The sequence below is a fragment of the Fodinicurvata halophila genome, from assembly GCF_042651425.1.
Lineage (GTDB): Bacteria > Pseudomonadota > Alphaproteobacteria > Kiloniellales > DSM-21159 > Fodinicurvata > Fodinicurvata halophila.
The window spans coordinates 731026-786520 of sequence record NZ_JBHSCW010000001.1 but is presented as its reverse complement, the minus strand read 5'-3'; the positions used below and the strand labels follow the sequence as shown (position 1 = coordinate 786520).

Below are 55495 nucleotides of genomic sequence, written 5' to 3'. Positions count from 1 at the left end.
GCGACGGCCCTGTTCGCCAACTCGCCCTTCACTGAAGGCAAGCCCAACGGCTTCAAGAGCTATCGCAGCCACATCTGGACCGACACCGACCCGGACCGCTGCGGCATCCTGCCCTTCGTTTTCGAGGACGGCATGGGCTACGAGCGCTACGTGGACTACATGCTCGACGTGCCCATGTACTTCGTCTACCGCGATGGCAAGTACGTCGACTGCAGCGGCCTGTCCTTCCGGGACTTCATGGAGGGGCGCCTGGAGGTCCTGCCCGGGGAGCTTCCCCTGATGAGCGACTGGGAAGACCACATGACCACGGCCTTTCCCGAGGTGCGCCTCAAGCGCTATCTGGAGATGCGTGGGGCCGACGGCGGGCCATGGCGGCGGCTGTGCGCTCTGCCGGCCTTGTGGGTCGGCCTGCTCTACGACGAGACGGCGCTCTCGGCCGCCGAGGACCTGGTGCGCGACTGGACGCTGGAGGACCACGAGTACCTGCGCGCCGAGGTTCCGCGCCAGGCCCTGGAGACGCCCTTCCGCCAGGGCACGGTGGGCGATCTGGCAACCCGGGCGCTGGAGATCGCCTCGGAAGGCCTGCGCGTGCGGGCCCGCCAGAACGACGAAGGCATGGACGAGCGCATCTTCCTGGACGTGCTGCGCGAGATCGTCATTACCGGCCAGACGCCCGCCGACGAACTGCTGGCCCTCTACCACGGCCGCTGGCAGGGCGACGTGAGTCACGTCTTCGAGGAGTTCAAGTACTGAAGGGCGGAGAGAAAAGGTAATCCTAAAGGCCCCAGCACCCTACCGGAGAGTATTGCAGACCGTGCTGCCGATAAGATGCACAGCCAAAGCTCACACAAGTTCTGCCCCGGCGCTTGCATGCAGCGGTCAAATGGGTGGCGTTGTGCTTACGGAAGGTTTAGCTTTGTCGTTCGCCCGCCATCCACGGTGTAGACCTGTCCTGTAATGAAGCCGGCTTCTTCGGCGGCGAGAAAGGCGACGAGGGTGGCAACCTCCTCCGGCATTCCGGTCCGCCCCACCGGGTGGATGCGGCCGAGCTCGCGGCGGAACGCCTTCCGGATCATGCATGCCCTTGATGAAGTCGCGATTCAGGTCGGTATCGATCCAGCCAGGAGCGACCGCATTGCACCGGACGCCTTCGGCTCCGTGATCCACTGCAACAGCGCGCGTCAGTCCGTGCAGCCCGGCCTTGGAGGCGGCGTAGGCCGCGTGTTCCGGGTTGGAGCGCAACCCCTCGATCGAACCGGTATTCACGATGCTCCCTCGCGTATCGCGCAGATGCGGCAGGGCCGCCTGGATCGTCAGAAAGGGCGCCGTCAGGTTCAGGGCGAGGCTGCGTTGCCAGTCCTCAAGGCTCATCTCCTCGACTCTGGCTTCCTGAATCATCCCGACGTTGTTGACGAGCACATCGAGTTGTCCGGCGCGCGCGATCACCGTTTCGACAACCTGGCCGGGACAGGCAGGCTCGGTGAAGTCCGCGACAATCCCCTCGAACTCTGCATCCTGTCTTCGTTGCGCCGTCAGCACACGCGCACGCTCGGCGCTCAGACGGCGGGCGATGGCCTGGCCGATGCCTGTGCGACCGCCGGTAACCAGCGCGACCTTTCCCGCGAACCTCTTCATGCCGCGCTCCCTGGTTATGATCCAGTCCTGCCGCACGGGTAAGTGCGGCCGAACCTGGTCCCCATCCATAGTCATTACCTGAAACGCGCCGCTCGATCGGAAAGACATGCCGCCCGCGCAGCCTGGGCGGGAACGTTGTTCACGACCAGGTTCCGATCAAGAAGACACTGCAGTCCCTCGAGAGGTGCTTGGGTCCAGCCTGTTGCCGCGTCCCACAACACATCTGACAAGAGGCGCGCCAGAGGCAACCCATTTATTCGCGCGCCATTTGACAAATGTATGAGGGGGCGGCAACGAGTTTTTCACATTCTTGGCTAAATGACTGGCTTTCTTCCAGCGCGGAATGCCCCTAACCTTTGCCTGATAGAGCTTTCTCAAGAGCCACTTCAGATACAAAGCGAAGTTTGCATCCCTCCTCTATCAACTCCCGTGCACGCTCAATCTTGGTGCCGAAATGCGTCGTTCTCCAATGCCGTGACGCCGTGGAGGATATAACTACATAGTCCACCTTGCGGGTAGCCCGTGACGCCATGGTCCCGCCTGCGCGTTTTATCTCTTTCTCAATATAGGCCCGAGGCCCCATGCGCATTGGTCCGGTTAGGACAAAGACCGAATCCTTCAACTCAATCGTTTCGGGATCCAGGATGGGGTCGTCAAGCTTTGCCACATTGCCGATATTGGTGAACCCAGTATCCGCATACCCATCACCTACCAGCTGGCCTAGCCACTCCTCGATATCCTCTGATTCTTCCTCAGTGATCATATCATCGGCCAAGGCCTCTTCGACCGCCTTGCACAGAGGATAAAATGCAACCTCTTCACGTAGGCGTTCAGACCTCATGAAGCGATTTCGCAGTGCGCGAACCTCCGATTCTAGCACTCGCCCATCACAAATGATTCCAGCGCAAAAACCCAGAAAGATATTCAGCTCATCCGTTTCTTTCGATGTCGATGCGTTGCCGAGTTCGTTGCTTTTGTCAGCGATGATCTCACGGAGTTGCGTCATCATATCCTTTTCCGATGAGAAACAACGACTACGGATATCTTCCGCAAGGTCAGAGGCATCCGGGTCATCAAAGAAATCAGCAAATTTCTCCGACTCAGCCAGGATGGCCGGCTGTTCACCAGCCTCTATGCGCCTGGATGAGAGAGCCCCCTCTAGGAATCCTATCCAATAAAGAACACGCTTTCTGTCATTGGCAGACTTGTTGAAAGCATTGTAGCGTTCTTCTCGTTCGCGCTCTTCAATCCGGCGTATATCGCTTCCGCCCACCATGGGATATAGCCCCCTGCTGTTCTAACTGGATAAATACTTGGCATAAGTTACTATATACCGGTGTACTCACGAGTTCTATGTAATCATAGCGTGTTGGCCGCATGTAAGGCAACACATGCAGGCTTTCGCACTTGCGTCCCAGTATTTCCTGAAGTGGCACTCACGGTTCCTCAAAGAATGCTTAGTACTTGAATTCCTTGAAGACATGGTGGACGTCGTTCTGCCAGCGACTATGGTAGAGTGCCAGCAGTTCGTCGGTGGGTATTTGGTTAGCGACGACGATCTTATGCAAAATGTTTAAGTTGCTTCCGGAGGAAGGCGCGTCAGCCGTGTTCCTGGCCGCGTTTCAGCAGGCGCAGGCGCAGGGCGTTGAGCTTGATGAAGCCCTCGGCGTCGCGCTGGTCGTAGACGGCGTCCTCCTCGAAGGTGACGTGGGCCAGGCTGTAGAGGCTGTCGGGGGACTTGCGGCCGACCACGGTGGCGCTGCCCTTGTAGAGCTTGAGGCGCACGGTGCCGTTCACATGCTCCTGGCTGCGGTCGATGAGCGCCTGCAGCATCTCGCGCTCGGGCGAGTACCAGAAGCCGTTGTAGATCAGCTCGGCATAGCGCGGCATGACCTCGTCCTTCAGGTGGGCCGCACCACGGTCCAGGGTGAGCTGCTCGATGCCGCGGTGGGCGGCCAGCAGGACGGTGCCGCCGGGCGTTTCGTAGACGCCGCGGCTCTTCATGCCGACGAAGCGGTTCTCCACCAGGTCGAGGCGGCCGATGCCGTTGGCACCGCCCAGACGGTTGAGCTCGGTCAGCAGGGCGGCCGGACTGAGGCGCTGACCGTCGATGGCCACGGGATCGCCCGTCTCGAACTCGATCTCGATGTAGGTGGGCTGGTCGGGTGCCTCCTCGGGAGACACGCTGCGCGAATAGACGTACTCCTGGGGCTCCTCCCAGGGATCCTCCAGAACCTTGCCTTCGGCCGAGATGTGCAAGAGATTGGCGTCCACCGAGAAGGGCGCCTCGCCGCGCTTGTCCTTGGCGATGGGGATCTGGTGCTTCTCGGCGAAGTCGATCAGCTTGGTGCGGGAATTGAGGTCCCATTCGCGCCAGGGTGCGATGACGCGGATGTCCGGATTGAGCGCATAGTAGGCCAGCTCGAAGCGGACCTGGTCGTTGCCCTTGCCGGTGGCGCCGTGGGCCACGGCGTCGGCGCCGGTCTCGCGCGCGATCTCGATCTGGCGGCGCGAGATCAGGGGCCGTGCGATGGAGGTGCCGAGCAGGTAGAGGCCTTCATAGAGGGCGTTGGCCCGGAACATCGGGAAGACGTAGTCGCGCACGAAGTCTTCGCGAAGGTCCTCTATGTAGATGTTCTCGGGCTTGATGCCGAGCATCTCGGCCTTCCTGCGGGCGGGCTCGAGTTCCTCGCCCTGGCCCAGGTCGGCGGTGAAGGTCACGACCTCGCAGCCGTAGGCCTCCTGCAGCCATTTCAGAATAACGGAGGTGTCGAGGCCGCCCGAATAGGCGAGCACCACTTTCTTCACATCACCCATGGGGGCCAGCTCCTGACTGGGAAGTGAGCCCGCTCGCCGCGCAGTGTGGCGGGCGAACGCAGGCTCAGTTCAGCTTCTTGCCGACGGTCTCGATGGACTCTTCGGTCAGCGCTTTCTTGCTGTCCTTGTCGAGGTTTTCCGAGATCATCTTGCCCGCGGCCGCAATGGCCACGTCCACTGCCTGGTTGCGGACCTCGGCAATGGCATCCGCCTCGGCCTGGCGGATCTTGTCCATGGTCATCTGCTCGCGGCGCTGCAGGGTCTCCTCCAGCTCCTTCTCGGAATTCTGGCGGATACGCTGGGCCTCGGTCTTGGCATGCTCGACGATCTCCTCGGCCTCCTTCAACGCGTCGCGCTGACGGCGCTTGTAGTCGGCGAGCATCTTCTGCGCTTCCTCGCGCAGGGCCTGGGCCTCCTCGATCTCCTTGCGGATGCGCTCGCTGCGCGCATCAAGCTTGGCGAGCATCGGGCGCAGACCCTTCCAGGCGGCAATTGCGAGGAAGAGGATCAGCGAGATCGTGATCCAGGTGTACTCGCTGGAAAACATCACAGATGCTCCTTCATCTCGGCCTGGACGGCCTTTTCAGACGTTTTGCTGTCGGGCGTGTAGCCCACCAGCTTGCCGGTGACGGCGGTGGCCGTTTCAGCGGCGACGGAGGCCACGTCCTTGAGCGCCTCGGTCTTCGCGGCGTCGATCCGCTCCTCGGCTTCCCGGGTCTGCTCGGCCAGCTTCTGGGCAAACGCCTCCTGGCGTTCGTCCATGTGCGCCTTGGCATCGTCGCTGGCCTTCTGAAGGATACCCGAGGCTTCTTCCCGAGCCACGGAAAGAGCCTTCTCGTATTCGGCCAGGACCTCCTCGGCCTCGCTGCGAATGGTCTCCGCACGCATGAGGTCGTCGTCGATCTTGTCGCGGCGTTCCTCGACCACGTCGCCGATGCGCGGCAGGGCCACGCGGGACATGACGACATAGAGGAGGCCGAAGGTCACGAACAGCCAGAAGATTTGGCTGGCGTAGGTGCCGACCTGACTGATTTGCGGCAGACCGCCGTTCTCGGCCGCGAGCGCCGCTCCCGAAAGGCAGGAGGCGATGGCGGAGAGTGCGGCGATACGCAACGCTGCGGGCAGTTTGACCATACCGAAGGATCCTGTCGTCTGGTTCGAACCTGAAGCCCCAGCGGGCCGCCGGACGGCAGCCCGGGGCAGTGGGACGTATTAGCCGAACAGAACCAGCAGGGAGACAACCAGCGAGAAGATCGCGATCGCTTCCGTCACGGCGAAGCCGATCCAGATGTTGGCGCCGATCTCGTCCTTGGCAGCCGGGTTGCGGGCGATGGCCGCATAGTAGTTGGACCAGACGTTGCCGACACCCAGGCCGGCACCGATCATGCCCAGGGTCGCCAGGCCGGCGCCGATCATCTTAGCTGCTTCGAGTTCCATTTTTTACACTCCTTGGATTAACCGCGTGTGGATCAGGGGTGACTTGCTTCCGTTCCTGCCGACTGTCCGCTGCCGTTCAATGCATGTGGATGGCGTCATGCAGATAGACGCAGGTCAGAATGGTGAAGATGTAGGCCTGCAGGACCGCCACCAGGAATTCCAGCGCGGTGATGCCCAGCAGGGCCGCCAGCGGGACCACGCCCGCAACGCCCATCAGCAGGACGAAGCCGGCAAAGACCTTCAGCAGGATGTGCCCGGCCATCATGTTGGCGAACAGACGCATCGACAGGCTGATCGGCCGTGAGAGATAGGAGATGAGCTCGATCGGGACCAGGATGACGGCCGTCCACGCCGGTGCGCCGTGCGGGAAGAACATGCGGCAATAGCCCAGCCCGTGGCGCATGAAGCCGATGACGGTCACGGCAATGAAGATGACGATCGCCATCGCGAAGGTCACGGCGATATGGCTCGTGAAGGTAAAGGACGAGGGGATCATCCCCAGGGTGTTGCCGAAGAGCACGAAGAGGAACAGCGTGAAGATGAAGGGGAAGTACTGCCGTCCCTCGCTGCCCACGTTGTCTCGCACCATGTTGGCGATGATCTCGTAGAGCAGTTCGGCGCAGTTCTGCAGCCGGCCCGGGACCAGTTCATGGTGCCGCATTGCGAAGATCATGAAGGCGCTGACGACCCCCACGGTGATCAGCATCCACAGCGCCGAATTGGTGAAAGACAGGTCGAGTCCGCCGATGTTGATCGGGATCAGCGGGGTGATCTCGAATTGATGAAGCGGATCTACGGGAAAACCGCCGTCCTGCGTATCCTGCGTCGCCACCTTGCCCCTCGCGGTCTATACTCGGCCGTCACTCCGACCGGGATTTGTCCCTATCTTCCTTGCTCCTGCGCTCCATCTCCTTGGCAACGCGCACCACGTTATAGAACGCGGCGGCCGTTCCAAGCAGCAGAAACAGGAGCATCAGCCAGGGCTTGGTGCCCAGCTGTGCGTCCAAAAACAGTCCAATCGCAACGCCGACGCCGATCGAGGCGACGATCTCCGTTGCCATCCGCATGCCGACACCGAGGCCGCTGCTGCCGCCCCCGCGTGCCGGAGAACCCTTGCCTTCGCTCTTGCGTCGCCGGTCCCGGACCGCTTTCAAGCGCTTGTCCAGTGATTCGAACGGTGAGGGTTTGTCGCGACCCGACATCAAGCTGTCTCCTTAATCGGACTGTGACCCGATGAAACTGGAGCCCCGTGCCGGCCGTGTTTCCCCCTCCTGTCGCCCCGACGTGCCGGAAGGCGGGCGAACCATACGGAGGGACCCCCCTCCCGTCAAGGCTCAATCCCCGGGCCTTTGCCGAGGGTGGCCGAGGCGGCCGGAACGGCCCGTGAAGCTGCCGTTCTATGCGGTTTCGCGCAGGGCTTCGGCCTCTTCCATGTCCACGGAGACAAGCTGGCTGACGCCGCGCTCGCCCATGGTGACGCCGAACAGGCGATCGACGCGCGCCATTGTGAGGCGGTGGTGGGTTACCAGGAGAAACCGGGTCTGCAGGCTGTGCGCCAGCTCGTCCACCAGATCGCAGAACCGGTCGACGTTGGAATCGTCCAGCGGGGCGTCCACCTCGTCGAGGATGCAGATCGGTGCGGGATTGGTCAGGAAGACGGCGAAGAGCACGGCCAGCGCGGTGAGCGCCTGTTCACCGCCCGAGAGCAGGGACATGACCTGCAGGCGCTTGCCGGGCGGGCTGGCCATGATCTCCAGGCCGGCATCCAGGGGATCCTCCGCCTCGGTCAGCCGAAGGTGCGCCTCGCCGCCGCCGAACAGTCGGGTGAACAGCCGGGTGAAATGGTGGTTCACCTGTTCGAAGGCCGTCAGCAGGCGTTCGCGGCCCTCGCGGTTGAGGCTGGAGATGCCCTGGCGGAGGCGGGCGATGGCTGCGGTCAGGTCCTCGCGTTCCCGTCCGATTTCCTCGAGGCGTTCCGACAGTTCCTCCGCCTCGGCCTCGGCGCGCAGGTTGACCGGCCCCATGCGTTCGCGCTCGCCGCGCAGGCGCTCGACCTTGGCGGCGACCTCCTCCTGCCGCGGCAGCTCCTGGTCAGGCATCAGGCCGGCCTGCTCCAGCAGGGCATCGGGCACGCACTCCAGGCGCTCGCGCACGCGCCGGGCATGGGAGTCGAGGGCCTGTTCCGCCTGTTCGACGCTGGCTTCGGCGCGCACGCGGGTTTCGCGAGCCTCGGACACGGCCTGTTCGGCCCGCTTGAGCGCCGTGTCGGCCTCGCGCTGGCGTGTCTCGCCGGAGGCCAGGGCATCTGCTGCGGCGCGCTGGGCCTCCTCGGCCTCGCCGATCTTCTCCGCCAGGGCTTCGCGGTGCTGCGCAATCTCCTCGGGCCGCGCGGACAGCTCCTCGATTTCCTGCCGAGCGGCCTCCTTGCGGGCCTCCAGCTCCTGCTTGTGCTGGTCGGATTCCGCCGCGCGCCGCTCCCAGGACGCGCGCTCGCGCTCGATGGCATCCAGGCGCTCCTTCCGCTCGCGCGCCTCGCGGGTGAGGCGCCCCAGTTCGGCGTCGGCTTCGTTGTGGCGATTGCGCAACTCCGTCAAGTTGCGCCGCGCCTCTTCCATGTCCGCGCGGGCAGCGGAGGTATCCGGCAGACCCGCCTGTTCGCTGCGAACCTCCTCCAGGCTGGCCAGCAGCTCCGCCTTTTCTTCCTCGAGGCCGGCGATGGTGCCTTGCAGAGCCTCCAGCTTGGAGGCCAGGGCCGTGGATTCGCGCTCCAGGCGCGCCTGGGTCTCGCGGGCGGACTCCAGGGTTTTCTGGTTGCTTTTCTGGGCCTCTCGGGTCTCGCGTTCCTGCTGTTCGGCGGTTTGCAGTTCCGCCTTCAGGTTCGCATCCTCCTGCTCGATGGCGGTTCTGGCGTGGTCGGCCTCCTCGAGCTCGCCTTCCAGTTCGCTCAAGCGGTTGCGCTGGGCCAGACGCTGGGCGCTGGCCGTGGGGGCCTCGGCCCGCGCCGTGTAGCCATCCCAGCGCCACAGATCGCCGTCGTGCGTGACCAGGCGCTGGCCCGGCGCCAGCCTGGGCTGCAGGCGGCGGGCTTGCTCCACACTGTCCACCAGGCCGGTCTGGGAGAGACGGCGGGTGAGCGCCGCCGTGCCGCCAACGTAGTGCGACAGGGGCGTGCAGCCTTCAGGCAGGTCGGGGGCGGAGTCGTAGTCGGGCAGCGCCGACCAGAAGAGAGGCGGCGTCTCGCTTCCCTCCGGATCCGATTCGCCGATCAACGGAGCTTCCAGGTCGTCGCCCAGAGCGGCGCCCAGGGCCGCCTCGTAGCCGCGTTCCACCGTCAGGGAATCGGCCAGCGGCGGCCCCCCTTCGCCGGCACCGCTTTCCAGCAGTTTCGTGAGCGTGCTGCGCTCGGTCTCCAGGCGGGTGCAGACCGCGGCCTGCTCGCGGTGGCGTTCGCCCACCTCCTCGCGTTTCTGGCGCAGGTCGCTGATTGTTGCGGTGGCCTGTTCCAGCGCCTGCTGCAGTCGCTCGGACTCGTCCTCGGCCGCCTTCAGGTCCGCGGCGGCATGGTCCATCGCCTCCTGGGCAGGGCGCTGGGCACGCAGGTCCCGTTCCTCGTCACTTTGCTGCGCGATGCGCTCTTCCAGGCGGCGGTGGCGTTCGGCCATGTCCGCCAGCCGGCGTTCCAGGGTGGAGCGCCGCGCCTCGTCGTTGGCGATGGCTTCGGCTTGCGCGGCGATCTCTTCCTCGCGGGCGGTCAACTCGGCGGCCAGGGCGTCGCGGCGGGCGATGGCCTCCTGGCGTGCCTCGTCATCGCCCTGGCCGGCTTTCTGCAGGCGATTCTGCTCTTCGTCCAGGCGCGTGCGCGCCTCTGCGGCATCTTCCGAGAGGGACTGGGCGCGCTTGAGATCGCTGTCGATCTGGGCAAGGCGCGCCTCGGCCTGGCTGCGAGCCTCGGTGACACGCGTTTCCTCGTCCTGCAGGGTGTCACGCTCGGACACCAGGCGCTGCAGGGCGGCCGAGGCGGCGGCTTCCTGCTGGCGCAATTCGGGCAGGGCGTTGGCGGCCGCGGCCTGTTCGCGGGCCGCCGCGGCGGCCTGCTCCGTCAGGTCCTCCACCGTGGTCTTCGCGGCCTTGAGGGCCTCGCGGGCGCGCTCGTCCTGGGCGCGCGCTTCGAGCCATTCAAGATGCAGCAGCAGGGCCTCCTGGCGGCGCAGCTGCTCGGCAATGTTGCGGTAGCGCGTGGCCTGCCGGGCCTGCTTGCGCAGGGATTGCAGCTGGCTTTCCATGGTGCCGGCCACGTCATCGAGACGTTCCAGGTTGGCTTCCGCGGCCTTAAGACGCAGCTCCGCCTCGTGCCGGCGGGAATGCAGACCCGAGATGCCGGCGGCTTCCTCCAGCAGCATGCGGCGATCCGTCGGCTTGGCGTTGATCAGGGCGCCCACCCGTCCCTGGCTGACGATGGCAGTGGACTGGGCGCCGCTGGCCGCGTCGGCGAACAGCAGCTGGACATCGCGGGCCCGGACCTCGCGTCCGTTGACCCGATAGGTGGAGCCCTTGTCGCGCTCGATCCGCCGGACGATCTCCAACTCGTCCTGATCGTTGAGGCTGGCCGGGGCCGTGCGGTCGCGGTTGTCGAGGGACAGCCCTACCTCGGCCAGGTTGCGCGGCGGACGATTGGCACTGCCGCCGAAGATGACGTCATCCATCTCGCCGCCGCGCAGACGCTTGGCAGAGGTCTCGCCCATGACCCAGCGGAGTGCCTCCACCAGGTTGGACTTCCCGCAGCCATTGGGGCCGACGATTGCCGTCGTTCCCGGCTCAATCAGCAGCTCCGTCGAATCGACGAAGGACTTGAAGCCGCTCAATCGTAGCCTGACGAACTGGACCAAGGCGTATCTTACCCTCTCAGCTAGCGCCGGCCGCGGTCCGCAGGGACGGTCAGCCGGTCAGGAGTCCTCCTGGACGTCCTCCAGAATGGCCGCGAAGTCCTCGTAGGAGCGATTGCCCTCGACCTTGCGGCCGTTGATGAAAAAGGTCGGCGTGGACTGAACCTCGTAAGTCTCGCGCGCCTGTTCCAGCGTGGCGAGGATTCCGTCCATTATTCCTTCGTCCTCGATGCAGCTGTTGAAGCGCTCCTCGCTGAGGCCCGCCAGGCGCGCATGCTTCTGCAGGGCGTCGATGGGATCGTCGGCGCGCGCCCAGTCCTGCTGGCTTTTGAAGAGCGTTGCCAGCAGGCCGAAGAAGGCGCGGTCCTTCTCCAGGCAGTCCGTGACCATGGCGGCACGCAGGGCCAGCCTGTCCAGGGGGAAGTGGCGAAAAACCAGCCGTGCCTTGCCCGCGTCCAGCCATTCGCTCTTGAGCTGGGGCAGGGTGTCGGTGTGGAAGCTGGCGCAGTGCGGGCAGGTCAGCGATGCATACTCGATGATGGTGATGGGCGCGTCCGCGTCGCCAATGACCCGGTCGCTGTCATCGACCGTTTCCGCACCGGCGGCCAGCGCCGGAGTCAGGCGCGGCAACAGCGGCACAAGGGCCAGGGAAGCTGCGGATAACAGTATATGCCTGCGTTTCATGATTTACCTACCATATCTAGTGGATGTTACGAGGTGCCTGTCCGATTCTCAAGACTGTAGATATCCACAGCCAAAGAGGTCACACCGCCAAGGATGTCCCTGCTCGTGGAGGTGCACAGCCCTGTTCCACTCCTGTGTCCCGCAACAATCTGGCAAAAGCAAGATCGCGCGTCTCAGGAGTCCTTGCGTTTCTGCCGCTTGGCTTCTACGGCCTCGGCCAGATGCTGCAGGGCGCTGCGCAGCTCGCTGTTGTCGATCTCCGTCAGCTGCCGCTCGAGTCGGGCCCTTTCGTCCGGCGGCAGGCTGGGGGGCAGCCTGGGCGCGGTGCGGGGGCGTTGGTGCGTTTCGCGAACAGGCGCCTGCTCGAGCCTGAGCCGGCTGACCAGGCTGTAGCCGAAATGGGTGTTCACGCGCTCGATGACCTGCGGTTCCTGGTGCTGGAGGTCGAGGGCATAGGCGGAATCCACGCGCAACAGCAGGGTGGCGCCGCGCCGTTCGGATCGTTTGGGAAAGCTGAGGCGAACGGGCTTGGCCTTGGCGGCGAGATCGGCGCCGACGATGGTCGCCCAGTCCAGGATGAGGCTGGCCTCGGCCCGGCTGCGCTTGGCCAGTGCCGGGGCCGTGACATCCCGCAGCAGTCGCGAGAGGCTGCGCGTGTAAGCGCCGCGTTCGGCAGGGTCCTTGGGAGAGGCGGCATTCACGCTGTCGGTCGTCCTCTGCAATGGTGGCCGGAATGCCCAGTCTTGCCTGTGCGTTCTTCTCAACTATAAGAGCCAGAATGACGTCTTCAAGCGCCCGTGATCCTTTTCCAGCAGCTGCAGCGGGCACGATCGCCCGCAGTCTGCTGGCCTGGTACGACCGCCAGGCCCGCGTGCTGCCCTGGCGCGCCCCGCCTGGAGAGCGGCCGCAGGCCTATCATGTCTGGCTGTCGGAGATCATGCTGCAGCAGACCACCGTGGCGGCGGTGAAACCCTATTTCGAGGCGTTCCTGGACCGCTGGCCGACAGTTGCGGACCTGGCCGCGGCCGATCAGGAGGCGGTGCTGACCGCCTGGGCCGGTCTGGGGTACTACGCACGGGCGCGCAACCTGCATCGCTGTGCGCAGGTGATCAGTGAACAGCACGCCGGTGTTTTTCCTCAAACGGTTGCCGCTTTGCGGGAGCTACCGGGAATCGGACCCTACACGGCGGCGGCCATCGCGGCCATCGCCTTTGACCAGCCGGAAGCACCGGTGGACGGCAACATAGAACGGGTGATCAGCCGCCTGTTCGCCATCGAGACCGAGCTGCCGCAGGCCAAGCCTGACATACAGGCATACATGCAGGGCTTGGTCCCGCGGGAGCGCCCCGGCGATTTCGCCCAGGCCATGATGGACCTGGGGGCCGGCATCTGCCAGCCGGCGCGGCCGCGCTGCATGCTCTGCCCGCTGCAGGAGAGTTGCGCCGGACGGGCGAAGGGCATCGCCGAGAGCCTGCCGCGAAAGGCAGCGAAGAAGGAAAAACCCCTGCGTCGCGGCGTGGCCTTCTGGCTGGTCCGGCCGATGGACGGCGCCGTGCTGCTGCGCCGGCGTCCGGAAAAGGGCTTGCTGGGCGGCATGACGGAGGTGCCGTCCACGGCGTGGGACTCGGAGCTGCCCGGGGAACGGGAGATCCTGGCCCAGGCCCCTCTGGCGTGCGACTGGCAGCCCCTGTCGGGGCAGGTCTCCCACACCTTCACGCACTTCCGGCTGCATTTGCAGGTCTGGGCGGCGCAGGGCAACGGCGAGGTCCCCGGGGGACGCTGGGTGCCGCCGGAGGAGCTCGACAGCCAGGCGCTGCCCACGCTGATGCGCAAGGTCATCGCCCATGCCCTGAAGCAGGGCTGGGCCTGAGAAGGGTGCGGTTCAGGACGCGCGCGGCGTTCAGTTGAGTTCGGCGCGCAGCTTCTGGCGCAGCACGTCGATGGGCACGGAGCGTCCCTCGACGTTCAGGTGCCAGAAGGTCCAGCCGTTGCAGGCGGTGGCCCCCTGGACGGCGGCGCCCACCTTGTGAATCGATCCGTGATGGTCGCCCTGGGGGCTGCTGCAGACCAAGGTGCCGTCGGCGCGCACCTTGGCGGTCAGCCGGCGGTTGGGATCATAGAGGACGGTGCCCGGCTCCAGCAGGCCGCGTTCCACCAGCCAGCCAAAGGGAATGCGCGGCTCCGCGCGCTTCTGCTTGATCTCCAGGAGTTCCGGATCGGCGAGCGGCTCCACGCGATCGATACGCTTGCGGGCCAGCTTGGCATAGCCTTCCTCGCGCTCGATGCCGATCCAGCGCCGGCGCAGGCGCTTGGCCACGGCCCCGGTGGTGCCGCTGCCGAAGAAGGGGTCGAGGACCAGCTGTCCGGGCTTGGTCGAGGCCATGACAACGCGGTGCAGCAGGGCTTCGGGCTTCTGGGTGGAATGGGCCTTCTGGCCCTCCTTGTCGCGCAAGCGTTCCTGGCCCGAGCAGATGGGGATCAGCCAGTCGCTGCGCATCTGCAGGTCGTCGTTCAGGGACTTCATGGATTCGTAGTTGAAGACATAGCGCGTGCGTTCGGACTTGGCGGCCCAAATCAAGGTTTCATGGGCATTGGTGAAGCGCCGTCCGCGGAAGTTCGGCATGGGATTGGACTTGCGCCAGATGACGTCGTTGAGGATCCAGAAACCCAGTTCCTGCAGCAGGCTGCCGACGCGGTAGATGTTGTGATAGCTGCCGATGACCCAGAGAGTGCCGTCGTCGCTCAGCGCATGGCGCGCGGCCGAAAGCCACTCACGGGTGAAGCTGTCGTAGGCCTTGAGGTCGTCGAACTTGTCCCAGGCGTCGTCGACCCCGTCCACACGCGAGTTGTCGGGGCGGGTGAGATCGCCGCCCAGCTGCATGTTATAGGGTGGGTCGGCGAAGATCATGTCGACGCTGCCGGCCGGCAGGTCGCGCATCAATTCTATCGAATCCCCGACCAGCAGCCGGCCGTCGCCGCTGTCCCGTTCAATGCTGTGTCGCGTATCGTTCGTTCCTGAAGCCGCAGACATGCCCCGTTACTCCCCCCGTGGCCAGATGTGGAGAGTATCCTGAGTCAGAGAGGATTCGCGGTCAAGTCTTTCGTGAGAATCAACCAGTTACAGTCTTGTTTTCAAGTCCGGACACAAGTTCTTGTATGGGCCGGAAGGAGCGACGGTGATATCTGCTCGGTCCGAGCCGTTCCAGGGCCCGCCTGTGCTCGGCGGTGCCATAGCCACGATTGCGGGCCCAGTGATAGCCGGGACAGCTTTCGTCCAGCTCTTCCATCAGGCGGTCGCGCGTGACCTTGGCCAGAACGGAGGCGGCAGCCACGGAGAGGCTGAGGCCGTCGGCCCGGGGCAGGGCCCGGTGCGGACAGGGCAAAGCGGGGGCGTGCAGACCATCCACCAGAGCAGCGTGAGGGGCGACTCCCAGCTCGGCCACAGCTCGTTCCATGGCAAGCATACTGGCCTGCAGGATATTGAGCTTGTCGATTTCCTCGACGCTTGCCTGGCCGATACCGCAGCCGCAGCTATTGCGGATGGCCTCGCAGAGGGCGGTGCGGCGTGACGCGGTCAGCTTCTTGGAGTCGTTGAGGTGCTCGAACGCAGGGCTCTCCGCAGCGTCGGGGGAGAGGCAAACGGCTGCCGCCACGACCGGTCCGGCCCAAGGACCTCGTCCGGCCTCGTCGAGACCGACGATTATCCGGTCGTCGCGGGCACCGAGTTCTGTCTCGAGACTGTAGTCAGGCATGTGGACAGACGCGTGCGCGCTGTCCCGTCACGGCGTCAGGCCGCCATGCCGTGACCATCGCTCCAAGCCTGGGTCTGCTTGCAGGAGGGGCAGATGCGTTCCCCAGGCCAAGCAGAACTGAAGGTTTGCGCGCACATGAGGCACTTGCGCTTCTTGGATACGTGCTGGCGGTCGCTCTCGGGTTTCTTCACACTTTCACTACGATTCCGGGCCATCAGATCTTCCTGTGTTATCGGCGTCTGTCCTTGTGACGAATTTATCGCATTCATATAAAGGAAGCTGATGCGTCATGGAACCTACATCTTGCAGCGCAGCAATGCATATACAGCATGGCACGCTGCTAAAGACGGCGGTTACATGACGTAACCTCCTAGAAAAGCTCGAATTGCCGCGGATCTCGGGGCTTGCGGAAACGAGTGCAATCCAAGGAGTGTTCCATCTGATTCAGCTTCAGCCGCTTCGTGGCCGCTTCGAAGCGCTGGTGCAGGAGATCGGCGAAAACTCCACGACCTTTCATCCGCGTACCCCAACGGCTCTCGTAAAGATGGCCAGAACGTGTCTCTCTGACAAGTTTAAGAATGCGATTTTTTCGTTCCGGCAGATGTGTGTCCAGCCAGGTCTCGAACAGCGGGCCCAATTCGTGGGGCAGGCGCAGCAGGACGTAGCCCGCCCTGTCGGCGCCGCGCTCGCTCGCGGCCTCCAGGATCGACTCCAGTTCGCTGTCGTTCAAGCCGGGAATCATGGGCGCGGAGAGCACGGTGACCGGGATGCCGGATTCGTTCAGGCTGTGGAGCGTGGCCAGTCGCTTCAGCGGGCTTGCGGCCCGCGGCTCCATGGTCCGGGCCAACCGGCCGTCCAGGGTGGTGATCGACAGGCAGACGCGCACGAGGTTCTCGGCAGCCATGGCCTGCAGCAGGTCGAGATCGCGCAGCACCAGTGTCGACTTGGTGATCAGGGTGACCGGATGTCGGGCTTCCCGAAGGACTTCCAGGACCGAGCGCGTGATACGCAGTTCGCGCTCCACCGGTTGATAGGGGTCGGTGTTGGAGCCAAGCGCGATGACCTCCGGCTGATAGGAGGGTTTTGCGAGCTCCCGCCGCAGCAGGTCCGCGGCGGCATGCTTGGCGAAGATGCGGCTTTCGAAGTCCAGTCCCGGTGACAGGCCCAGATAGGAATGACTGGGCCGCGCGAAGCAGTAAATACAGCCGTGCTCGCAGCCGCGATAGGGATTGAGCGAGCGCGACAGCGGGACGTCGGGGGAGTCGTTGTGCGAGAGGATGGAGCGCGCCGCGTCGGCATAGACAACGGTTTGCAGCCGGGGCTCCTCTTCCTCCAGGTCCCATCCGTCGTGCTCGCGGCGGCGGCTTTCCTGGTCGAAGCGTCCCTCGGGGTTGCCGACAGCGCCGCGGCCCTTGCGCGGGCCGTCTGCCGGGTGCCGAGTCTCCCTGGAGGGGTCTGGAGGTTTCCTGTCCATCCCCTCAGCTTAGCCTGAGGGTCAGAACAAAACAAGAACATTTTGTTCCCGGCCACCAATCGACCGCAGGGCGCTAGCCCGCGCTGCCGAGGCTGGAAGCGGCCTTGTTCTCCGTTTCGTGCAGGACGACGTCCGTGCGTTGAAAGGCCTTGTCGACCCGTTCCGGCCAAGTGACCGGCTTGTCCTGATGGCGCTCGAACTCCAGAAGGGATTCGCGCAATTCCTTCAGGGCTTCATAAAGCTCGCGCTCCTGGAGAGTGAAATTTTCCATGGTGGGAAGGTCCTTGTCGCCGGTGAGCCAGGAATTTCAGCGCTATGCGTAGCAGGTGGGAAGGGATGTCGCATGATCAAGGACGGCTTCCGGGTCGGGACACATGGCACTGTCCAGACCAAAAAAAAGCCGGGAACCAAATGGTTCCCGGCAAGTTGAACAGGGAGGCTTCACGTCTGGGAGACGTAGGACCCTCTGCGCGAGGGACGCGCTCGAAGGCCCTGTGTCCGGATGGGATCCGGACTAGAGTCCGGCGCTGGCGCCGGGCTCTCAGGGATGTTGCGTCGCAACATCGTCTGATTGGAAAAATGGGATTTTCCGGGCCGATTGTCTATGCACAAACGGACAAACGGGCCATGCGACTGTCGCATAGCTACACACCTGTTGCCGGAAAACAACAGATATGCGCCCTGGAAGTGGATTACATGCGCGAATCCGCAACCTGACGGAGCAGAAAGTCGCGGAAAACCTCGATACGCTGGGTGCCGCGCAATTCCTCGGGATAGACGAAATAGGCGTCGATCCGCGGCCCTTCCATGTCCGGCAGGATCTTCACCAGGTCGCTGTCTTCCTGGATCATGTACTCCGGCAGGCTGCCGATGCCCCCTCCGGTCGAGATGGCCTGCATGATGGCGTAGATGTTGTTGACCGTGAGGGCGGGCCGCCGCATGCCCGTCGCCGTCCCGGTGCGCAGCAGCCAGTTGACGTCGGGAACGGGCGGCCGGGTGTCCTGCCCGTAGACCACGAGTCGATGCTTGTCCAGTTCCTCGACGCTCTGGGGCAGGCCGTGCTTCTTCAGGTAGGCCGGCGAGGCGTAGGCCTGGATATGGACGTTCAGGAGGTGCCGCTGGATCAGGTCGCCCTGGCGCGGCGGCGACATGCGGATGGCGACGTCGGCTTCCCGCATGGAGAGATCCAGCTCACGGTCATCCAGGATCATGTGAAGCTCGATGTCCGGATACAGGTCCATGAAGTGGCGCAGGCGCGGTGCCAGCCAGGTGGAACCGAAGGCGACAGTGGTGGTTACCTTCAACAACCCGCGGGGGCGGTCGCGGCTTTCGGTCAGCTGTGCCTCGGTAATGGCCAGCTTGGCAAAGACCTCGTGCGCTGTCCGGTAGAGCAGTTCGCCCTGCTCGGTGAGAATCAGGCCGCGGGCGTGGCGGTGGAAGAGCGGGACCTTGAGGCTTTCCTCCAGGGCGCTGATCTGGCGGCTGACTGCCGATTGGCTGAGATTCAGGACCTCACCCGCATGGGTGAAGCTCCCCGCTTCGGCAACGGCATGAAAGATGCGCAGCTTGTCCCAATCCATGAAACAAACGGCCCGATCCCTGTACGGGCGGACCTCCCCCCTTGGTTGTAAATTCGAGCCACACGATTTTCGTCGGCCAGGATTCCTCCGAGACCGGAACGGAACACTAAAGGAAAATCCGTTCGTTCGCGATCTGTTTTGAAAGGAAAAAGGCTAAAATGCAGCTTGCGGGCGCAGCGCATCAAGCCGGAACTATTCCGCCGCTGCGCTGGTGACTTCCTGCGTCGCCAGGAAGCGTTCGGCTTCCAGGGCGGCCATGCAGCCCATACCCGCCGCCGTGACCGCCTGGCGATAGACCTTGTCCTTGACGTCACCGGCGGCATAGACCCCGGGAACGCCGGTATCGGTCGAGTCGGGCGCGGTGATGATGTAGCCCTCGTCATCCATGGGCAGTTGTCCCTGGAACAGCTTGGTGGCCGGATCGTGGCCAATGGCGATGAACAGGCCGTCGGTCTCGATCTCCTGGGTGCTGCCGTCCTGCGTGTTGCGCAGGCGCAGGCCGGTCACACCCGGCGGGTTATCCTCACCCAGCACTTCTTCGACGACAGAGTTCCAGATGAAGTTGATCTTGGGATGGCGGAACAGGCGCTCCTGCATGATCTTTTCCGCGCGCAGCTCGTCGCGTCGATGGATCAGGGTCACGCTCTCGGCAAAGTTGGTGAGAAACAGCGCTTCCTCGACCGCCGTGTTGCCACCGCCGACCACGGCGACCTTCTTGCCGCGGTAGAAGAAGCCGTCACAGGTGGCGCAGGCGGAGACGCCGGCACCCATGAAGCGCGATTCGCTTTCCAGGCCCAGCCAGCGGGCCTGGGCGCCGGTGCTGATGATCAGCGTGTCGCCGGTGTATGTCGTGCCGGAGTCGCCGTGGCAGCGGATCGGACGGCTGTCGAGCTCCACCTTGACGATGGTGTCGGTGATCAGTTCCGTGCCGACGTTGTGCGCCTGCTGCTGCATCTGCTCCATGAGCCAGGGGCCCTGGATGGCCTCCGCGAAACCGGGATAATTCTCGACGTCGGTGGTAATGGACATCTGCCCGCCCGGCTGCAAACCCTGGATCAGAACCGGCTTCAGGTTGGCGCGCGCGGCGTAGACGGCCGCCGTGTAACCGGCCGGGCCGGAGCCCAGGATGAGAACCTTGCTGTGCTGTGTCTCGCTCATGACGTTCGTGCTCGTGTCTGCTGGTTTCGCCGGGAAACAGGTGTCGGCGGCCCTGCGCGGGACGTCGGGATGCCACTGTTGAGAGGCAATCTAGTCCCTGCGCAGGCCGCTAACAACCCATGGCGCCAAAGGCCGTGTGTTTTATTTTTCCCGACTCCGCACAGCGAAAGTCATGCCGGCGGAGTCATTGAATACCAGGGAGCACCTGATATGGCTGCACCCTTCACGCCGACTTGGCGAAGGCCTTGACCAGCTTGACCACCTGGTTCTTCAAGTCGCCTTCGGGAATGGCGTTGATGGCGCGGGCCAACTCGAGACTCTGGCGGCTGAGAGGCGGTTCCTTGGGCATGGGAGCCTTGTTTCCCGGCCCCGAGAGGCCCTCGAAGAAATAGGTGACCGGCACGCCCAGTGCCTTGCTCATGTCCCAGAGTCGGCTGCCGCCTACGCGGTTGGCCCCGCTTTCATACTTCTGGACCTGCTGGAAGGTGATTCCCAGAGCTTCCGCCAGGGCACTCTGACTCATGCCGAGAGACACGCGCTTCTCGCGGATCCTGCGGCCGATATGAACGTCTGTTGGGTGGTACATGATGTTATTTACCCTAAAGTAGTGTCTTCCATTTTATGATTGTACGCACACTGCCATACACGCAGGGTCTACCATACAACCTTTCGATGACAAACGGTAATATTTTCTGCAGGAAATTCGTCGAATGGGCGTATCGACTTTCAGGCGCCGTTGTGTCTCCCGTGTCATAAAGTCTCTCGTGCCGGGGAGCTCTCGTATTGCTTGGCTTGCATAGCAGGGGAATGAAGTAATATTCTTGCGCAGCTCATCGTGCCGCGACTGAAACGGGTCCAAGTGCCTTCAGGGAAGGCTTCCGTCTGTCGGGCACCCGAAACACCTTAAGGGAGAACCCTCCATGCCCCGCGTCAAGCTGGACCGCATCGACATGCGGATTCTCAAGGACCTCCAGGCGGAGGGGCGCATGACCAACGTCGACCTGGCCAAGCGGGTGGGCATATCCGCTCCCCCGTGCCTGCGACGCGTGCGCGCACTGGAGGAAACCGGCTATATCAAGGGCTATCATGCGGAAGTCAATGCCGAAGCCCTTGGTTTCGAGGTCATGTTCTTCGCCCTGGTCGGACTCGATAGCCAGAGCGAGATCGTACTGCAGCAGTTCGAGGAGACCATGGCCTCGTGGCCGGAAATCCGCGAATGCCACATGGCCCGTGGTCCGCACGACTTCGTCCTCAAGGTGGTCGCCCGGAACACGGCCCACGAGAACGAAGTGACCCAGCGCCTGACCTCGGCGCCACATGTCTCCACTGTCCTGACCGTCCAGGTCATTCGCACCTCCACCGACCGGCCGGGCGTGCCCATCGACGAGATGGCGGCGCCGCCGGCGGAGGAAAGCGAATAAGGGCCCGCAGAGGCGGGCCCAGTTCGGATGTAGCGGTCAGATATACCGGATCTTCAGGATTTCGTAGGCCTTGGTGCCCTTGGGTGTGGTGACCTCGACGGACTCCCCTTCCTGCTTGCCGATGAGGGCGCGCGCCATGGGGCTGGTCACCGCGATCCGGCCTTCCTTCACTTCGGCTTCGGTTTCGCCGACGATCTGGAAAGTGGACTCCTGGTCCGTGTCCTCGTCGGCGACCTCGACGGTGGCGCCGAACATGACGGTATCACCGGACAGCTTGGACGGGTCGATGACCTGGGCGCGCGAGATCTTGTCCTCCAGTTCGGCGAGCCGCCCCTCGATGAAGGACTGGCGTTCGCGGGCGGCATGATACTCCGCATTCTCGGACAGATCGCCGTGTTCACGGGCCTCCGCGATCGCCTTGATGACCTCGGGGCGCGCGACACTGCGCAGGTGCTTCAACTCTTCCTCCAGGCGAGCATAGCCGCTGGCCGTCATGGGAACCTTTTCACTCATCTCGACGAAAAAATCCTCCGCAATTGCAGTGGAAATCCCACTGACCCCGCCGGGCCCAACCCCGCGAGGGTTTGTTCAAATCGCTGTTTCGGCCGGTTTCGGAGACCCCGAGCCCCTAGAACGAACCCTTAAAGTACGATTGCAATGGCGCAACTTCAAGATGACCGGTTCGTGCTGCCTCGATCGCCTGCACGGCGGCTTCGGCTCCGGCCATCGTGGTGTAGTAGGGGATCAGGTTGGTGAGCGCCGTGCGCCGCAACGAGAAGGAGTCGGCAATCGCCTTGCGCGTGGCCGTGGTGTTGAACACCAGCTGGACGTCGCCGTCGATCATGCGGTCGACGATGTGCGGGCGGCCCTCGCGCACCTTCTGGACCCGTTCCACCTGCAGGCCGCGTTCCTCCAGGTAGCTGGCCGTCCCGCTGGTGGCGACGATCCCGAAGCCCAGCGCGATCAGTTTGCTGGCCAGTTCGGTGCTCAGCGGCTTGTCCTCGTCACGCACGGAGACGAAGACCCGCCCGCTCTGCGGCAGCTTCACACCCGCCCCCAGCTGGGATTTCAGGAAGGCGCGCGCGAAATCACGGTCGATGCCCATGACCTCGCCGGTGGATTTCATCTCGGGGCCCAGGACCACGTCGATGCCGGGGAAGCGTGCGAAGGGGAAGACAGCTTCCTTCACCGCCACATGGCTGCGCTTGGAGCGTTCCAGGTTGAACTGCGCCAGGTCGGCGCCGGCCATCACCCTGGCCGCCACCTTGGCCACGGGCACGCCGGTGGCCTTGGCGACAAAGGGGACCGTCCGGCTGGCGCGCGGATTGACCTCCAGGATGTAGATGTCGCGGTCCTGGACAGCGAACTGCACGTTCATCAGGCCAACCACGTCGAGTCCCCGTGCCAGCTCGGCGGTCTGGCGCTCGATCTCGGCGATGAGGTCGTCATCCAGCGTGTAGGGTGGCAGCGAGCAGGCCGAGTCGCCGGAGTGAATGCCGGCCTCCTCGATATGCTCCATGATGCCGGCGACGAAGACGTCCCCGCCGTCGCAGATGGCGTCCACGTCGATCTCGGTCGCCTCGCGCAGGTAGCTGTCGATCAGCACGGGATTGCTGCCGGAGACCTTCACGGCGTTGCGGATGTAGTTGCGCAGCTCGCCTTCGTCATGGACGATCTCCATCGCCCGGCCGCCCAGCACGTAGGAAGGGCGCAGCAACACCGGATAGCCGATGTGTTCGGCCCAGCGCACGGCCTCCTCGAGGGTGCGCGCGGTGCCGTTGGCCGGCTGTTTCAGGTCCAGCTTGTCGAGTAGCTGCTGGAAGCGGTGGCGATCCTCGGCCAGGTCGATGGCGTCGGGCGAGGTGCCGAGGATGGGCACGCCGGCCGTTTCCAGGGCCTGGGCCAGCTTGAGCGGCGTCTGGCCGCCGAACTGCACGATCACGCCGCGCAGGCGACCCTTGCTCTGCTCCTTGCGGGCGATGGCGATGACGTCCTCCTCGGTCAACGGCTCGAAATAGAGCCGGTCCGAGGTGTCGTAGTCGGTGGAGACCGTTTCCGGGTTGCAGTTGACCATGATGGTCTCGAAGCCGCCCTCATTCAGGGCATAGGCGGCATGGACGCAGCAGTAGTCGAACTCGATGCCCTGGCCGATACGGTTGGGGCCACCGCCCAGGATCATGACCTTGTCCCGTTCGCTGACGTCGGCCTCGCATTCCGCGGTATGGCCGTCGCCGCCTTCGTAGGTCGAGTACATGTAGGAGGTCTGCGCGGGAAACTCGCCGGCGCAGGTATCGATCCGCTTGTAGACCGGCCGAACGTCCACGGCCTCGCGCGCCGCCGTGGTCGCGGCTCGTCCCTGGCCCGTGATTTCGCCCAGGCGGGCGTCGGAGAATCCCTTGCGCTTGAGGGCGAGCAGTCCGACCGCGCTGTCCGGCAGTCCGTTCCGGCGCAACCGCTCCTCATCGCGCACGAGGTCGGCGATCTGGTCCAGGAACCAGGGATCGATGTGGGTGGCGCGATGCACCTCCTCCTCGCGCAGTCCGAACCGGAAGGCCTGGGCCACCGCCAGCACTCGCTCCGGGATCGATTTGGTCAGATGGGTCAGGATGGCCTCGCGGTCCACTTCGCCGTCCTCAGTGGTAGCGCCGGGAATCTCGACCTCGTTCAGGCCGGTCAGGCCGGTTTCCATGGAGCGCAGGGCCTTCTGGAAGGACTCCTGGAAACAGCGGCCGATGGCCATGGCCTCGCCCACGGATTTCATCGAAGTGTTGAGCAGGGCCTCGGTGCCGGCGAACTTCTCGAAGGTGAAGCGCGGGATCTTGGTGACCACGTAGTCGATGGTCGGCTCGAAGGAGGCCGGCGTGACCTTGGTTATGTCGTTCTGCAGCTCGTCCAGGTGATAGCCGACGGCCAGCTTGGCGGCGATCTTGGCGATCGGGAAGCCGGTCGCCTTGGAGGCCAGCGCGCTGGAGCGCGAGACGCGGGGATTCATCTCGATGACGACCATCTCGCCGGTCTCGGGATTGACCGCGAACTGGACGTTGGAGCCCCCGGTGTCCACCCCGATCTCGCGCAGGCAGGCGATCGAGGCGTTGCGCATCAGCTGGTATTCCTTGTCGGTCAGCGTCAGCGACGGCGCCACGGTGATGGAGTCGCCGGTATGGATGCCCATGGGGTCGATGTTCTCGATGGAGCAGATGATGATGCAGTTGTCCGCGGCATCGCGGACCACTTCCATCTCGTACTCCTTCCAGCCGAGCACCGACTGCTCGATCAGCACCTCGTTGGTCGGACTGGCGCGCAGTCCGTTCTTGACGATCTCCTCGTATTCCTCACGGTTGTACGCGATACCGCCGCCTGTACCTCCCAGGGTGAAGGAGGGGCGGATGATGGCCGGCAGCCCCACCAGGTCGAGCGCCTCCAGGGCTTCGTCGTAGCTGTTGATCATGCGCGAGGCCGGACTCTTGAGCCCGATGTCGTCCATGGCCTCGCGGAAGCGCTGGCGGTCCTCGGCCTTGTCGATGACGTCGGCATCGGCGCCGATCATCTCCACACCGTATTTCTCGAGTACACCGTACTCGTACAGCTTGAGAGAGGCATTGAGGGCCGTCTGGCCACCCATGGTGGGCAGCAGGGCATCAGGGCGTTCGCGTTCGATCACGCGTTCGAGAAATTCCGGCGTGATGGGCTCGACATAGGTGGCGTCGGCCAGGCCGGGGTCGGTCATGATGGTGGCGGGGTTGGAGTTCACCAGGATGACCCGGTAACCTTCCTCCTTGAGCGCCTTGCAGGCTTGGGCACCGGAGTAGTCGAACTCACAGGCCTGTCCAATGATGATGGGGCCGGCCCCGACGATGAGAATGGATTGGATGTCTGTTCTTTTCGGCATGCGAGCACTCGAAAGCTGCGCCGCGCTCAGGCGGCGCGAGGCCAGATGAATCGGAAGTCTGTCTGCTGAGGCAGGCTATGTGCCAGAAGACGCCCCGGAAGGAAAGGGCGAAGCCGGTCGGTGCAGGAGAAAAAGCCGCCTCGGGACGCTCAGCCCCAGAGGGCGTGCGAGGGCGGCAGGATGCGGCTGCCCTCGAAGATCAGGCCGGGAGAGCAGTCCTGGCTGAGCAGCAGGGGGCCGTCGAGGTCGACGATCTCCGCACCCTGGGCCAACAGCAGGGCGGGCGCCATGGCCAGCGACGAGGCCAGCATGCAGCCCACCATGATCTCGTAGCCCTCGGCGCGGGCCTTTTGGCGCAGCTCCAGCGCCTCGGTCAACCCACCGGTCTTGTCCAGCTTGATGTTCACCATGTCGTACTTGCCGCCCAGTTCGGGCAGGGACGCCGTGTCGTGGCAGGACTCGTCGGCGCAGATCCGCACGGGTCGCGGCAAGTTGCGCAGGCTGGCGTCCTCGCCGGCGGGAAAGGGCTGCTCGATCATGAAGACCTGCAGCGCCGCCAGCTCGTCCACCAGGGCGTGGTAGTCCTCGACCGTCCAGCCTTCGTTGGCATCGACGATCAGGCGGCTGTCCGGCGCGTTGGCCCGGACCGCGCGAACACGCTCGAGATCGCCTTCGCCGGCGAGTTTCAGCTTGAGCAGCGGGCGCGCGGCATTGTTCGAGGCGGCATGGCCCATGGCGTCGGCCGTGTCCAGCGACAGAGTATAGGCGGTGGTCACGGCCTCGGGCTCCTCCAGCCCGCAGAGCGTCCACACCGTGGTGCCGCTCTTCTTGGCCTCCAGGTCCCAGAAGGCGCAGTCCAGCGCGTTGCGCGCCGCGCCGGCCGGAAGGGCCTGGCGAATCTCCTGATTGTCCGTGATCTCTCCCGCTTCGAAGGCCGGGACCAGGGACTCAAGCTGGGCGGTCACCGACTCCAGGCTTTCGTCGTAACGGGCATAGGGAACGCATTCGCCACGGCCGCGCACGCCCTCCTCGAAAAGCTCGGCAATGACCACCTCGGCCGCGCTCTTGCTGCCGCGCGAGATGCGGAAGCTTCCCCGAATGGGCCAGGAGGCAGTATGCGTTCTCAGGGTAATGGAGCGGGACATGGCCGGCTTTCGGACGAGGAGGGAAAACTGGAGCGGGTGAGGGGAATCGAACCCCCGTCGTCAGCTTGGGAAGCTGCTGCTCTACCATTGAGCTACACCCGCAGCGCACCACTTGTGAACAGCTACAACAAGATTGCCCGAAAGGCAATGTCAGCACGCAACCGACCTCTTTCAAGACAAGGCCTTTATTCCGGTGCTCCGGATGCCCACTTGCGCAAGGGGGGACGAGACATCATTCCTGGTGCCAGGAGATGCGAAGCAGTGGAAGCAGGACGATGTACAGCCAAACGACAAGTGCCATAACGGTTTCCGTTACGCCCTACTTCATCGAGGAACAGTCGGCGCCGGACCAGAATCAGTATGTCTGGGCCTATCACGTGACCATCAGCAACGAAGGCACGCAAACGGTGCAGTTGCTGAACCGCTATTGGCAGATCACTGATGCCAACGGGCATGTGGAGGAAGTGCGCGGGCCCGGCGTGGTCGGCGAACAGCCCGTCCTGGAGCCGGGTGCCAGCTATGAATACACCAGCGGTGCGCCCCTGGCCACGCCCAGCGGCATCATGGTGGGCAGCTACGAGATGGCGACGCAGGAGGGCGAGCGTTTCGAGGTCGCAATCCCGGCCTTTTCCCTGGACAGTCCCTACGAACAGATGAAGGTCAATTGACTCGCCGCACCTGACGGCCTGTAATCCTGTTAGCGTTCCTGTGCGTATACCCGGCGTGTCTGAACCAGACTCGTGCCCTGTATGCCTTTATGAAACGGGGACCGTCGCAATGCTGTGCCAAGGAGTGTGTGTGTGAACAGCAGCCAGATATCCCGAGTGAAGCCCGCCGCCAGCGAGGTGCCCGTCACGCCGGCTCGCCCGAGCCGCACGGACGCCGAGAAGGCCGTGGAGACCCTGATTCGCTGGGCCGGGGACGACCCCGGGCGCGAGGGGCTCAAGGACACCCCGGAGCGAGTGGTGCGGTCCTATGAGGAGTTCTTCGCGGGCTATGCCCTCGATCCCGTGGAGATCCTGAGCCGGACCTTCGAAGAGACCGATGGTTACGACGAGATCGTGCTGCTCAAGGACATCGATTTCGAGTCCCACTGCGAGCATCACATGGTGCCGATCATCGGCCGGGCCCACGTGGCCTACCTGCCCAAGCGCCGCGTCGTCGGGATCAGCAAGCTGGCCCGCGTGGTGGAGGCCTATGCCAAGCGCCTGCAGATCCAGGAGAAGATGACTGCACAGATCGCCAATACCATCCAGGAGGTGCTGGAGCCGCGCGGCGTTGCCGTTGTGGTGGAAGCCGAGCACCAGTGCATGACCACCCGCGGGGTGCACAAGTCCGGTGTGGGCATGGTAACCAGCCGCATGCTGGGCGCCTTCCGCAACAATCCGGACACCCGGCGCGAATTCCTCTCCCTGGTGGGCCGGCCGGGCAGCCACTGAGTGCCAAGATACTCAATTTCGGCATCCGGCACTTCCCCGCTGTGCACGGTGGTCGGACGAGCGCCTCATGGATGGAATTGTGCGTCGATCCCGGATTCGCTCAGTCGGCTCGGCACACAATCCGCGCAAAGCCGTCGCAGCTCTCGTCGCTGCAGACTCGTCCAGCCCCGATGACATAGGTGGGGGAGCGGTCTCCTATATTGAGTGCCGAACTCTGGGCCGTTGCCTCATCATACCCGGCGAGCACACAGAAGGCATCGGCCGCCGGCTTGCCACAATCGTTTCCCCACCTTCGGCACCAATCAACCCGGTAGCCGCCATACTCGGGCTTCCGGAATATCTTGGAGGCCGGGGCCTGTACCTGCTCCGGTATATCGCCTCCTTTCGCGATGCGGCCGCGATGAAGCGTGCGGTCGGTGCCGCCTGCAACCAACCAGTAGCGATCGCTCTGGCCGTCGTTGGCCGCAGCGAGATCCTGCATTCCGACCGGTGCCTCGCCGAGCCGCACCCACGCAGCATCCTGTCCACGCTCGGTATTGCGCCAGAAGGATCCGTCATCGTTCACGGCGAAGAGTGCTTGGCGGACAGCGGCAATGTCCCGTGCCGCGTAGGGCCGGCCTACACGATCCCAGCCTCCGTCTGAGCCACTGCTCATGTTCTCCCAGAGCGTCCGGTCGTCATTCAAGGCCCACAGCCTCGGAAAGTCGAGTGTCGGGTCCTCCGTGGCCGCAATCCTGTCGGCGGCGTGCGGTCGGCCTGCCTGCCGGAGATCGCCGCTGCCTGTGATATACCAGAGCTCCCGATTGTCCTTCTGGAAGTACACGATGTCCGCGCCACAGCTGATCGATTTTGCTCCCGGAAGACGCCGAAGGCGCTGCCACGCTGCTTCCCCAAGGTTACGGGCTCTCCACAGGGCATCATTGCCTGTCAGGGCGTAAAGATCACCGGTATGGCATGCCGCGATATTCTCCGTATCGGGTGGAAGGCGTCGATCGATCGGCTGCCAGTCCACACCCTCGCGGAGAACACGTTCGTACCAGGCCCCGAGATCGGGCCGCTCGTTCCCGCCGCCATCGGTGCCGCCAGGCCCCCATGAGACGAAATAGCGGCCACCGACACTTTCGGTTCCCTGCGCCGTACCTACGAGAACACGGGTCGCGTGGAACGTGCCGGGCAGCCGGCTCCAGAACAGCGGCCCTCCGGAATCGCCGGGAATGACCTGTGTCCCGCCGGCTCCCCGCACCAGCATCTGGTTGGGCCGTCTCGTCCCGAAAGAGGTATGCGGATAGTCCTCGTAGGTTCCGGTAGCTTTCTGACGGAAGCGTGGCGCCGATGTCGTGTCGGTACCGCCCCAGCCAACCATCGTAAACGTCTTGCCTCTCCAGAACCGGCCAGGATTCCGGTCCCCCGGCACCTCCGTCATCACCGGCATTGGTATGGCGACGGAGAGTGGAACGGGCTTATCGAGGCCGAGCATGATGACATCCGCAAATCCCGGATGATTGTAGAAATGCGCGCGCGCAGTGTACTGAAAGTTGTTGCGGTCGTTGCCGAAGCGTATCCGCAGCCCGTTGGCGTAATCGAACAGCGGATACCATTGCCCGGGCATTTCCCAGTCTGTGCCACCGTCATTGGTGGCGGGAAGGCCGCTCATGGGCGCACTATGATTCACGCAATGTCCTGCCGTGACGACGATCCGAGGCGCAATCAGGGTGCCCGTACATCCGCCCCCCACCATAACCACGGCATTCGAGATGGGATCGTCCAGGTCTCGTGTCGCGTTCGACAGTTCGAACTGCGTGCTGTCGATAGTATCCTGCGCCTGGGGTGAAGCACAAAGGGACATCGCACAGATCGAAACTGCCAGAAGCCCGGTTTGAAGAACTGCCTTTGAACGTGGCATGTCGCTCTCCTTCAAAGCTGTAGCCCACGGGAGCTATCGACGGTGCCGGATCGGAACGCGTTCGCATGGGTCACGCACCGCCGATTATCGACCGACCAGCTCCACCCGTCGGTTCTCGACACGGGCCGTCTCCGGTTTCGTTGCTCGCCATCGACTCCGCGTCGAGCCTGGATGTTCCGGTCATGCCCATGAAGCCAACAGCAAAGCATAGACGGCGTAAGGACCTCATTTCCTGCTCCCAAGCGCCTTGATCCTCAGCTGCCGGTCCTGGCGACACCCGCGGTTACCGGCTCGCGAATGCGGCCGGTTGCCCGCCAGTGGCTGAATCCGACTCTTTGTCCTTCATCTTTGAGAGCGGCGCGTCCGACAGGTGTCTGATGGGGAAGACTCTTGCCAGGAGCGTTGCATCTGCGCCACAGATTCCCTGCTGGGGAAGGCTGGGCAATCCTGTCTCGCTTGGTTAGATTGCCGTTGATAAGATTGACGCCGAAGTGCGCTGAACGAGCCGTGTAGGTCGGATGTGGCCGGTGAGGCCACAGAAAGAAGAAGGCAAGTTCACTCATGCGCTACGAGATGGCGCTGACACTGATAGGCCAGATCTATGACGCTGTACTCGAGCCGACAGCGTTACCGGATGCTCTGGTTGACCTGAGCAAGGCGGTGGGCTGTGTACAAGAATGCTACTTCTCGGAAGCGCCTCGCCATGACTCGTTTTCCATGGTGGCACCGCGTCGCGACCCAGCATTCGTGAAAAGCTTTCAGGACTACTGGGCTGACAGGGAACGCGGCTGGGAGCTGTTGCGGGCTGGGCTTCTCGCGGCTCCCTGCGCCGAGACGCGAGACATTCGACAGATGGTCGCGCCGGATGACTTCGGCTGCAGCGAGTTCTTCAACACATGGTGCCGTCCGCAAGGAATCGGCCAGGCAAGCCTGGTCGTCAAGTTCTCCATCCAAGATGGGAGTTGGGGCATCTGTGGCGTTCACAAGCCGAGCTACAAGGATGATTTCGATCCCGACGAAATTGCTCTTTTCCGGATGGTTGCCCCTCACCTGGTGCGAATGGTTTCCATTCAGGACGAGCTCGGTTCACTGGCCCTTGAAGCCGAACTGGCCCTTACGCGTCACAACCAGAACAAAGGAATAATCCTGGTGGATGCGGCAAGGCGGGTGCTCTTCGCCAATCACTATGCCGAGACCTTGTTCGGCGAAGGTGGCGCTTTCCGCCTGGAGAGCGGTTCGCTTACGGCGAGCGACCCGAATGCTGCCGCGACGCTCGAGCATCTCGTCACTTCCTGCGCCGAGCCTCTGCCTGGCAAGCTCGATCCCGGTGGTGCGGTGACAATTGCCCACAGGGCTGGAGGGATGCCCGTAACAGCCGAGGTCCTGCCCTTTGGGACGAAGACGGCCCGCTATGGCTGTAGCTTCCTGGGTATGATTCGGCCGGTCGCGGTGCTTGTCATTACGGACCCGGAGCAGGATCGTGAGCACTTCAAGGAGAATTTGCGGCAGAGATTCGACCTGACCCCCGCTGAAGCTACTCTCGCGCTGGAAATCCTCAAGGGCGACGGCCGCAAGGCGGCGGCGGACCGGCTAGGGATCTCGCCCTCGACAGTACGCACGCATCTGATGCGTGTCTTTGCCAAGACCGGCGTGCAGCGACAAGCCGAGTTGGTCCGTCTGCTGGCGGCGGACGATGGGCATGTCGACCAGATTGGGGCTTTCCGGGGTTGAGCAAGGGCCTACAGCTTTCTCCCGTTGCTTCGAGCCATTCTCGACGTTCAGGCGATGCATGCCTGTTCTCCAACTCTCTGCCGGGCGAACATCGCTTTCGCTTCATGGCTTCACGCTGCTGCGGCGTCGCGCTAAGCTGCTCCGATTGGACGAGCCGGCAGGGGGACAGGCCAATGCACTACCATCTGGCACAGATCAATATCGCGAAGACCCGGGGCGCCATGGCGGATCCCGCCGACAGCGACTTCACGGCCAACCTGGAGCGCTACGCCCAGGAATGCCGGCTTGCATTGCGTCCATGCATTCCAGGCTGACAAGTTCCGGCTCCGCGCTTACCATGCGCGCGCATCATCCCTCGGACCGTTTTCAGGATAACGCATGCTCGACCTGCGGCCGGTATTCTTCGTCAACGGCCTGATTCTCTCCGTTCTGGCACTGGCCATGATCCTTCCGGCGCTGGTCGACCTGGGCGACGGCAGCCCCGACTGGCAGGTCTTCGCGGCCTCGTCAGCGCTGACGCTCTTCGTCGGCATCAGCCTGATCCTGACCACGCGCAGCAACTGGCGGGAAATGGGCCTGCGCCAGGCCTTCCTGATGACCACGATGATCTGGGTGGTGATCGCGATCTTCGGTGCCCTGCCGTTCACCTTTACCTCGGCCAACCTCAGCTATACCGACGCCTTCTTCGAGTGCATGTCCGGCATCACGACCACCGGCGCCACGGTGCTGAGCGGCCTGGACGATACCTCGCGGGGGATTCTGATCTGGCGTGCCCTGCTGCAGTGGCTGGGCGGGATCGGTATCATCGTGACCGCCATCTCCATCCTGCCGATGCTGCGCGTCGGCGGCATGCAGCTCTTCCGCATCGAGGCCTTCGATACCGACAAGGTGCTGCCACGCGCGGCCCAGATCGCGGGCGAGATCCTGCTGATCTACATCGGATTCACGCTGCTGGCGGCCCTGGTGTACTGGTTCCTGGGCATGAGCGGGTTCGATGCCATCGCCCATGCCTTTACCTCGATCGCCACCGGCGGCTATTCCACCCATGACGGATCCATCGGGCATTACGATTCGGCGGCTCTCGACTATGCCGTCAGCCTGATGATGATTCTGGGCAGCATTCCCTTCGTGCTCTACGTGCGGGCCATGCACGGCAACCTGCGGGCCCTGCTGCATGACACGCAGATACGGACCATGCTTGGCATCATGGCCGTGTCCATCCTGGCGCTGGCGGCCTACCTGTTCCTGGAATCGGGGTTGGCGCCCTTCGAAGCCCTGCGCTTTACCACCTTTAACGCCATCTCGATCATGACCGGCACGGGGTACGCCACCGCTGCCTTCGACCTTTGGGGCGGCTTCGCCCTGGCGGTCTTCTTCCTGCTGATGTTCATCGGCGGCTGTGCCGGATCGACCTCCTGCGGGATCAAGGTGTTCCGCTTCCAGATCCTCTATGCCACGGCACGCACCCAGTTGAAGCGCCTGATGCAGCCCAACGGCATCTTCATCGCGCGCTACAACGGCCAACCCGTCACCGAGCAGGTCTCGCTGTCGGTGATGAGCTTCTTCTTCCTCTATATCGTCTGCTTCGGCGTGCTGGCCGCCGTGCTGGGTTGGACAGGCCTGGACTTCATCACTTCGCTGTCCGGGGCGGCCACGGCGATCTCCAATGTCGGGCCGGGGCTGGGCGAAACCATCGGGCCCTCCACCACCTTCGCCACGCTGCCCGATGCCGCGAAGTGGATGCTGTCGGCCGGGATGATCCTGGGTCGGCTGGAGCTGTTCACCGTGCTGATCCTCTTCACGCCGCACTTCTGGCGCGGCTGAGAGGGCCTCAGCCGAGCAGTGCGCTGTCGGCCAGGGTGGTGATGACCAGGCCGAGCAGCAGGTCCAGGAAGACGAGAGCCGCCGTGGTGCCGACGCCGATCTCCAGCGCGGTCTTGGCCACGTAACCGTGATAGACCAGGACCAGCAGCAGGACCGCGAAGGTCAGGCCGCCGGCGGCAGCCGGGGGCAGCAGGAAGCCGATCAGCGTGGCCAGGGTGAAGGCCAGCGTCTGGATCACCTTGATCCAGTTGAAGGCGACGATGTAGCGGAAGTAGTGCGCATCGCGGTCCATCGCCCGGCAGAAGCCGTCGAGAATCACGGGATAGAGCGTCCAGGAGATGACGTAGGCCGGCAGCTGGATCGCCAGGATGGCCGGCCAGCCGGCAGTGACCTCCAGTTCGCGCAGGTGCAGGGCCAGCAGAAACAGCCAGGCAGGCAGGACGATGACGGCGGCGAAGAAGGATTTCCGGAAGTCCTCCGCCGTCGCCCCCAGAAAGGAGAGGCCCTGTGGATCGAGACGCGCCAGGCGCCAACTGGCGTAGAGCGCCTGGAGTATCTCGCCCGGGGCCGGCACCTTCACCCGAAGTAGCCCTCCAGGACGCGGCGATAGATGCGGGCCAGGCTTTCCAGGTCGCTGGCCGGGGTCCGTTCGTCGATCTTGTGCATGGTCTGGCCGACCAGGCCGAACTCGGCCACCTGGCAGTGGTCCTTGATGAAGCGGGCATCCGAGGTGCCGCCGGTGGTGGAGAGTTCGGGGCGGCGGCCGATCTCGCGTTCCACCGAGTCGGCGATCAGCTCGCTGAAGGATCCCGGCGGACAGATGAAGGACTCGCCGGACAGCTTGATCTGCAGGTCGTAGTCCCCGCCCATGGCGTCCAGGGTGGCGCGCAGCCAGGACTCCAGGGAGGCGCCGCTGTGCCGGTCGTTGAAGCGGATGTTGAAGGTGGCCCGCGCCGCACCGGGAATGACGTTGGTGGCCGGATTGCCCACGTCGACGGTGGTGATCTGCAGGGTCGAGGCCTGGAAGTGCTCGCTGCCGTGATCCAGGGGATGGGCGGTGAGAGCGGTGAGCATGGCCACCAGGCGGTGGACCGGGTTGTCGGCCAGGTGGGGATAGGCCGTGTGGCCCTGGACACCGCGCACCGTGAGCCAGCCGCTCATGCTGCCGCGCCGGCCGATCTTGATCATGTCGCCCAACTCGCCGGGATTAGTGGGCTCGCCCACGAGGCAGGCGTCCAGCGTCTCGCCCTTTTCATGCAGCCACTGCAGCACCTTGCGGGTGCCGTTGATGGAGGGCCCCTCCTCGTCGCCGGTGATCAGCAGGCTGACGGAGCCGACCGGCGTGCCGCGCTCGGCCAGATAGGCCGAGACGGCGGCGACGAAGGCGGCCACTGCCCCCTTCATGTCGGAGGCGCCGCGGCCAAAGACCATGCCGTCGCGCAATTCGCCGGCGAAGGGGTCGCAGCTCCAGGCTTCGGGATCGCCCGTAGGGACCACGTCGGTGTGGCCGGCGAAGCAGAAGTTGGGCGCCGCCGTGCCAAGACGGGCGTAGAGATTGTCCACGTCCGGCGTGCCGTCCTCCGAGAAGACCAGGCGGTGACAGGCGAAGCCCAGCGCTTCCAGCTCGCCCTGCAGCAGGTCGAGCGCGCCGCCTTCCTCGGGCGTGACGCTGGGGCAGCGAATCAGGCGCCGGGTGAGCTCGACGGGATCCAGTACGCCGGACGTCATGACGGCCCCCGGCCTCAGGTGCGCAGCAGCTCGTTGATCGAGGTCTTGGCCCGCGTCCCCTCGTCCACGCGCTTGACGATCACCGCGCAGTAGAGGCTGGGCCCGGGCGAGCCGTCCGGCAGCGGCTTGCCGGCCATGGATCCGGGCACCACCACCGAGTAGGAGGGCACCTCCCCGCGGAATTTTTCCCCGGTCTCGCGATTGATGATGGTGGTGGAGGCGCCGAGGTAGACGCCCATGGAGAGCACCGAGCCCTCGCGCACGATGACGCCCTCGGCGACTTCGGAGCGGGCACCGACGAAGACGCCGTCCTCGATGACCACGGGGTTAGCCTGCAACGGCTCAAGCACGCCGCCGATGCCGGCGCCCCCGGAGATGTGACAATTCTTTCCGATCTGGGCGCAGGAGCCGATGGTGGCCCAGGTATCCACCATGGTGCCGCTGTCCACGTAGGCGCCGACATTCACGAAAGACGGCATGAGCACGACGTCGGAGGCGATATGGGCGGAGCGGCGCACAATGCAGTTGGGGACCGCACGGAAGCCGGCTTCGCGGAAGTGCTCTTCGGTCCAGCCGGCAAACTTGGAGGGAACCTTGTCGAACCACACGGCCTCGCCGTGATTCACGTCGCGTGGGCCGCCCGGCATCACCGTCATGTCGTTCAGGCGGAAGGACAGCAGGACCGCCTTCTTCAGCCATTGGTTGACCTGCCACGCACCGTCCTCCTGGCGTTCGGCGACGCGGAAGCGGCCGTTGTCGAGGCCTTCCAGGGCCAGTTCGACACCGTCGCGGACCACGCCTTCGGTCTTGGGGCTGATCTTGTCGCGCTCTTCCCAGGCGTTCTCAATGACGCTCTTCAGGTCTTCTGTCTGCATTGTCTTGACGTCTCTGCTCACGGGTTGGGCCAGCCGGCCGGTTGAACGGGCGCGGCAGAAGATGCGGCAGCCCCCCGTCCAAGTCAATCTCCGCCAGAGCTAGCGACGGCGGAGAGGGAGGGAAGTCAGCCGTTTCGGGCGTGGAGGGCCTGCAGCCAGGCCGTAAGGTCGTCGGTGCGATGGTGGATGTAGTCGTCCTCGGCGGGGGGCGCGCTCCAGTTGGCTTCGTGGCGCACCCAGACGGTGGTCATGCCACGGGCATGGGCGGGCTTCAGGTTGCGCGCCGAGTCCTCGAAGAAGACGGTGCGCTCTGCGGCGAGGCCGTGTCTCTCCAGCAGGCGGTCGTAGGGCCCTTCGTCCGGCTTGGGCACGAACTCGGCCGCCCGGATGTCGAAGATGGCCTCGAAATGATGTGCAAGCGCCAGGCGGTCCAGGACGCGTTCTGCATGGCCGGTATCGGCGTTGGTGAAGATCACCTTGCGCCCGGGCAGAGCAGACAGGGCGGCATCGAGCCGGGAGTCGGCCTCCAGACCCGACAAATCGATGTCATGGACGAAGTCCAGGTAATCGGCGGGATCGACGGCATGCTCCGTCATCAGGCCGCGCAGGGTGGTGCCGTGCGTATGGAAAAAGCTCTTCTGCATGTGCCGCGCCGCTTCCGACGACAGGCCGAAGCGCTGTTCGATGAACAGGCCCATGCGACGGTCGATCTGGTCGAACAGCCGGCAGGAGGCCGGATAGAGCGTGTTGTCCAGGTCGAACAGCCAGGTTTCGACCTGCTGCGGATGCGGCGGCGGGGTCTGGGGCACGTCTTTCGTCTGCATGGCATTGAAGGTGGCGCAAAGCACCGGCGGGGGCAAGAGGCAGGCTCCTGTCCTTGCGCGCGCGTCAGCCGCGCAGAACCGACGCTCCCGGCGGCACGTCCTCGTGAATCTCGTGGCATGGGCCTGGCGGTGGCTGCTGTCCGGGCGGACGGTCCGGGTACCAGACCCTGCATTCGCCCGGTGGCGGCATGTGCCCGTAGGGTGCACGCTCCTCGGCCCAGCCCCCGGAGTCCGCACATCCGGTCAGAACAAGTGCTGTCGCGGCGCCGATAACCTGGAGTGCGGCTTTTCCTGTCCTGGTGAGCGTCATTGGATGCAGCCCCGTGATGTTCTGTGCCGAAGACCCGGGAAGCTTACTGCAAGTCCTGTCCTGTCCGCATCCGTCAAATTCCGGGCGAGAAAGGCTCGCTCATCCCCGCCCGTGTGGAGCCATGTGGTCGAGGATCGGCCCCTTCGGCACCACGCCGGTCGGATTGATCATGCCGTGGCTGACATAATAGTGATGCTTGATGTGGTGCAGGTCGACCGTCTCGGCGATGCCCGGCATCTGGTAGAGTTCACGGGTGTAGGCCCAGAGGTTGGGGTAGTCGACGATCCGGCGCAGGTTGCACTTGAAGTGGCCGACATAGACCGGATCGAAGCGGATCAGGGTCGTGAACAGCCGCCAGTCGGCCTCGCTCAGGTGATCGCCCACAATATAGCGGTTGCGTGACAGCCGCTCCTCCAGCCAATCCAGGGACTCGAACAGCGGCACCACGGCTTCCTCGTAGGCCTGCTGCGTGGTGGCGAAGCCCGACTTGTAGACGCCGTTGTTCACCGTGTCGTAGACGCGCGCGTTCACGGCATCGATCTCCTCGCGCAGCTCGGGCGGATAGAAATCGTGGTCGACGTCGGTGTAGGTGTCGAAGGCCGTATTCAGCATGCGGATGATCTCGGCCGACTCGTTGCTGACGATGGTGCCCTTCTGCTTGTCCCAGAGGGTCGGCACGGTGACGCGACCCGTATAGTCCGGCTTGGCCCGGGTATAGAGCTGGTGCAGATAGTCATAGCCGAACAGCGGGTCGCCCGTCGCACCGTCCTCTTCACGAAACTCCCAGCCGTTCTCGCCCATGTACCAGTGCACGATGGACACGGGCAGCAGTTCCTCCAGCTTCTTCAGCTTGCGGAAGATCAGGACCCGGTGGGCCCAGGGACAGGCCAGCGAGACATAGAGATGATAGCGCTCGGGTTCGGCCTTGAAGCCGCCTTCGCCCGAGGGACCGGGACTGCCGTCGGCCGTGATCCAGTTGCGAAAGGCACTGGCGTCGCGCTGGAAACGCCCACCGTGCTTGTCGGTGTCGTACCACTTGTCATGCCATTGGCCGTCGATCAGAAGTCCCATACCTGAAGTCCTTTCCTTCGTTTCCGCTCCACCGGACGGGGCTCAGAACGCCTCCGGCAGGTCGGCGAGCAGAAGTTCGCTGTCTTCCTGCGCGGCAATGCGCAGTCTTCCGGTCTCGGCGATGTGGGCGCCGTCCCGCGCCTTCAGCGTCTGTGAGGCGGCGCTGTCATCCTGGACCTCCACCCGGCCGGTGGCCAGCACCAGATAGGCCTGGCGTCCCGGTTCGAGCTCGACGTCCAGGGTCTGGCCCGTCTTCAGCAGACTGCCGAAGAGAGCGGCATCCTGATGAATGACCAGGGCTCCGTCATGGCCGCGGCCCGAGGCCAGGGCCACCAGTTCGCCGGCCCGATCCTCCCGGGGGAAGCGGCGGGTTTCCCAGCGCGGCTGAACGTGAGCCTTGTTGGGCAGAATCCAGATCTGGAACAGGGTTGTCGGCCTGTCCTCCTGGTTGTACTCGGCGTGCAGGATGCCCTTGCCCGCCGACATGACCTGGATGTCGCCCGCTTCGGTGCGTCCTTCGTTGCCCAGGTGGTCTTGGTGCGTGATCGCCCCTTCGCGGATATAGGTGATGATCTCCATGTCGCGATGGCCATGCATGTCGAACCCCTGGCCTGGCGCGACGGTATCGTCGTTCCAGACGCGCAGGGGTCCGACACCCATGCGCGAGGGATTACGGTAGTTGGCGAAGCTGAAGTGATAGTTGGCATTCAGCCAGGCATTCTCGAAATGACCCAGATTCTCGAAGGGGCGTGCTTCGATCATGACCGTATCTCCTCGTGGCACGGCCGCTTCCCGCCGTGCGGTTTCCCTTATCCGTGCAACTTCTGGGCGATCCCGGTCACATGGCGACCCTGGAATCGCGCGATGGCCAGCTCGTTTTCGCTGGGCTGGCGGCTGCCGTCGCCGTCCGCCAGGGTGCTGGCACCATAGGGTGTGCCGCCCGTGATCTCGTTCATGTTCATGATCTCGGCGCAGCTGTAAGGCACGCCGACGATGACCATGCCATGGTGCATCAGCGTCGTCTGGGTGGAGGTCAGCGTCGTTTCCTGCCCGCCGTGCTGGGTGGCGGTGGAGGTGAAGGCACTGCCCACCTTGCCGATCAGCGTGCCGTTGAACCAGAGTCCGCCGGTCTTGTCCCAGAAGTTGCGCATCTGGCTGGTCATGTTACCGAAACGGGTCGGCGTGCCAACGATGATGGCATCGTAGTCGGCCAGCTCGTTGACGTCCTCCAGTATATCACCGGCCTGATCCTGCTTGTATCCGGACTCCTTGCGGACCTCTTCAGGCACGAGCTCAGCCACGCGCTTGAGCGTCGCCTCGGCGCCCGGAACTTCCTTCACGCCTTCCGCCACGGCCTTGGCCATGGTTTCTATGTGACCGTAGCTGGAGTAGTAGAGAATGAGAACCTTGGTCATCTGTGCCTCCGTTCGGGCTGCAGGGGGAGTTATCGTGTGCGTCTCTACCTTGCGTGACGTGGTCCATATATGCTCTGTTTCCTCAGGTGTGATAAGAGTGGAAAAATTCATATAATCGTTTCCTTTAAAGAAACAGAAAAGCAGCGGACTCCCTGATGTTCGAATCCCTTCCGGCCATGGCGGTTTTCGTGAATGTCGTCGAAAGCGGCAGCTTCTCGGGCGCCGCACGTACGCTCAACCTGTCCAAGTCCGCGGTATCCAAGACGGTCTCACGGCTGGAGGAGTCACTGGGCACGCGCCTGCTGAACCGGACGACTCGCAAGCTCTCTCTCACCGAGGCGGGCCGGGCCTATTACGAGGGCTGCCGGCGCATGCTGAACGAGGCGGAGGCCGCCAGCCAGGCCGTGCATCGCCTGACCGACGCGCCGCGCGGAACCCTGCGCGTCAACCTGCCCATGTCCTTCGGCATCCTGCAGGTGGCGCCGCTGTTGCCGGCGTTCCTGGAACGCTATCCGGAAATCGACCTGGACGCCGCGTTCGAGGACCGCGTTGTTGACCTGGTGGAGGAAGGCTACGACCTGGCGATCCGGGTCGGGGTGCTGGCGGACTCCAGCCTGATTGCCCGGCGTTTGGCACCCAATCGCCGCATCCTCTGTGCCGCGCCCTCGTATCTGGAACGGCACGGCACGCCCCAGAGCCCGGAATCCCTGGCGGCGCATTCCTGCCTGCTCTACAGCTACCAGGCTTCGGGCGATACCTGGCGATTGAACGGCTCGGAGGGCGAGCGCAGCGTGCGGGTCAACGGGCGGGTGCGCCTCAACAACGGGGAAGCCATCCGTTGTGCAGCCGTGGCCGGTCTGGGAATCGCCTACCTGCCGACCTTCATCGCCGGCCCGGACCTGCAGGCGGGACGCCTGGTCGCTGTCCTGCCGGATTGGATCGACGGTGGACTGGGGGCGGTGAATGCCGTCTATCCCGCCGGACGACACCTTTCGCCCAAGGTGCGGGTTTTCATCGACTATCTGGCGAGCTGCTTCGGGACCGAGCCCTCCTGGGACCGTGATCTCTGCGCTAGTGTTTGAGCGACGTCCGCCGCGCAGGGCAGTGAGGCAGGCGGGCCGGTCTGTCTTTCGGTGGATTCTGCCACGAAGGCGTGCTATAGGACTGGAAAGTCAAGCCTTGTGCGTGAACAAGAGGTTACGAGATGTTTGCGACGTTCGAACGACGAAGGGATAGCCGGTGAACGACCGGCGGGCCGCCGGAGGAAAGCTCCGGGGCCAAGTCTCTCCTGGCTTCATGTGTTTGTTCGAACGGATTGTTTCCAAATGACTCATCAATTCATGCCTGAACGGCCCGTGGACGGGCCCCTGATCGACCCCCTGCTGGACCGGACCTTCGGTCATGACCGCCATGGCAAGACGGTCTATCGGCTGCGCGAAGGGATCCGGCCGGTGACGGCGCTTTCCTTCGTCGCGGTCCACGAGGACGACAGCCTGTTGGCCTCCATTCGCTATTGGCCGATCCGCATTGCCGATCATCCCGCCATCCTGCTGGGACCCCTGGCCGTGGAGCCGGCGCAACAGGGTCGCGGCATCGGCAAGGGGCTGGTCTATCACAGCCTGACCGAGGCCCGGAAACAGGGCCATAGCGCCTGCGTGGTGGTGGGCGATCCCGCCTATTACGAACCCTTCGGGTTCCAGTCCGCGGTGAGTTATGGCCTGATCCTGCCCGGTCCGGTCGATCCGCCGCGCTTCCAGGTGCTGGAGCTGAAGCCCGGGGCCCTGGACGGCGTTCAGGGTCTCATCGGCCGCGAGGAAAGCGCGGCCTTGCCGGGGGAAGAGCGCGCGGCCGCGGGCGTGCGTCAGGTCTCCTGAGACGTTTTCAGTTCAGGCGCCAGATCTCGAAGGTGAGCGCGATCGCGTAGACGGTCCAGAGAAGGTAGGGCACAAGCAGCCAGGCCGCGGTGCGGCTGTGCCGGTCAACGGCCACGAGGGTGGCCACGAGGACAAGGAACAGCCCGCCGGCTTCCAGCAGGGCGAGGCCCGGACTGCGCAGACCGAAGAAGAGATAGGTCCAGGCCAGGTTGAGGGCCAGCTGCAGGCCCCAGAGGCCCAGCGCCCCCTTGGCTCTTGCCCAGCCGCTGCGGCGCCAGACCAGCCAGGCCGCCACCGCCATCATGACGTAGAGCAGGTTCCAGACGATGGGAAAGGCCAGATCCGGCGGCGTGAAGGCCGGCTTGGCCAGGTCCGGATACCAGCTGTCCAGTGCCGTACGGGTCGGCAGGCTGCCGATCTGGCCCACCGCCAGGGTGAGCACGAGAAAGGCGAGCAGCATCAGGGTGTGCCTGCGGGAGCGTTCCATCAGACCTCTTCGCGTTCGTTGTCGCGCAGCACGGCGCCGGCCAGGTAAAGCGAACCGCAGATGAGGATGCGGCCCGGCCTGTCGGCGGCCTGGACGAGTGCCTGCAACGCCTCCTGCACGGTTTCTGCAGGGGCCGCCTCGAAGCCGCAACTGCGGGCATGCCCGGCCGCTGCGTCTGCCGACAGGGAGTTGGGCTCGCCCGGGATCTCCACGGCCCTGAGACGGCGGGTCAAAGGTGCCAGGGGCGCCAGAAAGGCCTCGGCTGTCTTGCTGTTCAGCATGCCGTAGACAAGATCCAATGGTTTTTCCCGGCCATCGCCAGGCCAGTCGGTCAAGGCCCGCGCCAAGGCAGCGCCGGCCGCGGCGTTGTGCCCGCCATCCAGCCAGAGTTCCCAGTCAGCCGGCAAGGTCCGCGGCAGAGGACCCTCCTGCAAGTGCTGCAGGCGTGCGCCCCAGCTGGCCCGGCGCAGGCCGGAGGCAACCGCTGCGTCTTCGGGCAGGAAGGTGGCCAGGCCCCGGGCCGCGGCGAGCGCCATGCCAGCATTCTCGACCTGGTGCGGACCGGGCAGCGAAGGGCGCGGCCAATGACTCAGCTCGTCACCCATCCGGAACACCATGACTTCGCCCGTTTCCTGAACGTGGAAATCGCGGCTCTGGACGATCAGGGGTGCGCCGACTTCCAGGGCACGGCGTTCAATGACCTCGAGCGCCTCGGGCTGCTGCAGGCCAATGACGGCTGGAACCCCTGGCTTGAGAATGCCCGCCTTCTCCCGGGCGATCGCCTCCAGGCTGTCCCCCAGGTACTGCATGTGGTCCATGGAGACCGGGGTGATGATGGTCAGTTCCGGGGTGTCGATCACGTTGGTGGCATCCAGCCGGCCGCCCAGGCCGACTTCCAGAAGCAGGACATCTGCAGGCTGGCGGGCGAATGCCAGGAAGGCCGCGGCCGTCGTGATCTCGAAGAAGGTGATGGGCGTTTCGCCGTTGGCCTGCTCACATTCCTCCAGCAGGGCCAGCAGCTCCGGTTCCGAGATCAGCTCCCCGCTCAGGCGAATGCGTTCATGGAAACGTGCCAGATGGGGTGAGGTGTAGACATGGACGCGCCGCTCGGCCGCTTCCAGCATGGCGCGCAGCATGGCCAGCACCGAGCCCTTGCCGTTCGTCCCGGCCACATGGACCACGGGCGGCAGCTGGCGTTCGGGATGGTCCAGGGCGGCCAGCAGGCGCTCTATGCGCCCCAGGGAGAGGTCGATGATCTTGGGATGCAGCCGGTTCAGGCGCGCCAGGACGGCGTCACTGTTGTGTGACACGCTCCGCCTCGGACTTGGACGTCTTCGTGCCGGATTTCTCGTCCTGTGCGGCGGCCTTTTCCTTTTGCGCACCGGTGCCGCTCTTGGCCTCTTCGGAGGCGGCGGCCTTGGACGCGGCCTTCTTGCCCTTGCCGCTGGTGCTCAGGGCTTCGCCGGTCAGCGGTTCGCGCAGCAGATGCAGGACGCGTCCCAGGGTTTCCTGCAGCTCGGCGCGCGGGACCACCATGTCCAGCATGCCGTGCTCCAGCAGGTATTCGGCGCGCTGGAAGCCGGGCGGCAGGGTTTCGCGGATCGTCTCCTCGATGACGCGCGCGCCGGCAAAGCCGATGACCGCACCAGGCTCGGCGATCTGGACATCGCCCAGCATGGCGAAGGACGCCGAGACACCGCCGGTGGTGGGGTCGGTCAGCAGTACGATATAGGGAAGGTTCTTTTCCTTCACCATCTCCACGGCAATGACGCTGCGCGGCAGCTGCATCAGCGAAAGGATGCCCTCCTGCATGCGTGCGCCACCTGAGGAGGGAATCGTGATGAGCGCCGCGTCCTTTTCCACCGCCAGTTTCGCGGCGGTCAGCAGGCCTTCGCCAACGGCGACGCCCATTGAGCCGCCCATGAAGGAGAAGTCGAACACGGCGGCCACGGCCTTCTGACCGCCGATGGTTCCGTGGGCCACCTGGATGGCATCCTGCTCGCCGGTCTTGGAGCGTGCCTTCTTGAGCCGCTCCGAATAGCGTTCACGGTCGCGGAATTTCAGCGGATCCTGGATGGTTTCCGGCAGCTCCGCGCGGGTGTACTTGCCCTCGTCGAACAGCAGCTGCATGCGCGTGGCCGGGCCGATGCGCATGTGATGGCTGCAGTTCGGGCAGACCCGCAGCTGTTCCTCCAGCTCGCGGTGAAAGATCATGTGCTCGCAGGCGGGACACTTTTCCCAGAGATTGTCCGGAACCTCGTTCTTGGAAGAAACCAGCGCCTGAAGCTTGGGGCGCACATAGTTGGTGATCCAGTTCATCGATCCAGTCCCGTTCGCAGATCGCGGATGAGCTCCGTGACGGAGTCGACGAGGCCCGTACCGGCCTTGCCGTTCTCGTCCAGAGCTTCGGCAATGCGTTCGACGATGGCCGAGCCCACGACAGCCGCATCGGCCACCTTGCCGATGGCGGCGGCATGCTCCGGCGTGCGGATACCAAAGCCGACGGCGACCGGCAGGTCAGAGTGGCGCTTGATGCGCTCGATGGCTGCGCCGACCTCTTCGGCCGCTGCAGCGCGAGTTCCGGTGATGCCCAGAATGGACACGTAGTAGAGAAAGCCGCTGGTGTTCTCCAGAACCTTGGGCAGACGCTTGTCATCGGTGGTCGGCGTGGCCAGGCGGATCCAGTGCAATCCGGCGTCGATGGCCGGCAGGCAGAGCTCGCGATCCTCCTCCGGCGGCAGGTCCACGATGATCAGGCCGTCCACACCCGCATCCCGGGCCAGCCTGAGGAATTTCTCGACGCCCATGTGATAGATGGGGTTGTAGTAGCCCATCAGGATGACCGGCGTCGTGCTGTCCTCGGCCCGGAACCGGTGCACGATCTCGAGCGTCTTGGCCAGGGAGATGCCGTTCTTCAGCGCGCGCTGCGAGCTCGCCTGGATGGCCGGGCCGTCGGCCATGGGGTCGGAGAAGGGCATGCCGATCTCGATCAGGTCGGCGCCGGCTTCGGGCAGGGCGCGCAGGATCTGATAGGTGGTCTCGGCGTCCGGATCGCCGGCGGTGATGAAGGTGACGAGGCCGGCACGGCCTTGGGCCTTCAGTTCGGCAAAGCGGGCGTCGACGCGGCTTTCGGCAATTTGGACGGAGGTTGCGGTGCTCACAGTTCCACCCCCAGCTTCTGGGCGACGGCGTAGATGTCCTTGTCGCCGCGGCCGCAGATATTGACCACGAGAAGGTGGTCACGCGGCAGCTCGGGGGCGACCTTGATGACCTGGGCCAGGGCGTGGCTGGGCTCCAGGGCCGGGATGATGCCTTCCGTGGCGGTGCACAGCTTGAAGGCCTCCAGCGCCTCGGCGTCGGTGACGGCGGCGTACTCGACCCGGCCGCTTTCGTGCAGCCAGGCATGTTCCGGCCCGATGCCGGGATAGTCGAGGCCGGCCGAAATGGAATAGGCGTCGATGATCTGGCCGTCGTCGTCCTGCAGCAGGTAGGTGCGGTTACCGTGCAGCACCCCGGGTTCGCCACCGTTGAGCGAGGCGGCGTGCTCGCCGCTGTCCAGTCCGTGGCCGGCGGCCTCGACCCCGATCATCTTCACGTCCGGTTCGTCCAGGAAGGGATGGAACAGCCCGATGGCATTGGAGCCGCCGCCGATACAGGCCACCAGGGTGTCCGGCAGCCGGCCTTCGGCCTGCAGGATCTGTTCGCGCGTCTCGCGCCCGATCACCGACTGGAAGTCGCGCACCATGGCGGGATAGGGGTGCGGTCCGGCGGCCGTGCCGATGATGTAGAAGGTGCTGTCCACATTGGCGACCCAGTCGCGCAGGGCCTCGTTCATGGCGTCCTTCAGGGTGCCGGTGCCACTTTCCACGGGAATGACCTCGGCGCCCAGCAGCTTCATGCGGAAGACGTTGGGGGCCTGGCGCTCCATGTCCGTGGCGCCCATGTAGACCACGCAGGGCAGGTTGAAGCGGGCGCAGACCGTGGCGGTGGCGACGCCGTGCTGGCCGGCGCCGGTCTCGGCGATGATGCGCGTCTTGCCCATGCGCCGCGCCAGCAGGATCTGGCCCAGCGTGTTGTTGATCTTGTGCGCACCGGTGTGATTGAGCTCGTCGCGCTTGAAGTAGATGCGCGCGCCGCCCAGGTACTCGCTCAGTCGCTCGGCATGATAGAGAGGGCTGGGACGGCCCACGTAATGCTGGGCGAAGTACTCGATCTCGCGCTTGAACTCCGGGTCGGCGTTGGCCTCGTTGTAGGCATGCTCGACCTCGAGCACCAGCGGCATGAGGGTCTCGGCGACAAAGCGCCCGCCGAATATTCCGAAGTGGCCGAATTCATCCGGCCCGGATCTGTAGGTGTTGAGCGGTTCGGTCATTCTGATGTCTGTTGAAGCAAGTCCAATAATGATCCGGGAGCTTGTCCCGCCGCCAGCACCCCAAGGGCAGGCGATGTCGGCGCACTCTGCCCCATTACGCCGCCTGCCGCAACGCCAGAAGCCTGTTACGGCGGGCTTTTCATGCGCTGGTAAGCTAGAGGGTGCGGGCCTGTTCCAGGAAGGCCCGGATCAGCTCGGGGTTCTTCCGTCCGGGGCTGTCCTCGACGCCCGAGGAGACGTCCACGGCCCGGGCCCGGCTGATGGTGACGGCTTCGGCCAGGTTCTCGCGTTTCAACCCACCCGAAAGCATCCACGGCAGCTTTCCGGTGCGATTTCCGAGCAGGCGCCAGTCGAAGGCGAGCGCATTGCCGCCCGGCAGGGCGTTGGCCATGGTCTTTGGAGCCTTGGCGTCGAACAGGAGCATGTCGGCGGCCGCCTCGTAGTCGGCAACCTGGTCCAGGTCCTCGGGCTGCGCCACCTTGACGGCCTTGAGGACGGCGCGTCCGTGACGGCTACGGATCTCGGCCGTGCGTTGAGGCGTTTCGGATCCGTGCAGCTGGAGCATGTCGAGCGGGACCTGCGCCAGGACCTCGCCCAGCAGGTCGTCGTCCGGGTCGACGAACAGGCCGACCTTCAGTACTGAGTCCGGCATACGGGCGGCGAGTGCGGCCGCCTGGGCGGCGTCCACCGAACGGGGGCTGGGAGGATAGAATACCAACCCGGCATAGCGCGCGCCGTGGCGCGCCGCGGCCTCGGCGGCCTCGGCGGAATTGATGCCGCAGATCTTCACGTCGGGACGGCTCATGTCGCGGTTCCCTCCACACGCAAGGGCCAGCCCGTGCGCCGGGCAAAGACCACGGACAGCACCGTGGCGGCCACGGTCAGCGAGACATAGTTGGCGACCGCGGCAAAGGCAAGGCCGGGCACCGACAGTCCCAGGGTGCGCTCGAGCGAGAGCAGCAGGAAATTGACCAGGCTGAGCGCCAGGTCCACGGGCAGGATGGTGACCAGCAGCAGGCCGCAGAAAGGCAGCAGGATACCCTTCGCTTCCTGCAGCGCGCGCAGGTAGCTGTAGCCCGGTCCCAGGGCGGCGGCGGGCAGGACGAAGGAGAAGGAGACCGCCACCACGAGTCCGGCCAGGATGCCGACCACCAGCCCCGGTCCCATGGCCGGCAGTCCGCCGGCCGCGCCGGTCAGGCCGCCGAAGGCCATGAGGCAGAGCACGACCACGCCGGAGATCATGAAGAAGAGTCCAAGCGCGCGGAAGAAGAAGCGCAGTTCGCGACCGCGCCAGGCCGGGATGTAGTCACGCCGCGCGCCGGGCTCGGCCACGAACCAGTAGCGATAGACGGCCACCGAGAACCAGACGGAGAGGAAGAGGTCCACACCCAGCAGGAAGAAGCTGGCTTGGGTGCCCAGGCCGATCAGGGTGAAGGCGCTCGCCAGCCCGAAGCTGATCAGGATCGGTATCAGGGCGAGCCCGGCGAGCTTGCGCCAGTGTGCCTTCAGCAGCGCGACGACATGCGGCAGGGTGTGCCCCAGGGAGAGGGGGTGCAGCTGCCGCTGGTCCGGCAGGGTCGTGAAATCGAATTCGTCCATGGGGTCAACTATTTCTTCGGGCGGCGCCAGCGTCACGGGAAAACTTCGCGGCCGGCATCATTTCCTTGCAGGGCGCCGCTGTCCAGCGGTTCCGGCCATTTCCAGGCCGCCGCGAGTCATGCCAGGTCGCTGGCCAGCCGTTGCAGGGCAGCCAGGGGATCCTTCGCGGCGGTCACCGGCCGGCCGATGACCAGGCGGTCGGCACCGGCGGAGATCGCCTCGCCCGGCGTCATGGTGCGTTTCTGGTCGCCGCTGTCGGCCCAGTCGGGTCGGATGCCGGGCACCACCAGGCGGAAGTCCGGCCCGCAGTGCCGGCGCAGGTCCGCGAGTTCACGCGGACTGCAGACGACGCCGTCGAGGCCGCAGTCCTGGGCCAGGCGGGCGAGGCGCAGTACCTGTTCGCGTGCCGGACCGGCCTGGCCGACCTGGTCCAGGTCGCTGTCGTCCAGGCTGGTCAGGACGGTGACCGCGATCACCCAGGGCCGCGGTGCATCGAAGGCGGTTGCCGCTTCGTCGGCGGCCTGGGCGGCCGCCCGCATCATGGCCGCGCCGCCGGAGGCATGGACGTTCACGATGGCGGGACGCAGCTGCAGCGAACTGCGGATGGCGCCGGCCACGGTGTTGGGAATGTCGTGAAACTTGAGATCGAGAAACAGCGGGTAGCCGTCGGTTACCTCGCGCGTGCCGACAGGGCCATGGGCGGTGAAGAACTCCTTGCCGATCTTGAAGCCGGCGGTGCGCGGCCCCTTGCCCAGCGTGCGCACCAGGTGTCGCGCGCCGAGGGGATCGGAGGTGTCGAGGGCGATGAATACGGACTCCAGTCCGTCTGTCATGACATTGTCTCGCTGCCAGGGCCTGCAGTGGTGCAGGCGACCATGAATCCGGGGTCAGGACAGGCGCTGCAGCACCTGTTGCGCGGCGGCGTAGTCCTCGAGCGCCGTGCCCACGGACTTGAAGAGCGTCAGTTCGCTGTCGTCCCGCCGCCCCTGGACTTTGCCGCGGGACAGCTCGAAGAGGTCGGCCACCACGTCGGACTTGGTGATCGCTCCGGCTTCCATCGGCTGGACGATGTCCCCGCCTTCCTTCAGTGCGCCGGCATGGGTGTCGACGAAGATGCGGCAGCGCTGGACGGCCTCGTCATCGCTCTCGCGCATGTCCGGCTTGAAGGCCCCCACCAGATCCAGGTGCTGGCCCTCCTGCATCCAGGCGCCGCGGACCAGGGGCTCGCGGCTGAGGGTGGCGCAGGAGATCACGTCGGCCCACTGGACACCGGCCTGCAGCTCCTCGACGGCCTCGACCTTGAGCGTGTTGCTGTCCAGGGAGCTGGCCAGCTTGTCGGCCTTCTCGGGATTGCGGCCCCAGATCTTCACTTCGCGGATGGGGCGCACGCTGGCGTGGGCCTCGATCAGGTGCGGCGCCAGCGCGCCGGTGCCGACCATCAGCAGGCGGTGGCTGTCCGCGCGGGCCAGGAAGTGCGCGCCCAGGGCCGAGGCGGCAGCAGTGCGCCGGACGGTCAGCATCTGCCCGTCGATCAAAGCCTCCGGTTCGCCCGTCACCTCGTTCATCAGCAGGTAGACGCCCATGATCGCCGGCAGGCCGCGATCGGCATTGCCCGGCGTGACGCGCACAATCTTGACCCCTGTGGGGCCATGGGTGTCCCAGGCCGGCATCAGCAGCAGGGTGGCATCCTGTTCGCCGGGGCGGGGGATGGAGTGATGGTGGCGGACCGGAACTTCGGCATCGCCGGCGAAGGCGGTTTCGAGGCTTCGCACCAGCGAGGGGAAATCGAGGCTGTTGCGGGTGTCGTCCGCAGATACCATGCGCATCAGGCGGGTCTCTCCTTCCTGTCCGGTCTAGCGGCCGCCGGCGTCCGAACCCGGCAGGCGCGATGAGGTCGGGGACGGGCTTTCGCGACCCCGGCGCAGGTCCTCAATCTGGCGCTCGAGCGCCCGCAGCTTCTCGTTCTGCTGGCGCTTCTCGCGCCGCCGGGCGGCGTGGGCGGAGAACCAGGCCAAGAGGCCGCCGATCAGGAAGCCCAGAAAGAGGGCCAGCAGGATGACCAGAAAAAGCGGTGCCTGGAGCTGGATCCCGAAGGGCCAGATCAGCACGTCGACGTCCTGCCTGTTCACCACGGCAAAGACCACGCCGATGATGAGCAGGGGAATGGAAATGATCCAGCTCAAACGCTTCACAGCAAATCCGCCTTGTTCTCGGATGTGCGCCGGGCCGGTGGCGGCCGGCGGACGATCATTCGTTCAGCCGCTCGCGCAGCTGCTTTCCGGTCTTGAAATAGGGTACGGACTTCGCCTCGACCTGCACGGCCTCGCCGGTCCGCGGGTTGCGGCCGACACGGGCATCCCGCTGCTTGGTGGAGAAGGCGCCGAATCCGCGCAGTTCGACCCGGTCTCCCCGGCTAAGGGCGTCGGCGATTTCCTCGAAGATCGTGCTGACGATGCGCTCTACATCGCGGTGGTAGAGGTGCGGATTCATCTCCGCTATGCGTTGAATCAGCTCGGATTTTGTCATGCTTCTTTCCGCCCCCCAGAGATGCCTGAGTGCCGCATTCCCGTAAAAAGAGAACCCATGCAGGGTTGCCTTGAAAATCTGCCAGACTGCGCTCGGAAGGTCAAGGAATATCCTTGCATAACAAGTAGATAGTTTATGGCTTCCGTGGAGCGGTTCCAATTCGCGCCGGCTTTCGGCAAGCCATGGTTTTCAGCTGCCATCCAGGCCTGAAGCGGCGGGCGGGTCGTCCCTGACAAGAATAGCGGGGCGTGGAGAAAACTCCACGCCCCGCTCTGTTCGGCAACAAGGGACAGTCCAGCTTCAGCTGTCCTTGTCTTCCTTGTCCTCCGTATCCTCCGTGTCGTCCTCGGCGCTTTTCGTCTTGGTCGACTTCTTCTCGCCGTCCTCGGCTTCGGCCTTGGCCTGGGACAGGGCGGCTCCGAGAATGTCGCCGAGGCTGGCTCCGGATTCGGTGGAGCCGTACTCGGCCATGGCCTGTTTCTCCTCCGCGATCTGCAGCTGCTTGATCGAGAGGTTGATGCGGCGGGTCTTCTTGTCGACCGTGGTCACCTTCGCGTCGACCTTCTCGCCCACGGCGAAGCGGTCCGGACGCTGCTCGGCCCGATCGCGGGAGAGTTCCGCCTTGCGGATGAAGCCGGTGGCACCATCGGCCAACTCCAGCTCGACGCCGTTGTCGTTGACCTCGGTGACCGTGCCGGTGACCGTGCTGCCCTTGCGGATGCCTTCGCTGGCGCTCTCGAAGGGGTCGGATTCAAGCTGCTTGACGCCCAGCGAGATACGCTCCTTCTCGACGTCCACTTCCAGCAGCTTGACCTTGATGACCTGGCCCTTCTCGTAGTCCTGGATGGCGTCCTCGCCCGGACGGTTCCAGTCCAGGTCGGAGAGGTGGACCATGCCGTCGATCTCGCCCGGCAGGCCAACGAACAGACCGAATTCGGTGATGTTCTTGATCTCGCCTTCCAGTTCGGAGCCGACGGGATAGTTCTCCAGAAGCTCTTCCCAGGGATTGGCCTGGACCTGCTTGAGGCCCAGCGAGATGCGGCGCTTTTCCTCGTCCACGTCGAGAACGACGACTTCCACCTGCTGGGAGGTGGAGACGATCTTGCCCGGATGGACGTTCTTCTTGGTCCAGCTCATCTCGGAGACGTGCACCAGGCCTTCGATGCCGGCTTCCAGCTCCACGAAGGCGCCGTAGTCGGTGATGTTGGTCACGCGACCCTCGAACTTGGCGCCGACCGGGTACTTGGCAGCCACGCCTTCCCAAGGGTCGGCCTCCAGCTGCTTCATACCCAGGCTGATGCGCTGGGTCTCGGGGTTGAAGCGGATGATCTGCACCTGCACCTGCTGGCCGATGGCGAGCGCTTCGGAGGGATGGTTGATGCGCTTCCAGGAAATGTCGGTGACGTGCAGCAGGCCGTCGACGCCGCCCAGGTCCACGAAGGCGCCGTAGTCGGTGATATTCTTCACGACACCGGTCAGAATCTGGCCTTCCTGCAGGTTGGCGATCAGCTCGCTGCGCTGCTCGGCGCGATCCTCCTCGAGCACTGCACGGCGCGAGACGACGATGTTGCCGCGGGCGCGGTCCATCTTGAGGATCTGGAAGGGCTGCGGGGTGTGCATCAGTGGGGTGACGTCGCGCACCGGACGAATGTCGACCTGGCTGCCGGGCAGGAAGGCCACGGCGCCGGAGAGATCGACGGTGAAGCCGCCCTTGACGCGGCCGAAGATCGTGCCGGTCACGCGCTTGCTGTCGTCGAAGGCCTTCTCGAGGTGGTTCCAGGACTCCTCGCGGCGGGCCTTGTCGCGGCTCAGCATCGCCTCGCCGTTCTTGTCCTCCATGCGCTCCAGGTAGACCTCGACGTCGTCGCCGATCTTGAGTTCGCTGTCTTCGCCGGCCTTGGCGAATTCGCGCAGCGCGACGCGGCCTTCGGACTTGAGGCCAACATCGATGATGACGCTTTCACCTTCGATATTGACGACACGCCCCTTCAGGACCGTGCCTTCCAGCGAGCCGACCTCGCCGAGGGATTCCTCGAGCAGGGCGGCGAATGATTCTTTCTCTTGCGGCTGAGCCGCAGTGTTGGTGGCCATAGTGGTTCCTTTCGGTTCAGTGTTCAGGCCAGCCGGTTGGCTCCGGCGGTCTTCCCGAAATCCTCTCGGGCTTATCGTTGCTGGATGTCTGTTCTTCCTGTCTTCTCGGCGATGATCCGCAGCGCTTGCGCGAATACCTCGTCGGCGTTCAGGGCCGTCGTATCCAGAGTTACGGCATCCTCGGCCGGCCTGAGCGGGGCCGCCGTCCGGCGGCTGTCCCGTTCATCGCGGGCCTTAATGTCTTCCAAGACGCGCGCGTATATAGACTCCACGCCGCTTTCCTGCAACTCCTTATGCCGTCGTTCGGCCCGGGCCTCGGGCGTGGCGGTCAGGAAAAGCTTGGCATCGGCATGGGGACAGACGACCGTTCCCACGTCGCGCCCGTCCAGCACCGCGCCCGTCTTGCCCCCGGGGGGAGAGGCGGTGAAGCGACGCTGGAACTCCAGGAGAGCCTGCCTGACATCGGGCTGGACGGCAACCTCGGAGGCAGCTTCCGAGACGGCCTCCCGGCGCAGGTCGGAGCGTTCCAGGTCAGCGGGATCCAGGTTGCGCGCGGCGTTCAGTGCTGCCTGCCTGTCGTTCGCGGCTGCGCCCGCGTCGAGCAGGCGGGCCCCCACGGCCCGGTAGATCGAGCCGGTGTCCAGATAGGCGTAGCCCATGGCCTCCGCCAGCCGGCGGGCCAGCGTGCCCTTGCCGGCGCCGGCCGGTCCGTCGATGGCGATGATCATGCCACGGCCCTCCCTCACGTCGTGCCGTCGCCGCGCAGTCCGGCGCCCAGGCCGCCCATGGCCTCGGTGAAACCGGGAAAGGAGGTGTTGATGGGGCCGGCATCATCGACGCTGACCGCGCGTTCGGCGCAGAGTCCCATGACCAGGAAGGACATGGCGATGCGATGATCCAGGTCGGCCTCGATGGTGGCGCCGCCCGGCGGGCGGCCGCCGCAGCCGTGGATCGCCAGGCTGTCCCGGCCTTCCTCGACCTCCACGCCGCACGCTTGCAGCCCGCGTGCCATGGCGGCCAGGCGGTCGCTCTCCTTGACGCGCAGTTCGGCCAACCCCTCGAGGCGTGTGGTTCCTTCGGCGCAGGCGGCCGCGACGGCCAGGATGGGATACTCGTCGATCATGGAGGGTGCGCGTTCCGCCGGCACCGTCACGGCCTGCAGCCGGCCGGCCCGCACGCGCAAGTCGGCTACAGGTTCGCCGGCCTCCCGGCGGGCGTTCTCCTCCTCCAGCTCGGCGCCCATTTCGCGCAGGGTCCGGAACAGGCCCGTGCGCAGCGGGTTCATGCCCACGGCGGGCAGCGTGATCTCCGAGCCGGGCAGCAGCAGGGCGGCAACCAGCGGGAAGGCGGCCGAGGAGGGGTCGGCCGGAATGTTGACCGGCGCGGCGGTCAGCTCAGCTTCGCCGGTGAGTATGACATGGCGCCCGTCCTCACCGTCGCCGACCTCCACCGCGGCGCCGAAATGGCGCAGGATGCGTTCGCTGTGATCGCGGGTGGGCTCGGGTTCGACCACGGTGGTCTTGCCCGGCGCGGCGATGCCGGCCAGCAGGATGGCCGACTTCACCTGGGCGGAGGCGACCGGCAGGCGATAGGTGACGGGCATCAGGGCCTGGGGGCCGCTGACCGTCAGTGGCAGGCGGCCGCCTTCACGGGCGACGAAGCGCACGCCCATCTGCTCCAGCGGGCGCATGATCCGGGCCATGGGGCGGCGGCGCAGGGATGCATCGCCGGTGAAGACCGCATTGATCGCCTGGCCCGCAACCAGGCCCATGGCGAGGCGCGCGCCGGTGCCGCTGTTGCCGAAATCCAGGACGTCGTCGGGTTCGCGCAGGCCGCCCACGCCACGGCCCCAGACCTGCCAGAGCCCGTCGACGTCCCGCGTGATCTCTGCCCCCAGCGCGCGCATGGCGGCCGCGGTGTTGAGCACATCCTCGCCTTCCAGCAGGCCCGAGATCGAGGTCCGGCCGACGGCGAGGGTTCCCAGCATCAGGGCGCGATGGGAAATGGACTTGTCCCCGGGCACCTGGAGAGTGCCGGACAGGGCCTCGGAGGGGTGGGCGGTCAGCGATGCCACGCTCTATAGTTCCGGTTCTGTTGACAGGCTGTTTACCGCCGGGTCTTTAGCATGACCGCCGGTGCATCCCAAGCCTTCCGCTTCGTGTCGAAGGCGAATTGCCGACTTTCCGCTCGGAAGGTGTTTGACAGGGCACGGGGAGCATGGCAAATGCGCGCATCCTGATTGACCAGACGTCACGGAGGTAGGTGTGGCCAAGCCGGAATGGGGCACGAAACACCAGTGTCAGAGTTGCGGGACGAAGTTCTACGACATGCTTCGCAGCCCAATCGTTTGCCCGTCCTGCGGCACCGAATTCGATCCCGAGGCCCATCTGCGCGGCAAGCGTGGTAAGGGCAGCGGCGGCACGCGTGCCAAGGCGGTCGAGAAGGAAGCGCCGGCACCGGCAGAGACTGAAAAGCAGGACGAGGATATCGACCTGGAGAGTGACCTGGACCTGGAGGTCGAGGACGACACGCTCGAGGATGCCTCGGACCTGGGCGACGAGGACGACCTGGGCAAGGTCGGCGGGGACGACGAGGACGACAAGAGCTGATTCACGGGCGTTTCGGGACGTCGCAAACCCGGTGCCACGGGCTTGATTTTTCCCTTGCCAAGACCCGGAACGCCTCGTAGTTTCCCAGCCCGCAGCCGCCGGAAACGGCAGGCATATCCCAAGGATGGGGCCGTAGCTCAGTTGGGAGAGCGCTACAATGGCATTGTAGAGGTCCGGGGTTCGATTCCCCGCGGCTCCACCAATCTTTTCAATTACTTAGCTTTCCGACGCGTAGTTCTCTTTTGTACAAGTGAACCTGTGTCGATCTCCAGGGCGCTGGCCGTGCAGCGTTCAGCAGACGATTATTGCTTTTCGGTATCGTTTTCTCACCGTTGGCCACACCGTCCTCGATAACGAACTCGGGTTATCGAGGACAGCCCTATCATAAAATCAAACTGGAACGACGATTTTCACGGATAACGAATTTTCCTGAGGATAAAAATGACTGATATACCTGAACAGGAATTCCGTAAATCTGATCCTTTAGCCGGGATATAGGTCACACAGGCGGAGACAGGCTTACCAGGGCCAGGTGCATTCCCTGTACGAGCGCGATCACCAGGATCAGAGCAACTGGGTAGACCGACGAGTAGGCAACAATGGGGCGCTCGGAGGCGTCCACTTTGCGGATGACGTCGAGGCCGGGTGTAAAAGTCATGCCGCCACAGATGACGCCGAAGCACTCACTGATGGGGATGCGCAGCATATAGTGGCCGACGAGGAAACTGGCCGCCATCGGCACCACGGCGAAAAGGATGGCGTAGAGGGCGTAGTACACCGCTTCGAAGCCCAGCGATTCGACGAAGCTCTGGCCGGTCTCCAGCCCCACCTGGACGAAGAAGAGCGCCAGGCCAAGTTCTTTCAGCACCGCTGTGGCGTTGCGTGGAAAGCGGCCGATGAAGTTCCCGATGCGGCCGAAATGGCCGAAGATCAAGCCTGCTA

56 protein-coding genes and 2 tRNA genes (2 of these 58 running past the window's edge) are annotated in these 55495 nt (G+C 64.7%); 12 read left to right on the top strand and 46 right to left on the bottom strand.

Going from position 1 to position 55495, the window contains the following annotated elements; all coding sequences use genetic code 11:
* A protein-coding gene (locus tag ACFOW6_RS03655) for a glutamate--cysteine ligase (RefSeq protein WP_382420965.1) crosses the window boundary here: on the top strand, positions 1 to 753 show its 3' portion. It extends 615 nt beyond the left edge of the window; the window shows 753 of its 1368 coding nt (coding positions 616–1368); its start codon lies beyond the left edge, outside the window; its stop codon occupies positions 751 to 753.
* A 126-nt stretch (positions 754 to 879) separates the two neighbouring features.
* Here the strand turns inward: ACFOW6_RS03655 and ACFOW6_RS18175 are convergent, their stop codons facing one another.
* The 11 genes from ACFOW6_RS18175 to ACFOW6_RS03595 all read right to left on the bottom strand — a co-directional run bounded on the left by ACFOW6_RS18175 (position 880) and on the right by ACFOW6_RS03595 (position 12178).
* Positions 880 to 1635: an SDR family NAD(P)-dependent oxidoreductase gene (locus ACFOW6_RS18175; RefSeq protein ID WP_449267346.1), complete on the bottom strand. Its 756-nt coding sequence runs from the start codon at positions 1633 to 1635 to the stop codon at positions 880 to 882.
* Positions 1636 to 1984: 349 nt separating this feature from the next.
* Positions 1985 to 2911: a BRCT domain-containing protein gene (locus tag ACFOW6_RS03640; RefSeq protein ID WP_382420964.1), complete on the bottom strand. Its 927-nt coding sequence runs from the start codon at positions 2909 to 2911 to the stop codon at positions 1985 to 1987.
* 323 nt (positions 2912 to 3234) lie between these two features.
* A complete protein-coding gene (locus ACFOW6_RS03635) occupies positions 3235 to 4452 on the bottom strand; it encodes an argininosuccinate synthase (RefSeq protein WP_382420963.1) in 1218 nt (405 codons plus the stop codon).
* A 64-nt stretch (positions 4453 to 4516) separates the two neighbouring features.
* Entirely contained in the window at positions 4517 to 4999 is a 483-nt protein-coding gene (locus ACFOW6_RS03630) for a F0F1 ATP synthase subunit B family protein (protein WP_382420962.1), read from the bottom strand.
* The gene (locus ACFOW6_RS03625) at positions 4999 to 5586 is read right to left on the bottom strand and encodes a F0F1 ATP synthase subunit B family protein (RefSeq protein ID WP_382420961.1); all 588 of its coding nucleotides are present in this window, start codon (positions 5584 to 5586) and stop codon (positions 4999 to 5001) included. The genes ACFOW6_RS03630 and ACFOW6_RS03625 overlap by 1 nt, the downstream gene beginning before the upstream one ends.
* Positions 5587 to 5664: 78 nt before the next feature.
* Positions 5665 to 5889, bottom strand: a complete 225-nt coding sequence (locus tag ACFOW6_RS03620; RefSeq protein ID WP_382420960.1) for a F0F1 ATP synthase subunit C — start codon at positions 5887 to 5889, stop codon at positions 5665 to 5667.
* Between the two features lie 76 nt (positions 5890 to 5965).
* Positions 5966 to 6721, bottom strand: a complete 756-nt coding sequence (locus tag ACFOW6_RS03615) for a F0F1 ATP synthase subunit A (protein ID WP_382420959.1) — start codon at positions 6719 to 6721, stop codon at positions 5966 to 5968.
* 28 nt (positions 6722 to 6749) lie between these two features.
* Positions 6750 to 7091, bottom strand: a complete 342-nt coding sequence (locus ACFOW6_RS03610) for an AtpZ/AtpI family protein (RefSeq protein ID WP_382420958.1) — start codon at positions 7089 to 7091, stop codon at positions 6750 to 6752.
* 195 nt (positions 7092 to 7286) lie between these two features.
* Positions 7287 to 10775: a chromosome segregation protein SMC gene (gene smc, locus ACFOW6_RS03605; RefSeq protein ID WP_382420957.1), complete on the bottom strand. Its 3489-nt coding sequence runs from the start codon at positions 10773 to 10775 to the stop codon at positions 7287 to 7289.
* A 57-nt stretch (positions 10776 to 10832) separates the two neighbouring features.
* A complete protein-coding gene (locus tag ACFOW6_RS03600; protein ID WP_382420956.1) occupies positions 10833 to 11456 on the bottom strand; it encodes a DsbA family protein in 624 nt (207 codons plus the stop codon).
* A gap of 173 nt (positions 11457 to 11629) precedes the next feature.
* Positions 11630 to 12178, bottom strand: a complete 549-nt coding sequence (locus ACFOW6_RS03595) for a DUF721 domain-containing protein (protein ID WP_382420955.1) — start codon at positions 12176 to 12178, stop codon at positions 11630 to 11632.
* Between the two features lie 56 nt (positions 12179 to 12234).
* Here ACFOW6_RS03595 and mutY point away from each other — a divergent pair, with 56 nt between their 5' ends.
* On the top strand, positions 12235 to 13326 hold the full coding sequence (mutY, locus tag ACFOW6_RS03590) for an A/G-specific adenine glycosylase (protein ID WP_382420954.1): 1092 nt from the start codon (positions 12235 to 12237) through the stop codon (positions 13324 to 13326).
* A 30-nt stretch (positions 13327 to 13356) separates the two neighbouring features.
* Here mutY and ACFOW6_RS03585 read toward each other — a convergent pair whose 3' ends face one another.
* From ACFOW6_RS03585 to ACFOW6_RS03555, 7 genes are all read right to left on the bottom strand, one after another.
* A complete protein-coding gene (locus ACFOW6_RS03585; RefSeq protein ID WP_382421010.1) occupies positions 13357 to 14394 on the bottom strand; it encodes a site-specific DNA-methyltransferase in 1038 nt (345 codons plus the stop codon).
* 172 nt (positions 14395 to 14566) lie between these two features.
* Positions 14567 to 15208, bottom strand: coding sequence for a ribonuclease HII (locus ACFOW6_RS03580; RefSeq protein WP_382420953.1), 642 nt, complete (start codon positions 15206 to 15208; stop codon positions 14567 to 14569).
* 370 nt (positions 15209 to 15578) lie between these two features.
* Positions 15579 to 16682 (bottom strand): PA0069 family radical SAM protein, encoded by a 1104-nt coding sequence (locus ACFOW6_RS03575; protein ID WP_382420952.1) that lies wholly within the window; start codon positions 16680 to 16682, stop codon positions 15579 to 15581.
* A gap of 73 nt (positions 16683 to 16755) precedes the next feature.
* Positions 16756 to 16953: a hypothetical protein gene (locus ACFOW6_RS03570; RefSeq protein WP_382420951.1), complete on the bottom strand. Its 198-nt coding sequence runs from the start codon at positions 16951 to 16953 to the stop codon at positions 16756 to 16758.
* Between the two features lie 421 nt (positions 16954 to 17374).
* Positions 17375 to 18262: a LysR family transcriptional regulator gene (locus ACFOW6_RS03565; RefSeq protein ID WP_382420950.1), complete on the bottom strand. Its 888-nt coding sequence runs from the start codon at positions 18260 to 18262 to the stop codon at positions 17375 to 17377.
* A 192-nt stretch (positions 18263 to 18454) separates the two neighbouring features.
* Entirely contained in the window at positions 18455 to 19420 is a 966-nt protein-coding gene (gene trxB / locus ACFOW6_RS03560) for a thioredoxin-disulfide reductase (RefSeq protein ID WP_382420949.1), read from the bottom strand.
* A gap of 223 nt (positions 19421 to 19643) precedes the next feature.
* Entirely contained in the window at positions 19644 to 20006 is a 363-nt protein-coding gene (locus ACFOW6_RS03555; protein WP_382420948.1) for a helix-turn-helix domain-containing protein, read from the bottom strand.
* Between the two features lie 334 nt (positions 20007 to 20340).
* Here ACFOW6_RS03555 and ACFOW6_RS03550 point away from each other — a divergent pair, with 334 nt between their 5' ends.
* Positions 20341 to 20841, top strand: coding sequence for an Lrp/AsnC family transcriptional regulator (locus ACFOW6_RS03550; RefSeq protein ID WP_382420947.1), 501 nt, complete (start codon positions 20341 to 20343; stop codon positions 20839 to 20841).
* Between the two features lie 36 nt (positions 20842 to 20877).
* On the opposite strand, the gene greA is transcribed toward ACFOW6_RS03550, so the two are convergent.
* The 4 genes from greA to ACFOW6_RS03530 form a co-directional block, all read right to left on the bottom strand.
* Complete coding sequence (greA, locus tag ACFOW6_RS03545; protein ID WP_382420946.1) at positions 20878 to 21354, bottom strand: transcription elongation factor GreA; 477 nt, start codon at positions 21352 to 21354, stop codon at positions 20878 to 20880.
* Positions 21355 to 21469: 115 nt separating this feature from the next.
* The gene (carB, locus tag ACFOW6_RS03540) at positions 21470 to 24730 is read right to left on the bottom strand and encodes a carbamoyl-phosphate synthase large subunit (protein WP_382420945.1); all 3261 of its coding nucleotides are present in this window, start codon (positions 24728 to 24730) and stop codon (positions 21470 to 21472) included.
* Positions 24731 to 24879: 149 nt separating this feature from the next.
* A complete protein-coding gene (dgcA, locus tag ACFOW6_RS03535; protein WP_382420944.1) occupies positions 24880 to 25875 on the bottom strand; it encodes an N-acetyl-D-Glu racemase DgcA in 996 nt (331 codons plus the stop codon).
* Between the two features lie 28 nt (positions 25876 to 25903).
* Positions 25904 to 25977, bottom strand: a tRNA-Gly gene (locus ACFOW6_RS03530).
* A gap of 173 nt (positions 25978 to 26150) precedes the next feature.
* Here ACFOW6_RS03530 and apaG point away from each other — a divergent pair.
* Both apaG and folE read left to right on the top strand, forming a co-directional pair.
* The gene (gene apaG / locus ACFOW6_RS03525) at positions 26151 to 26543 is read left to right on the top strand and encodes a Co2+/Mg2+ efflux protein ApaG (protein WP_382420943.1); all 393 of its coding nucleotides are present in this window, start codon (positions 26151 to 26153) and stop codon (positions 26541 to 26543) included.
* A 156-nt stretch (positions 26544 to 26699) separates the two neighbouring features.
* Positions 26700 to 27314, top strand: a complete 615-nt coding sequence (gene folE / locus ACFOW6_RS03520) for a GTP cyclohydrolase I FolE (protein WP_449267349.1) — start codon at positions 26700 to 26702, stop codon at positions 27312 to 27314.
* A 100-nt stretch (positions 27315 to 27414) separates the two neighbouring features.
* Here the strand turns inward: folE and ACFOW6_RS03515 are convergent, their stop codons facing one another.
* Positions 27415 to 29217, bottom strand: coding sequence for a trypsin-like serine protease (locus ACFOW6_RS03515; RefSeq protein ID WP_382420942.1), 1803 nt, complete (start codon positions 29215 to 29217; stop codon positions 27415 to 27417).
* 561 nt (positions 29218 to 29778) lie between these two features.
* On the opposite strand from ACFOW6_RS03515, the gene ACFOW6_RS03510 reads away from it, so the two are divergent.
* The 3 genes from ACFOW6_RS03510 (at position 29779) to ACFOW6_RS03500 (ending at position 32772) form a co-directional block, all read left to right on the top strand.
* Positions 29779 to 30948, top strand: a complete 1170-nt coding sequence (locus tag ACFOW6_RS03510) for a helix-turn-helix transcriptional regulator (protein WP_382420941.1) — start codon at positions 29779 to 29781, stop codon at positions 30946 to 30948.
* Positions 30949 to 31121: 173 nt separating this feature from the next.
* Positions 31122 to 31262: a hypothetical protein gene (locus ACFOW6_RS03505; protein ID WP_382420940.1), complete on the top strand. Its 141-nt coding sequence runs from the start codon at positions 31122 to 31124 to the stop codon at positions 31260 to 31262.
* 64 nt (positions 31263 to 31326) lie between these two features.
* On the top strand, positions 31327 to 32772 hold the full coding sequence (locus ACFOW6_RS03500) for a TrkH family potassium uptake protein (protein WP_382420939.1): 1446 nt from the start codon (positions 31327 to 31329) through the stop codon (positions 32770 to 32772).
* A gap of 7 nt (positions 32773 to 32779) precedes the next feature.
* Here ACFOW6_RS03500 and ACFOW6_RS03495 read toward each other — a convergent pair whose 3' ends face one another.
* The 8 genes from ACFOW6_RS03495 to wrbA form a co-directional block, all read right to left on the bottom strand.
* A complete protein-coding gene (locus tag ACFOW6_RS03495; RefSeq protein ID WP_382420938.1) occupies positions 32780 to 33352 on the bottom strand; it encodes a hypothetical protein in 573 nt (190 codons plus the stop codon).
* Positions 33349 to 34500, bottom strand: a complete 1152-nt coding sequence (gene dapE, locus ACFOW6_RS03490; protein WP_382420937.1) for a succinyl-diaminopimelate desuccinylase — start codon at positions 34498 to 34500, stop codon at positions 33349 to 33351. The genes ACFOW6_RS03495 and dapE overlap by 4 nt, the downstream gene beginning before the upstream one ends.
* Before the next feature lie 14 nt (positions 34501 to 34514).
* Positions 34515 to 35375 (bottom strand): 2,3,4,5-tetrahydropyridine-2,6-dicarboxylate N-succinyltransferase, encoded by an 861-nt coding sequence (dapD, locus tag ACFOW6_RS03485; protein WP_382420936.1) that lies wholly within the window; start codon positions 35373 to 35375, stop codon positions 34515 to 34517.
* 125 nt (positions 35376 to 35500) lie between these two features.
* Positions 35501 to 36235 (bottom strand): pyrimidine 5'-nucleotidase, encoded by a 735-nt coding sequence (locus ACFOW6_RS03480; protein ID WP_382420935.1) that lies wholly within the window; start codon positions 36233 to 36235, stop codon positions 35501 to 35503.
* A 28-nt stretch (positions 36236 to 36263) separates the two neighbouring features.
* A complete protein-coding gene (locus ACFOW6_RS03475) occupies positions 36264 to 36509 on the bottom strand; it encodes a hypothetical protein (RefSeq protein ID WP_382420934.1) in 246 nt (81 codons plus the stop codon).
* Positions 36510 to 36608: 99 nt separating this feature from the next.
* The gene (locus ACFOW6_RS03470) at positions 36609 to 37580 is read right to left on the bottom strand and encodes a glutathione S-transferase family protein (RefSeq protein WP_382420933.1); all 972 of its coding nucleotides are present in this window, start codon (positions 37578 to 37580) and stop codon (positions 36609 to 36611) included.
* 42 nt (positions 37581 to 37622) lie between these two features.
* Positions 37623 to 38342 carry a pirin family protein gene (locus ACFOW6_RS03465; RefSeq protein ID WP_382420932.1) on the bottom strand — a complete coding sequence of 240 codons (720 nt, stop codon included), beginning with the start codon at positions 38340 to 38342 and terminating at the stop codon, positions 37623 to 37625.
* Positions 38343 to 38389: 47 nt separating this feature from the next.
* Entirely contained in the window at positions 38390 to 38995 is a 606-nt protein-coding gene (wrbA, locus tag ACFOW6_RS03460; protein WP_382420931.1) for an NAD(P)H:quinone oxidoreductase, read from the bottom strand.
* A 155-nt stretch (positions 38996 to 39150) separates the two neighbouring features.
* Here wrbA and ACFOW6_RS03455 point away from each other — a divergent pair, with 155 nt between their 5' ends.
* Entirely contained in the window at positions 39151 to 40077 is a 927-nt protein-coding gene (locus tag ACFOW6_RS03455; protein ID WP_382420930.1) for a LysR family transcriptional regulator, read from the top strand.
* Between the two features lie 258 nt (positions 40078 to 40335).
* Positions 40336 to 40869: a GNAT family N-acetyltransferase gene (locus ACFOW6_RS03450; protein WP_382420929.1), complete on the top strand. Its 534-nt coding sequence runs from the start codon at positions 40336 to 40338 to the stop codon at positions 40867 to 40869.
* Between the two features lie 7 nt (positions 40870 to 40876).
* Here ACFOW6_RS03450 and ACFOW6_RS03445 read toward each other — a convergent pair whose 3' ends face one another.
* The 14 genes from ACFOW6_RS03445 to aroA all read right to left on the bottom strand — a co-directional run bounded on the left by ACFOW6_RS03445 (position 40877) and on the right by aroA (position 54018).
* The gene (locus tag ACFOW6_RS03445) at positions 40877 to 41356 is read right to left on the bottom strand and encodes a TspO/MBR family protein (protein ID WP_382420928.1); all 480 of its coding nucleotides are present in this window, start codon (positions 41354 to 41356) and stop codon (positions 40877 to 40879) included.
* Positions 41356 to 42666, bottom strand: coding sequence for a bifunctional folylpolyglutamate synthase/dihydrofolate synthase (locus ACFOW6_RS03440; RefSeq protein WP_382420927.1), 1311 nt, complete (start codon positions 42664 to 42666; stop codon positions 41356 to 41358). Before ACFOW6_RS03440 ends, ACFOW6_RS03445 begins: the two co-directional genes overlap by 1 nt.
* Positions 42650 to 43675 (bottom strand): acetyl-CoA carboxylase, carboxyltransferase subunit beta, encoded by a 1026-nt coding sequence (gene accD, locus ACFOW6_RS03435; protein ID WP_382420926.1) that lies wholly within the window; start codon positions 43673 to 43675, stop codon positions 42650 to 42652. The genes ACFOW6_RS03440 and accD overlap by 17 nt, the downstream gene beginning before the upstream one ends.
* On the bottom strand, positions 43672 to 44517 hold the full coding sequence (gene trpA, locus ACFOW6_RS03430) for a tryptophan synthase subunit alpha (RefSeq protein ID WP_382420925.1): 846 nt from the start codon (positions 44515 to 44517) through the stop codon (positions 43672 to 43674). The genes accD and trpA overlap by 4 nt, the downstream gene beginning before the upstream one ends.
* On the bottom strand, positions 44514 to 45728 hold the full coding sequence (gene trpB, locus ACFOW6_RS03425) for a tryptophan synthase subunit beta (protein ID WP_382420924.1): 1215 nt from the start codon (positions 45726 to 45728) through the stop codon (positions 44514 to 44516). The genes trpA and trpB overlap by 4 nt, the downstream gene beginning before the upstream one ends.
* Positions 45729 to 45882: 154 nt before the next feature.
* Positions 45883 to 46533, bottom strand: a complete 651-nt coding sequence (locus ACFOW6_RS03420; protein ID WP_382420923.1) for a phosphoribosylanthranilate isomerase — start codon at positions 46531 to 46533, stop codon at positions 45883 to 45885.
* Positions 46530 to 47327: a hypothetical protein gene (locus ACFOW6_RS03415; RefSeq protein ID WP_382420922.1), complete on the bottom strand. Its 798-nt coding sequence runs from the start codon at positions 47325 to 47327 to the stop codon at positions 46530 to 46532. The genes ACFOW6_RS03420 and ACFOW6_RS03415 overlap by 4 nt, the downstream gene beginning before the upstream one ends.
* A 116-nt stretch (positions 47328 to 47443) precedes the next feature.
* Complete coding sequence (gene pyrF, locus ACFOW6_RS03410; protein ID WP_382420921.1) at positions 47444 to 48160, bottom strand: orotidine-5'-phosphate decarboxylase; 717 nt, start codon at positions 48158 to 48160, stop codon at positions 47444 to 47446.
* Between the two features lie 54 nt (positions 48161 to 48214).
* On the bottom strand, positions 48215 to 49153 hold the full coding sequence (locus tag ACFOW6_RS03405) for an ornithine cyclodeaminase family protein (protein WP_382420920.1): 939 nt from the start codon (positions 49151 to 49153) through the stop codon (positions 48215 to 48217).
* Positions 49154 to 49180: 27 nt separating this feature from the next.
* Positions 49181 to 49519: a LapA family protein gene (locus ACFOW6_RS03400; protein WP_382420919.1), complete on the bottom strand. Its 339-nt coding sequence runs from the start codon at positions 49517 to 49519 to the stop codon at positions 49181 to 49183.
* A 55-nt stretch (positions 49520 to 49574) separates the two neighbouring features.
* Positions 49575 to 49853, bottom strand: coding sequence for an integration host factor subunit beta (ihfB, locus tag ACFOW6_RS03395; protein WP_382420918.1), 279 nt, complete (start codon positions 49851 to 49853; stop codon positions 49575 to 49577).
* 300 nt (positions 49854 to 50153) lie between these two features.
* On the bottom strand, positions 50154 to 51971 hold the full coding sequence (gene rpsA / locus ACFOW6_RS03390) for a 30S ribosomal protein S1 (RefSeq protein ID WP_382421008.1): 1818 nt from the start codon (positions 51969 to 51971) through the stop codon (positions 50154 to 50156).
* Between the two features lie 44 nt (positions 51972 to 52015).
* A complete protein-coding gene (gene cmk, locus ACFOW6_RS03385) occupies positions 52016 to 52672 on the bottom strand; it encodes a (d)CMP kinase (protein WP_382420917.1) in 657 nt (218 codons plus the stop codon).
* A 14-nt stretch (positions 52673 to 52686) separates the two neighbouring features.
* Positions 52687 to 54018: a 3-phosphoshikimate 1-carboxyvinyltransferase gene (gene aroA / locus ACFOW6_RS03380; protein ID WP_382420916.1), complete on the bottom strand. Its 1332-nt coding sequence runs from the start codon at positions 54016 to 54018 to the stop codon at positions 52687 to 52689.
* A gap of 190 nt (positions 54019 to 54208) precedes the next feature.
* On the opposite strand from aroA, the gene ACFOW6_RS03375 reads away from it, so the two are divergent.
* Both ACFOW6_RS03375 and ACFOW6_RS03370 read left to right on the top strand, forming a co-directional pair.
* Positions 54209 to 54553 (top strand): TIGR02300 family protein, encoded by a 345-nt coding sequence (locus tag ACFOW6_RS03375; protein WP_382420915.1) that lies wholly within the window; start codon positions 54209 to 54211, stop codon positions 54551 to 54553.
* Between the two features lie 126 nt (positions 54554 to 54679).
* Positions 54680 to 54755, top strand: a tRNA-Ala gene (locus ACFOW6_RS03370).
* Positions 54756 to 55052: 297 nt separating this feature from the next.
* On the opposite strand, the gene ACFOW6_RS03365 is transcribed toward ACFOW6_RS03370, so the two are convergent.
* Positions 55053 to 55495, bottom strand: the final stretch of a protein-coding gene (locus ACFOW6_RS03365; protein ID WP_382420914.1) for an aspartate:alanine exchanger family transporter. The gene runs 1183 nt beyond the window's last position; the window shows 443 of its 1626 coding nt (coding positions 1184–1626); its start codon lies beyond the right edge, outside the window; its stop codon occupies positions 55053 to 55055.

Excerpts from the sequence above, each read along its gene's own strand:
- ACFOW6_RS18175 (WP_449267346.1), bottom strand. The coding sequence starts at position 1,635 with ATGAAGAGGTTCGCGGGAAAGGTCGCGCTGGTTACCGGCGGTCGCACA.
- ACFOW6_RS03640 (WP_382420964.1), bottom strand. The coding sequence starts at position 2,911 with ATGGTGGGCGGAAGCGATATACGCCGGATTGAAGAGCGCGAACGAGAA.
- ACFOW6_RS03635 (WP_382420963.1), bottom strand. The coding sequence starts at position 4,452 with ATGGGTGATGTGAAGAAAGTGGTGCTCGCCTATTCGGGCGGCCTCGAC.
- ACFOW6_RS03630 (WP_382420962.1), bottom strand. The coding sequence starts at position 4,999 with ATGTTTTCCAGCGAGTACACCTGGATCACGATCTCGCTGATCCTCTTC.
- ACFOW6_RS03625 (WP_382420961.1), bottom strand. The coding sequence starts at position 5,586 with ATGGTCAAACTGCCCGCAGCGTTGCGTATCGCCGCACTCTCCGCCATC.
- ACFOW6_RS03620 (WP_382420960.1), bottom strand. The coding sequence starts at position 5,889 with ATGGAACTCGAAGCAGCTAAGATGATCGGCGCCGGCCTGGCGACCCTG.
- ACFOW6_RS03610 (WP_382420958.1), bottom strand. The coding sequence starts at position 7,091 with ATGTCGGGTCGCGACAAACCCTCACCGTTCGAATCACTGGACAAGCGC.
- ACFOW6_RS03600 (WP_382420956.1), bottom strand. The coding sequence starts at position 11,456 with ATGAAACGCAGGCATATACTGTTATCCGCAGCTTCCCTGGCCCTTGTG.
- mutY (WP_382420954.1), top strand. The coding sequence starts at position 12,235 with ATGACGTCTTCAAGCGCCCGTGATCCTTTTCCAGCAGCTGCAGCGGGC.
- ACFOW6_RS03585 (WP_382421010.1), bottom strand. The coding sequence starts at position 14,394 with ATGCGCGACCTGCCGGCCGGCAGCGTCGACATGATCTTCGCCGACCCA.
- ACFOW6_RS03580 (WP_382420953.1), bottom strand. The coding sequence starts at position 15,208 with ATGCCTGACTACAGTCTCGAGACAGAACTCGGTGCCCGCGACGACCGG.
- ACFOW6_RS03575 (WP_382420952.1), bottom strand. The coding sequence starts at position 16,682 with ATGGACAGGAAACCTCCAGACCCCTCCAGGGAGACTCGGCACCCGGCA.
- ACFOW6_RS03570 (WP_382420951.1), bottom strand. The coding sequence starts at position 16,953 with ATGGAAAATTTCACTCTCCAGGAGCGCGAGCTTTATGAAGCCCTGAAG.
- ACFOW6_RS03565 (WP_382420950.1), bottom strand. The coding sequence starts at position 18,262 with ATGGATTGGGACAAGCTGCGCATCTTTCATGCCGTTGCCGAAGCGGGG.
- trxB (WP_382420949.1), bottom strand. The coding sequence starts at position 19,420 with ATGAGCGAGACACAGCACAGCAAGGTTCTCATCCTGGGCTCCGGCCCG.
- ACFOW6_RS03555 (WP_382420948.1), bottom strand. The coding sequence starts at position 20,006 with ATGTACCACCCAACAGACGTTCATATCGGCCGCAGGATCCGCGAGAAG.
- ACFOW6_RS03550 (WP_382420947.1), top strand. The coding sequence starts at position 20,341 with ATGCCCCGCGTCAAGCTGGACCGCATCGACATGCGGATTCTCAAGGAC.
- greA (WP_382420946.1), bottom strand. The coding sequence starts at position 21,354 with ATGAGTGAAAAGGTTCCCATGACGGCCAGCGGCTATGCTCGCCTGGAG.
- carB (WP_382420945.1), bottom strand. The coding sequence starts at position 24,730 with ATGCCGAAAAGAACAGACATCCAATCCATTCTCATCGTCGGGGCCGGC.
- dgcA (WP_382420944.1), bottom strand. The coding sequence starts at position 25,875 with ATGTCCCGCTCCATTACCCTGAGAACGCATACTGCCTCCTGGCCCATT.
- apaG (WP_382420943.1), top strand. The coding sequence starts at position 26,151 with ATGTACAGCCAAACGACAAGTGCCATAACGGTTTCCGTTACGCCCTAC.
- ACFOW6_RS03515 (WP_382420942.1), bottom strand. The coding sequence starts at position 29,217 with ATGCCACGTTCAAAGGCAGTTCTTCAAACCGGGCTTCTGGCAGTTTCG.
- ACFOW6_RS03510 (WP_382420941.1), top strand. The coding sequence starts at position 29,779 with ATGCGCTACGAGATGGCGCTGACACTGATAGGCCAGATCTATGACGCT.
- ACFOW6_RS03505 (WP_382420940.1), top strand. The coding sequence starts at position 31,122 with ATGCACTACCATCTGGCACAGATCAATATCGCGAAGACCCGGGGCGCC.
- ACFOW6_RS03500 (WP_382420939.1), top strand. The coding sequence starts at position 31,327 with ATGCTCGACCTGCGGCCGGTATTCTTCGTCAACGGCCTGATTCTCTCC.
- dapE (WP_382420937.1), bottom strand. The coding sequence starts at position 34,500 with ATGACGTCCGGCGTACTGGATCCCGTCGAGCTCACCCGGCGCCTGATT.
- dapD (WP_382420936.1), bottom strand. The coding sequence starts at position 35,375 with ATGCAGACAGAAGACCTGAAGAGCGTCATTGAGAACGCCTGGGAAGAG.
- ACFOW6_RS03475 (WP_382420934.1), bottom strand. The coding sequence starts at position 36,509 with ATGACGCTCACCAGGACAGGAAAAGCCGCACTCCAGGTTATCGGCGCC.
- ACFOW6_RS03470 (WP_382420933.1), bottom strand. The coding sequence starts at position 37,580 with ATGGGACTTCTGATCGACGGCCAATGGCATGACAAGTGGTACGACACC.
- ACFOW6_RS03465 (WP_382420932.1), bottom strand. The coding sequence starts at position 38,342 with ATGATCGAAGCACGCCCCTTCGAGAATCTGGGTCATTTCGAGAATGCC.
- wrbA (WP_382420931.1), bottom strand. The coding sequence starts at position 38,995 with ATGACCAAGGTTCTCATTCTCTACTACTCCAGCTACGGTCACATAGAA.
- ACFOW6_RS03455 (WP_382420930.1), top strand. The coding sequence starts at position 39,151 with ATGTTCGAATCCCTTCCGGCCATGGCGGTTTTCGTGAATGTCGTCGAA.
- ACFOW6_RS03450 (WP_382420929.1), top strand. The coding sequence starts at position 40,336 with ATGCCTGAACGGCCCGTGGACGGGCCCCTGATCGACCCCCTGCTGGAC.
- ACFOW6_RS03445 (WP_382420928.1), bottom strand. The coding sequence starts at position 41,356 with ATGGAACGCTCCCGCAGGCACACCCTGATGCTGCTCGCCTTTCTCGTG.
- accD (WP_382420926.1), bottom strand. The coding sequence starts at position 43,675 with ATGAACTGGATCACCAACTATGTGCGCCCCAAGCTTCAGGCGCTGGTT.
- trpB (WP_382420924.1), bottom strand. The coding sequence starts at position 45,728 with ATGACCGAACCGCTCAACACCTACAGATCCGGGCCGGATGAATTCGGC.
- ACFOW6_RS03420 (WP_382420923.1), bottom strand. The coding sequence starts at position 46,533 with ATGAGCCGTCCCGACGTGAAGATCTGCGGCATCAATTCCGCCGAGGCC.
- ACFOW6_RS03415 (WP_382420922.1), bottom strand. The coding sequence starts at position 47,327 with ATGGACGAATTCGATTTCACGACCCTGCCGGACCAGCGGCAGCTGCAC.
- pyrF (WP_382420921.1), bottom strand. The coding sequence starts at position 48,160 with ATGACAGACGGACTGGAGTCCGTATTCATCGCCCTCGACACCTCCGAT.
- ACFOW6_RS03405 (WP_382420920.1), bottom strand. The coding sequence starts at position 49,153 with ATGCGCATGGTATCTGCGGACGACACCCGCAACAGCCTCGATTTCCCC.
- ihfB (WP_382420918.1), bottom strand. The coding sequence starts at position 49,853 with ATGACAAAATCCGAGCTGATTCAACGCATAGCGGAGATGAATCCGCAC.
- cmk (WP_382420917.1), bottom strand. The coding sequence starts at position 52,672 with ATGATCATCGCCATCGACGGACCGGCCGGCGCCGGCAAGGGCACGCTG.